Source organism: Pseudoalteromonas sp. R3 (genome assembly GCF_004014715.1).
Classification (GTDB): domain Bacteria; phylum Pseudomonadota; class Gammaproteobacteria; order Enterobacterales; family Alteromonadaceae; genus Pseudoalteromonas.
The window spans coordinates 922,744-980,414 of the sequence record NZ_CP034834.1; the positions used below are offsets into that span (position 1 = coordinate 922,744).

At 48.6% G+C, this 57,671-nt stretch carries 40 protein-coding genes (2 of these 40 only partly in view); 17 read left to right on the plus strand and 23 right to left on the minus strand.

Features of this window, described 5'->3' with window-relative positions; all coding sequences use genetic code 11:
- The 18 genes from ELR70_RS03290 to ELR70_RS03370 form a co-directional block, all read right to left on the minus strand.
- A protein-coding gene (locus ELR70_RS03290; protein ID WP_054013682.1) for a non-ribosomal peptide synthetase crosses the window boundary here: on the minus strand, nt 1–11,901 show its 5' portion. It extends 3,414 nt beyond the left edge of the window; 11,901 of the gene's 15,315 nt are visible here — the first part of the coding sequence; it begins with the start codon at nt 11,899–11,901; the stop codon falls past the left edge of the window.
- A gap of 92 nt (nt 11,902–11,993) precedes the next feature.
- The gene (locus tag ELR70_RS03295; protein WP_054013681.1) at nt 11,994–12,767 is read right to left on the minus strand and encodes an SDR family oxidoreductase; all 774 of its coding nucleotides are present in this window, start codon (nt 12,765–12,767) and stop codon (nt 11,994–11,996) included.
- Nucleotides 12,757–13,524, minus strand: a complete 768-nt coding sequence (locus tag ELR70_RS03300) for an alpha/beta fold hydrolase (protein ID WP_054013680.1) — start codon at nt 13,522–13,524, stop codon at nt 12,757–12,759. The genes ELR70_RS03295 and ELR70_RS03300 overlap by 11 nt, the downstream gene beginning before the upstream one ends.
- On the minus strand, nt 13,521–14,237 hold the full coding sequence (locus tag ELR70_RS03305; protein ID WP_054013679.1) for a hypothetical protein: 717 nt from the start codon (nt 14,235–14,237) through the stop codon (nt 13,521–13,523). Before ELR70_RS03305 ends, ELR70_RS03300 begins: the two co-directional genes overlap by 4 nt.
- Nucleotides 14,234–14,962, minus strand: a complete 729-nt coding sequence (locus ELR70_RS03310; RefSeq protein WP_054013678.1) for an SDR family oxidoreductase — start codon at nt 14,960–14,962, stop codon at nt 14,234–14,236. The genes ELR70_RS03305 and ELR70_RS03310 overlap by 4 nt, the downstream gene beginning before the upstream one ends.
- A gap of 1 nt (nt 14,963) precedes the next feature.
- Nucleotides 14,964–15,413 (minus strand): 3-hydroxyacyl-ACP dehydratase FabZ, encoded by a 450-nt coding sequence (gene fabZ / locus ELR70_RS03315; RefSeq protein WP_054013677.1) that lies wholly within the window; start codon nt 15,411–15,413, stop codon nt 14,964–14,966.
- Nucleotides 15,410–15,979: an ABC transporter permease gene (locus tag ELR70_RS25245; protein ID WP_241566269.1), complete on the minus strand. Its 570-nt coding sequence runs from the start codon at nt 15,977–15,979 to the stop codon at nt 15,410–15,412. Before ELR70_RS25245 ends, fabZ begins: the two co-directional genes overlap by 4 nt.
- 2 nt (nt 15,980–15,981) lie before the next feature.
- Nucleotides 15,982–16,515: a hypothetical protein gene (locus tag ELR70_RS25250; protein WP_241566270.1), complete on the minus strand. Its 534-nt coding sequence runs from the start codon at nt 16,513–16,515 to the stop codon at nt 15,982–15,984.
- Nucleotides 16,512–17,276, minus strand: coding sequence for an ABC transporter ATP-binding protein (locus tag ELR70_RS03325; RefSeq protein ID WP_054013675.1), 765 nt, complete (start codon nt 17,274–17,276; stop codon nt 16,512–16,514). The genes ELR70_RS25250 and ELR70_RS03325 overlap by 4 nt, the downstream gene beginning before the upstream one ends.
- Before the next feature lie 2 nt (nt 17,277–17,278).
- Nucleotides 17,279–19,504: a beta-ketoacyl-[acyl-carrier-protein] synthase family protein gene (locus ELR70_RS03330; protein WP_054013674.1), complete on the minus strand. Its 2,226-nt coding sequence runs from the start codon at nt 19,502–19,504 to the stop codon at nt 17,279–17,281.
- Nucleotides 19,491–21,020 (minus strand): hypothetical protein, encoded by a 1,530-nt coding sequence (locus tag ELR70_RS03335; protein ID WP_054013673.1) that lies wholly within the window; start codon nt 21,018–21,020, stop codon nt 19,491–19,493. The genes ELR70_RS03330 and ELR70_RS03335 overlap by 14 nt, the downstream gene beginning before the upstream one ends.
- 2 nt (nt 21,021–21,022) lie before the next feature.
- Nucleotides 21,023–21,565, minus strand: a complete 543-nt coding sequence (locus ELR70_RS03340) for a MaoC family dehydratase (RefSeq protein ID WP_200908179.1) — start codon at nt 21,563–21,565, stop codon at nt 21,023–21,025.
- Entirely contained in the window at nt 21,525–21,797 is a 273-nt protein-coding gene (locus tag ELR70_RS03345; protein ID WP_054013672.1) for a phosphopantetheine-binding protein, read from the minus strand. The genes ELR70_RS03340 and ELR70_RS03345 overlap by 41 nt, the downstream gene beginning before the upstream one ends.
- 19 nt (nt 21,798–21,816) lie before the next feature.
- Nucleotides 21,817–23,451, minus strand: coding sequence for an aromatic amino acid ammonia-lyase (locus tag ELR70_RS03350; protein ID WP_082353071.1), 1,635 nt, complete (start codon nt 23,449–23,451; stop codon nt 21,817–21,819).
- A 230-nt stretch (nt 23,452–23,681) separates the two neighbouring features.
- Nucleotides 23,682–24,341, minus strand: a complete 660-nt coding sequence (locus tag ELR70_RS03355) for a DUF2807 domain-containing protein (RefSeq protein ID WP_054013671.1) — start codon at nt 24,339–24,341, stop codon at nt 23,682–23,684.
- Between the two features lie 761 nt (nt 24,342–25,102).
- Nucleotides 25,103–25,351 carry a hypothetical protein gene (locus ELR70_RS03360; RefSeq protein ID WP_128064463.1) on the minus strand — a complete coding sequence of 83 codons (249 nt, stop codon included), beginning with the start codon at nt 25,349–25,351 and terminating at the stop codon, nt 25,103–25,105.
- Between the two features lie 338 nt (nt 25,352–25,689).
- A complete protein-coding gene (locus ELR70_RS03365) occupies nt 25,690–26,202 on the minus strand; it encodes a DUF2141 domain-containing protein (RefSeq protein ID WP_054013670.1) in 513 nt (170 codons plus the stop codon).
- 226 nt (nt 26,203–26,428) lie between these two features.
- On the minus strand, nt 26,429–27,892 hold the full coding sequence (locus ELR70_RS03370) for a collagenase (RefSeq protein WP_054013669.1): 1,464 nt from the start codon (nt 27,890–27,892) through the stop codon (nt 26,429–26,431).
- Nucleotides 27,893–28,313: 421 nt separating this feature from the next.
- Between ELR70_RS03370 and ELR70_RS03375 the strand changes: the two genes are divergently transcribed.
- From ELR70_RS03375 to ELR70_RS03385, 3 genes are all read left to right on the plus strand, one after another.
- Nucleotides 28,314–28,730: a VOC family protein gene (locus tag ELR70_RS03375; RefSeq protein ID WP_054013668.1), complete on the plus strand. Its 417-nt coding sequence runs from the start codon at nt 28,314–28,316 to the stop codon at nt 28,728–28,730.
- An 81-nt stretch (nt 28,731–28,811) separates the two neighbouring features.
- Entirely contained in the window at nt 28,812–29,366 is a 555-nt protein-coding gene (locus tag ELR70_RS03380) for a winged helix-turn-helix domain-containing protein (protein WP_054013667.1), read from the plus strand.
- Nucleotides 29,341–30,168 (plus strand): hypothetical protein, encoded by an 828-nt coding sequence (locus ELR70_RS03385; protein ID WP_054013666.1) that lies wholly within the window; start codon nt 29,341–29,343, stop codon nt 30,166–30,168. Before ELR70_RS03380 ends, ELR70_RS03385 begins: the two co-directional genes overlap by 26 nt.
- Before the next feature lie 47 nt (nt 30,169–30,215).
- Here ELR70_RS03385 and ELR70_RS03390 read toward each other — a convergent pair whose 3' ends face one another.
- Entirely contained in the window at nt 30,216–32,744 is a 2,529-nt protein-coding gene (locus tag ELR70_RS03390) for a hypothetical protein (protein ID WP_128064464.1), read from the minus strand.
- A gap of 491 nt (nt 32,745–33,235) precedes the next feature.
- Between ELR70_RS03390 and ELR70_RS03395 the strand changes: the two genes are divergently transcribed.
- The 8 genes from ELR70_RS03395 to ELR70_RS03430 all read left to right on the plus strand — a co-directional run bounded on the left by ELR70_RS03395 (nt 33,236) and on the right by ELR70_RS03430 (nt 45,173).
- The gene (locus ELR70_RS03395) at nt 33,236–34,675 is read left to right on the plus strand and encodes a S41 family peptidase (RefSeq protein WP_054013664.1); all 1,440 of its coding nucleotides are present in this window, start codon (nt 33,236–33,238) and stop codon (nt 34,673–34,675) included.
- A gap of 200 nt (nt 34,676–34,875) precedes the next feature.
- Nucleotides 34,876–36,105, plus strand: coding sequence for an MFS transporter (locus tag ELR70_RS03400; RefSeq protein WP_054013663.1), 1,230 nt, complete (start codon nt 34,876–34,878; stop codon nt 36,103–36,105).
- A gap of 207 nt (nt 36,106–36,312) precedes the next feature.
- Complete coding sequence (locus ELR70_RS03405; RefSeq protein ID WP_054013662.1) at nt 36,313–37,338, plus strand: fibrinogen-like YCDxxxxGGGW domain-containing protein; 1,026 nt, start codon at nt 36,313–36,315, stop codon at nt 37,336–37,338.
- Between the two features lie 249 nt (nt 37,339–37,587).
- On the plus strand, nt 37,588–38,757 hold the full coding sequence (locus ELR70_RS03410) for a PQQ-binding-like beta-propeller repeat protein (RefSeq protein WP_054013661.1): 1,170 nt from the start codon (nt 37,588–37,590) through the stop codon (nt 38,755–38,757).
- A 394-nt stretch (nt 38,758–39,151) separates the two neighbouring features.
- Nucleotides 39,152–41,779: a TonB-dependent receptor gene (locus tag ELR70_RS03415; protein ID WP_054013660.1), complete on the plus strand. Its 2,628-nt coding sequence runs from the start codon at nt 39,152–39,154 to the stop codon at nt 41,777–41,779.
- Nucleotides 41,780–41,933: 154 nt separating this feature from the next.
- The gene (locus tag ELR70_RS03420) at nt 41,934–44,198 is read left to right on the plus strand and encodes a DPP IV N-terminal domain-containing protein (protein WP_054013659.1); all 2,265 of its coding nucleotides are present in this window, start codon (nt 41,934–41,936) and stop codon (nt 44,196–44,198) included.
- Nucleotides 44,199–44,382: 184 nt separating this feature from the next.
- Nucleotides 44,383–44,754: a hypothetical protein gene (locus tag ELR70_RS03425; RefSeq protein WP_054013658.1), complete on the plus strand. Its 372-nt coding sequence runs from the start codon at nt 44,383–44,385 to the stop codon at nt 44,752–44,754.
- A 47-nt stretch (nt 44,755–44,801) separates the two neighbouring features.
- Complete coding sequence (locus ELR70_RS03430; RefSeq protein WP_054013657.1) at nt 44,802–45,173, plus strand: nuclear transport factor 2 family protein; 372 nt, start codon at nt 44,802–44,804, stop codon at nt 45,171–45,173.
- Nucleotides 45,174–45,398: 225 nt separating this feature from the next.
- On the opposite strand, the gene ELR70_RS03435 is transcribed toward ELR70_RS03430, so the two are convergent.
- Together ELR70_RS03435 and ELR70_RS03440 are read right to left on the minus strand one after the other, a co-directional pair.
- The gene (locus ELR70_RS03435) at nt 45,399–47,240 is read right to left on the minus strand and encodes an ATP-binding protein (RefSeq protein WP_054013656.1); all 1,842 of its coding nucleotides are present in this window, start codon (nt 47,238–47,240) and stop codon (nt 45,399–45,401) included.
- Nucleotides 47,241–47,242: 2 nt separating this feature from the next.
- Entirely contained in the window at nt 47,243–48,484 is a 1,242-nt protein-coding gene (locus tag ELR70_RS03440) for an SIR2 family anti-phage-associated protein (RefSeq protein WP_054013655.1), read from the minus strand.
- A gap of 486 nt (nt 48,485–48,970) precedes the next feature.
- On the opposite strand from ELR70_RS03440, the gene ELR70_RS03445 reads away from it, so the two are divergent.
- Together ELR70_RS03445 and ELR70_RS03450 are read left to right on the plus strand one after the other, a co-directional pair.
- The gene (locus ELR70_RS03445; protein WP_054013654.1) at nt 48,971–49,573 is read left to right on the plus strand and encodes a DUF6088 family protein; all 603 of its coding nucleotides are present in this window, start codon (nt 48,971–48,973) and stop codon (nt 49,571–49,573) included.
- Nucleotides 49,574–49,585: 12 nt separating this feature from the next.
- Nucleotides 49,586–50,656: a nucleotidyl transferase AbiEii/AbiGii toxin family protein gene (locus tag ELR70_RS03450; RefSeq protein WP_054013721.1), complete on the plus strand. Its 1,071-nt coding sequence runs from the start codon at nt 49,586–49,588 to the stop codon at nt 50,654–50,656.
- Between the two features lie 311 nt (nt 50,657–50,967).
- On the opposite strand, the gene ELR70_RS03455 is transcribed toward ELR70_RS03450, so the two are convergent.
- Nucleotides 50,968–52,152, minus strand: a complete 1,185-nt coding sequence (locus tag ELR70_RS03455; RefSeq protein ID WP_054013653.1) for a cellulase family glycosylhydrolase — start codon at nt 52,150–52,152, stop codon at nt 50,968–50,970.
- Between the two features lie 334 nt (nt 52,153–52,486).
- Between ELR70_RS03455 and ELR70_RS03460 the strand changes: the two genes are divergently transcribed.
- The 4 genes from ELR70_RS03460 (at nt 52,487) to ELR70_RS03475 (ending at nt 56,004) form a co-directional block, all read left to right on the plus strand.
- The gene (locus ELR70_RS03460; RefSeq protein WP_054013652.1) at nt 52,487–53,128 is read left to right on the plus strand and encodes a glutathione S-transferase family protein; all 642 of its coding nucleotides are present in this window, start codon (nt 52,487–52,489) and stop codon (nt 53,126–53,128) included.
- A gap of 19 nt (nt 53,129–53,147) precedes the next feature.
- On the plus strand, nt 53,148–53,585 hold the full coding sequence (locus ELR70_RS03465) for a DUF2809 domain-containing protein (RefSeq protein WP_082353070.1): 438 nt from the start codon (nt 53,148–53,150) through the stop codon (nt 53,583–53,585).
- 273 nt (nt 53,586–53,858) lie between these two features.
- The gene (glf, locus tag ELR70_RS03470) at nt 53,859–54,977 is read left to right on the plus strand and encodes a UDP-galactopyranose mutase (protein ID WP_054013651.1); all 1,119 of its coding nucleotides are present in this window, start codon (nt 53,859–53,861) and stop codon (nt 54,975–54,977) included.
- 4 nt (nt 54,978–54,981) lie between these two features.
- A complete protein-coding gene (locus ELR70_RS03475; RefSeq protein ID WP_054013650.1) occupies nt 54,982–56,004 on the plus strand; it encodes a hypothetical protein in 1,023 nt (340 codons plus the stop codon).
- A gap of 60 nt (nt 56,005–56,064) precedes the next feature.
- On the opposite strand, the gene ELR70_RS03480 is transcribed toward ELR70_RS03475, so the two are convergent.
- A protein-coding gene (locus tag ELR70_RS03480; RefSeq protein ID WP_054013649.1) for a reprolysin-like metallopeptidase crosses the window boundary here: on the minus strand, nt 56,065–57,671 show its 3' portion. It continues 967 nt past the right edge of the window; only the last 1,607 of its 2,574 coding nucleotides appear in the window; its start codon lies off the right edge, out of view; the stop codon is at nt 56,065–56,067.

Sequence of the window (57,671 nt, forward strand, 5' to 3'; positions counted from 1 at the left end):
GTCGTCTTCGGCGTCAATCTGTGCCCATTTCTTGATCTCCTGAGCAGAGCTGAATTGCCAGGTCATCAGGGCGCTTTGACAGTCGCTGATCTGCTGAACCAGCTCGCTACCCGTTTGTCGAGGCTGACAGTCTACTATCATAGGCAGGGTATTGATAAACAGGCCTGTCATATCCAATATGCCGGTCATGTCGGTGGGACGGCCAGAAACCGTTACGCCAAAGACTACCTGATTACTATGGCATACAGTGCTGAGAGTCAGTGCCCAGGCAGCCTGTACCAGGTTGTTTAATGTGGTGCCTTGTTGTTCTGCATGCTCACGCAGCTTGGCAAACTGCTCATCGCTCAGCGTCTCGCTCAGCATAGCGAAATTCTGCGCTTCATCTGATGTGGATGGCGCCAGCAATAATTTACGCTGCTCAGGCAAGGCCGCTAAATAGGCTTGCCAGAACTGCTGCTGAGCTTGTTTATCTCGCCCGGCAACCAAATCAACATACTCGCGATAAGGCGTCAGAGCGCGCATTTGGGTGCCCGGCTTTAATGCCGCAGATAACTGTTGCAACAGATTAGCCTGAGACCAGCCATCGAGGATGATATGGTGATAGGTCCAGCAAAACAGGGTGCGTTGCTCGCTTAGGCGGATCAGTTGCAGACGAAATTGCCCTGGCTGTGCCAGGTTGAATTCCTGATAGCGGCTGCTCGTGAGTGCCTGATCTATTTGTTCAGCCTGTTGCACTGAGCCGGTGAGATCGAGGTGCTCTAGCGGCGGGGCCATTTGCGTATGGACCACCTGAGCGTGTTCGCCCGAAGATAAGAAGTGGAAACTGGTACGCAAAATCGGGTTGTGGTCTATCAGAGTTTGCCACGCACCTATGAAGGCTTCCTCATCCAGCGTCTCGGTAAAGGTCCAGTAAAGCTGGCAAATGTACACGCCCTTGCCCGGATCAGCCAGAGTATCAAACGCAATACCTTGCTGCACCGGCGTCAGCGGATAAACATCGGCTACGTTATTCAGTGTCAGTTGCTGCTCGGTCAGGGCCTGTGTTAGCTCACCCATGGCTTCCTGGTTGAGCCGGTTGGCAGAGAAGTCGCTCGGCCACAGGTTTACGTCATCGCTGTTTTGCGGTGTTTCTAATGCCTGCCACAGAGTATTTGCCAGTGTATTTAAAGGACCCGCCAGCAAATCCGGGTTAACGATTAAGCGGCTGTGTAGCTGTCCCTGATCGAGCCAGAAAATCACCTCCAGCAAATAAGGACGGTTATTTTCCGGTGCCGCGTTGTCACCCAGTGGCAGGTGATGTAACGGTGCACTCAACAGCGCGTCTAGCGTATCCTCAGCGCTAAAGTCACCGAGGAAATTAAAGCTTAGCCAGGCCTTTGGCAGCGCACTTAATTGCTCGCGCAGGGCTGAATCAAAACTCAAGTAGCGCGCCAGATTGTAGCTTAACCCTTGCTCGGGCACGGCGCGGAGCTGTTCTTTGATACAGCCAACCAGATCCGTTTGCTGTGCTTTGCCCTGAAGCAGAACCGGATAAATGCTGGTAAACCAACCTGCTGTGGCCGAAACATCCAGCTGTTCGTCATAACTGTGGCGGCCATGGCTTTCTAAGTCCAGAACCAGCGCATCTGTTTTCAACAACCCGGTCAGTGACTGATACAGCCGGGCAATCAGGTACTCCTCCAGCGTACACCGCATGCGCTGACATGCTTTATGCAGTGCCTGAGTTGCTGCGCTGCTCAGGGTGTGTTTCACGGTGGTGGCATCACCATACAGGTTCTCTTCATAGTCGCTTTGCAAGGCCTTATCGACCCCGCTGAGTTGCCATTTGGGTGACAACCAGTAGGTGTTGATCTCACTGATGACTTCCGGCTTTTGAGCCTGCTCGACCAGGTGCTCTGCCCACTGCCGGTAACCGGATTGTGGCGCGGTTAGTTTGGCGTCAGGGTTTGCCAGTACATCGGCCAGATCTTTCATCAGCAGACGCCAGGAAACACCGTCAATTAATAAGTGGTGACATGCCACCAACAGGTATTGCTGCGGTTGTTCATTGTGCGTTGCGCAGATGCGGGCAAAGACCAGGTTGCAACCTTGCCAGGGGTCGACCATTTGATGCACCTGATTGGCAAATTCATGCAATACCTGAGTCCGGGTTTCTTCATCCTGCCAGTGTAGTTCAGCGTCAATCACCTGATAGAGCGGCGCGTGGCTTTGCTGCTTGTCATACAGCCACTGCATGTGCTGACCCTGTTGCTCACTAAATCGGGTATGGAACAGGTCGTATACCTCAGCCAGTCTGGCCACCGCGGCATTCAACTCGCTTTGCCCGATACTCAAATCCAGCGCAAAGATGGCACTTTGGTCCCAGCCTGCGGGGGTGGCAAATTGCTGAGCAAAAAACCACTGCTGGATTGGCGTCAGCGGCACCTGTCCGTAATTTTGTACCGCCTGGTTGTGGCGGGTGACCAGTTGATCGCTTAATGGCGCCAGAGCCGCCAGCGTTGGGTTGCTCATAAATTGTTTGGCAGTGAGTTTAATGCCCTGTTTGGCAGCAGCGGCAACCACTTCCAGCGCTGAGATGGAATCACCACCGAGTGTGAAAAAGTTGTCTGTGTCACTAAAATCGTTGCGTTTTAGCACTCTGGCCCAGATAGTTCTCAGCGGACTGAGGGCATCAGGTACTGCTTTGCTATGATGTACGGATATGGCATTTGGTGCCGGACGCGCCAGTTTGTCCTGCAACTGTTGTAGCAGGGCTTTTTTGTCGGCTTTGCCGTTACTGGTGAGCGGAAAGTCATTCACCGCATGCAAATACGCTGGGATCATATAAGCAGGTAAGCGGCCCTGTACCTTAGCCTTGAAAGCCGCTTCGTCTATATTGGCATCGGCGGTAGCTGCCATTTTCAGGCAGGCAACAATGCAGGGGTCGCCTGCATCTCGTTGCCATACCATAGCTTCACAGGCTTCGACCTGTGGCAAAGCGGAAAACGCCGCCTCAATCTCACCCAGCTCGATACGAAAACCGCGGATCTTCACCTGATTGTCTTTGCGTCCGCGATAGACCAGCTCGCCACTGGGGTGCCATTTGGCAACGTCGCCACTACGGTAAAGGCGTTGTTCGCGCCCATCCAGCTGTTTTGTCACAAAGCGCTCCGCGTTAAGTTCTGGCCGGTGTAAATAGCCCAGCGTAACGCCGTCACCACCAACAAACATTTCACCATATACCCCCAGCGGTTGCGGTTCACCTTGTTCGTTCAGTACCCAGATAGACAGGTCATCGAATTGACGACCGATCACATTACCCACGCCTGAGGTTAAGTCTGCGGCTGTGATCTCCCGATAGGTGTTATGAACTGTGGTTTCTGTGATGCCATACATATTGATCAGGCGGTGCTGTCGCTCGGGATAGCGCTCAAACCACGGTTGCAGCTGCATGATATCTAGTTTTTCACCGGCAAAAATCACATAGCGAAGTGCGTCATATCGGAACTGATTATGACTCAGGTGCGCGCGCATCAGCGCCAGGAACGCCGTGGGTGTCTGGCTTAATATAGTGACCTGCTGATCGTGAATAAAGCGGTCAAACTGCTCTGGTGCACGACACACCCATTGTGGCACCAGGGCAATGCGGCCGCCATATAACAGCGCTCCCCACATTTCCCAGACCGATACATCAAATCCGTAGGAGTGGAACAGGCTGAACACATCCTGCTCGCTGAAGTGATAGTTTTGTTCATTGGACTTGAGCAGACGTACCACGTTCCTATGATTGACCATCACGCCTTTGGGGCGTCCGGTTGAGCCAGAAGTAAATATGACATAACAGGGTAGTTCGGGGTCACGCCGCGCCAGTATCTCTGCCCGGTCATAGTCAGTGGCTTCGCCTTTTTGCAGCTCACTCAGTGCCAGCCAGGGCGCACCACTGGCGGCGACTATCTCGCTGGGTGTCTGATCGACAATAAAGGCGGCAACACTGACGTCCTCTAGTATGGTAGCGATCCTGTCTTGCGGTACATGGGTATCGAGCGGGATATAGGCCGCGCCCAGCTTGAGCACCGCGATGATGGAGGCGATTAAATCCAGTGAGCGCTCGACGTTAATGGCAACAAAGTCTCCGGCAGCAATATTCAATGCCAGTAAAGACGCAGACACTTGCTCAGCACGCAGGTTGAGTTCGCGATAGCTCAATGCTTCGCCCTCATAATTGACGGCAATGCGGTCACCAAAACGCGCTGCTGTTTGTTCAAAAGCAGTCGCCAAGTCGGTCACCGGGTATTGGGTTTGCGCCGCACTGAACCGGGCAATCTGCGCCTGCTCCTGGGGCGCCACCACAGATACCTCGGCCAGTGCGCTATGCTCCAGCAGCTGAGTCATGACGCCTTGCAGGTTGGCGCCAAAGCGCGCTATGGTGCCGCGCTCAAAGCGTTGCGTGTTGTATTCAATGGCCAGCCCCAGTCCCTGGTCATCTTCAACCAGGGTAAAGGTGGCGTCAAATTTAGCGCTATGCATGTCCAGCGGTAACGCCCTGAACACGCTGCCATGTTGCTCGGTATTGGCTTCAATACCATGCATCTGGCTGTCGAATACCACTCGTACTAAGGGGGTTTCGCCCTCGACACGTTCGACGCCCAGTGCATCGACAATACGGTCAAAGGGGGCGTGCTGGTATTGTATGGCAGATGTAAAGCGCTGACTGATCTGTGCCAGCAGTTGCGCGGTGTTGTCTGCCTCATCCAGGTCGACTACGAAGGGCAACATGTTGACAAAAAAACCTATCTGCGACTGGCTTTGTGGTACCTGACGGTTTGCGAACGGTGTGCCAATAATGACTTTGTCACTGTTGTTGTAGCGCCCCAGTAACAAGGCCATGGCAGCCAGGCCGAACTGGTAAGGCGTAGTGCTGTATTGCTTACAGCAGGTGTTGATTGCCTCACTGAGCTTGCTATCTAAGCTCAGTCGGAAGATTTCTCCCTGATTGAGATTCTCGCCGCTCTCTTCATAGTCGTAGGGCAATACAGAGTGCTTTGGCTCGCTGCCGATTAAAGTTTGCCAGTATGAAACGGCGTCATTCACCGCGCTTTGGTTGCTGTCATGGCGCTCCCAGTAGGCAAGATCTTTCACCTGCAAAGGTAAAGTGGCTAACGTCGCCTGGGTCGCCCGACAATGGCTTTCATATAGCTCAGCCAGCTCCTGTTGTAGTATCCGTACTGACCAGCCGTCAGCAATAACATGGTGAAAGTTAAATAACAGTATCTGACGTTCTTCGGCGCAATTTAGCAGGGTAACCCGAAACAGCGGAAGCTGGCTCAGATCAAACGGTGTCCGTGCCAGGTGACGCAGTGTCAGAGTGAGCTCATCGTCACTGTGTGTTCGGCAATCCTGCTCTTCAATGGCGACTGTAAAGGGGCTTAACACCTGCTGCACCGGCCGACCTGCCAGGCGTTTAAACACGGTACGCAGGCTACAGTGACGCACGACCAAATCGCTCAATGCGGCGCTGAAGGCGGTTTTATCGAAGCTGCCGTGGATTTCTAAAGCAAAGGGGATGTTATAGCCCGGATCCTGGCTTTGTAGTTGGTTGATAACCCATAATCTTTCCTGCGCATAACTGAGAGGATAGCAGTCTTGCGGATCAAAATGGACTGACAGCGCCTGGCTGCTTTGCTGAGTGGCCTCTGAGGCAATAGCGGTTAAAAAGTCACCCAGTTTAGGGTTGGCAAATAAGGTTGCAACCGGGATCGAAAGTTCGAGTGCCTGATTAATTTGATGCAATAAACGCATAGCCAGGATGGACTGACCGCCGAGTGCAAAGAAGTCGCTATTGCGGTCGGCCTGTGGCACGCCCAGTAGCTGCTGCCAGTGAGAGACCACGATGTTTTCCCAGTCATCAAACGGACGCTCGTCAAGCAGAACAGAATCGTCGCTTGCCTTTATTTGCGGCTCAGTCAGCGCCCGATAGTCGAGCTTACCATTGGCGGTCATCGGCAGCTCTGAAAGGCATTCGTATACCCCGGGCTGCGCATAGGCCGGGAGTTCACCTGCCAGCTCTGCGGTGACCTGTGACAGGTCAATGTCAGTGTTGGGTTCGGCGACCAGATAAGCCGCCAGATACAATTCGCCCTGACGGTCATTAAACGCGCGTACCGCAGCGTTGGCTACGTTCGGGCAATTACGCAAACAGGCCTCAACTTCTGCCGGCTCGACCCGAAACCCTCGGATCTTGAGCTGATTGTCCAGTCTGCCGCCAAATTCCAGATTGCCGTCTGGCAGGTAACGCACCCGGTCGCCACTGGCGTACAAACGTTCAGTGCCGACTTCTGGCAGCGTCAGTTCAGTAAACTTCTCGGCATTGAGTTGTACACTGTCGAGGTACCCTGAGGTTAGTCCCATACCGGCAATATACAGCTGGCCCCAGCTGCCGTCAGCCACGACCTGTAATTGCTCATCCAGTACGTACAAGCGCGTATTATTCAGCGCCTTACCCAGAGGTGCATGTGCGGTGTGATAACGGGTTGCCGTAAAGTCGCCATGATTGGCCGGGCAATAGCTGCTGACATAGAAGGTTGATTCCGTGGGTCCGTAGCCATTCACAATCTGTAGTGGTTGATGACAGGCATCCAGCACTGCGTGCATCAGTTTGAGGTCACCAGCCTGGCCTCCGGTGAGCAGGGTTTGCAGACCGTCAAATACCTCTGGGCATTGACGTGCTAATTCATGGAACAAGGCCGTCGTCAGGAACATATGGCTGATCCCGCGTGCACTGATGTACTGGCGCAGCGTATCCGGCGCCATTGCCGCCTCGCGTGGCACCACGGTCAGTTCACCACCGTGTAGCCAGGCACCCCAGAGTTCAAACAGGGCGGCATCAAAGGAGATATTCGCTATTTGTGAGATCACCGACTGACAGCTCAGGTCGGTATAGTTGTTGTTACAAACCGTACGCAGTATGGCGCCATGAGAGACAGGCACTGCTTTTGGCAAACCGGTTGACCCTGAGGTGAATAATACACACAGCGGATCCGTTAAGGTGCGGTCACACTCTGGCAAAGTAACGTCTTTGGGTGTTGGGGTTTCATTTAAATTCAGGCACGGACAGGGAAGTTCAGCATCCAGTACCTCCTTTACATCACTCAGTAACACTTTTGCGTCACTGGCCTTTAGCAGGTGTTTGATGCGTGACAGAGGATAATCCACAGAAACGGGCACATACACGGCACCCAAGCGTACTGTGGCCAAAATTGCGATAAGCCCCTGGCTGCCTTGCTGATAGCACAGCGCGACTTTATCGCCTGCGATGATGCCCCGCTGGTGCAACTGCTGTGCTATCTGCTCTGTTTGCTGCTGTAGTGAGTCATAATCCAGGCTTTGCTTGTCGCAGCTTAAGGCGGTGCGCTCACCGTGAAGCTGCACCTGCTCACGAAAGTAACTATAAACATTCCTGGTCTTTGGCAGCGCCAATTCAGTGTTATTGCGCTCGCACAGGATCTCGGTGCGCTTTTGCTCAGATACGCAGTTTAGTTTGCCTACGCGCTTGCTGCTGTCCTTCACCAGATCTTCGCACAGAGTGAGCCAGTTATCGATAAAGTCGTCGGCATAGACTGAGTCCATCGCTTTAAGTGCGTACTCAAAGCACAGCTCAACCCGGTCATTGCTGGCCAGTACATTCATAGTCAGCGGGAATTTTGCTTGCTGTGCATCCACGGCAAACGGTGCCATATCGAGTCCGGGCAACTGAATGTCAGGCTGAGCCTGCACCCAGGAAAACAATACCTGCACCAGGTCGCGTTTAGCGCCGGTCGCTGCGCCTTCGCTGCTTTGCAGGATATGATGATAGGGCAGTTCGGCGTGCTCCAGTACACTCAGACAGTGCTCTTTTACCTGCCCGGCCAGCGCTGTGAAGCTTTGCTGCGGGTCAACTTCGGCCAGCAGCGGCAAGGTATTAATGAAAAAACCAAGCGTATATTGTTGTGCTTCTTTGCGCTCCGACGCAGGCAGGCCAATGACAAACCGTGACTGGCGGCTGTAATGCCATAAAAGCACCTGAAAACTGGCCAGATACAGCATGTTTTCAGACACCTGTAAGCGCACAGCCAGTTGTTTCATAGCCGTGCTCAGCGGGGTTGGAATTTCACGGCGCACTGTGCCAGCCTTATCGCCCGCATCTATCACTCCCGCGACGGGAAACGCCAGTGCCTGTGCTTCATTTAAGTAGTCGTGCCAGAAGGTTTGCTGTCTTGCACAGGCCGGACTTTGCAGCCATGCGTGCTGCATTCTGGCATAGTCGCTGTAACGACCTGCCTGCGGCCAGTGGGTTGTTTGCAGATCAGATTGCTGCCACAGCTCGGTGAGTTCGCGTAAAAATAAGGCGCCAGAGCTGGCATCTGCAACAATATGGTGAAACACCAGCGCCAGCACATGATCCTCGTTGCCCAACTCAATGAGCGCACAGCGTAATAGTGGTGGCTGAGACAGATCGAAGCAGGTCGTCAGTAATTGCGACTGATACACATCAGCAGCAGCTTTCAGTCTTTGGGTCTCATCATCGTACTCAGTTACGCACAAATGCTCGACTTGCAGTTTTGGTGGAGTAACCAGATGGGTGGTTAGCTCACCTTCTTCTATGCGAAAAGCGGTATGCAAGATCTCATGACGAGCTGCAACCTGGTTCAGACAGGCGGTGAGTTTCTCGCTGTCCAGTGTGCCCTGAATGCGTAATGCAATGGGAATATTATAGCGGGCGTGTGCGCCCTCGTGTTGCTCGACAAACCATAAGCGCTCGGCACTGAGTGACGGCCGGGCAAAGCGCTGAGCGTCAGTGGTGGGTGCGGACCAGCTGCTGGATTCCGGCTGGCCGGGTTGTGCCAGTAGCAGCGTGGTTTGCTGAGCTATGCTGGTGGCCTGATAAAAGTCTTTAATGCCGGCCACACTATTGAGTGCCTGACAAGCCTGACGATGCGCCTGGCTCAGTTGCAGCGAGTCAACTCCGAGTTCAAACAGATTGGTATCAAGTGCGACGGGGTGACCCAGCAGCGCCTGCCAGATTGCCTGTATGGTGTGCTCTTGCTCGCTTCCTGCTCTGTCGGCAATCTGTGGCTGAGACACCTCAGCCTGTACGGATTCGCTCAGGCGTTGCTTATCAATTTTGCCGCTGACATTGAGTGGTAATACTTCTCGCTCGCTCCAGCGGGTTGGCACCATGTAATAGGGGAGTCGCTTAGCCAGATAAGATTGCAGTGTTTGTGCGCTTATTTCACAATCGGGCTCGGCCACATAACAGGCATGCAGGTAAGTTTTCCCGGACTGTTGCAGCGCCAGAATACACGACTGCCTGACCTGAGGATGGAGCGTGAGATGCTGGGCGATTTCCTCGGGCTCAATGCGAAAACCGCGTACTTTAACCTGCTGATCAATACGACCGGCAATTTCCAGTTCACCGTTGGGCAGCAAGCGAGCTTTGTCACCCGTTCTGTAGTAGCGCAGGGTGGGCTCATCCGGATGTTCAATAAAAGCGTTGGCTGTGGCTTCGGGCTGACCAATATACCCCAGTGCCAGGCCCGCTGCGCTGACACACAGCTCGCCCCAGCACATGTCGGGTACTTGTCTGCCCAAAGGCGTGAGGATCTGCACCTGCATCCCCGCGATGGGCTTACCAATATTATTGCTGTGTAACGCTTCGGGCTTTGCCAGCTGCGCCGAGGTGATGACTTTGGCCGACACGCATACGGTACATTCAGTCGGGCCGTAGGCATTCACAAATCTCAGATGCTGAGGCCACAGTTGGAGCAGTTTTTTCGGACAGGCTTCACCTGCACTGACCAAGGTTTTCAGTTGTGGAACCTGGCAGGGCTGTAACAGCTGGATCAGGCTCGGCGGCAAAGTCACTGAAGTGATAGCCAGATCGTTGAGCAGTCCTAACAGCGTCTGATGAGAGAAGGTGTCGGCTTGTTTAGCCATGACCAGGGTCGCACCGGCGGCCAGCGTTACCACGATTTCCGAAATAGCGGCATCAAAGGACAAAGAAGCAAACTGTAACACCCTGTCGTCAGGGGAGACGTTGAATAACGTTTGCTGGGCGCGGGCCAGCGGCATCAGTCCTGCATGGCTGACCAGTACGCCTTTGGGTTTACCTGAGGTGCCCGAAGTGAAGATCACATAGGCAGCAGCTGTGGCATCGAGTTCCTCTATTGATGTGGTCAGCGCCTGTTGCGGTGCGCTCAGTTGTGCGGGCAGCAAAGTGCGACAAGGTACATCTACACTGGTTTCCTGACTGAGTAGCAACAAGGTCAACCCAGGCTGATCCAGGCATGCCAGCAGTCGTTCTTTCGGCCAGGCGATGTCGCAATGTAAAGACACGGCCTCCAGGCGCCACAGGGCTAAAATCGTGACCAGGCTGTCGAGAGATTTATCGAGACAGACGGCAACCCGCATGCCCTTGCAGACACCTTGTTCGCTGAGCTGGGCGGCGCGCCGTTCCAGTGCCTGCATCAATTCAGTGTAGCTCAGTGCAGTGTGCTCATCTTCAACTGCGCATAACGTCCCTTGCTGCTGTGTCAGCTGGTGGAGGTGTTGCAAAATATGCGTGTGTGGCTGTTCGGGTAAAGAGACAAACCCCCTGTCAGATGTTAAAAGGTTCGCAATGGCTTGCGGCTGGGTTGGAGTCAGTGTTGTCAGGGCGCAGCTAAACAATTTGGCCAGATGGGCCAGCTCCTGCTGATCGAAATAATTCGCCCGGCCAATCAGTTTAGTGTGCAGTGCATCATTCACTTCAAACAAAGTCAGTTCCAAATCAACCTGAGCGATGGCACTGTCTTGCGCGTCACTCAAACACAGCCCGTGACATTGCGCCTGGCCGTTTGCGAGGCTTAACGGGGTGGATTGTACGCCCGATAATAATCCCATCAGACCCGTGCGAAAGCCACGGATCTTGAGCTGTGGCAGGTAGTTACAGATCACATTATGTTTGTGCCCTTGCGGATCGGCCGCCGGTGAGCGCAATGCGGTCATGGTCTGTTGCTCAAGCTTTCCCAGCAACTCCTGAATACTGAGGCTGTCGATGGCGGTGATACTGACAGGTTGCAGGTCGACAAAATGGCCCAGATGATAGCGGTTTTTACGGCTGCGCCTGGCTACCGGAATACTGATAGTCAGATCTGTCTGACCGCTGTGGCGATATAAGGCCAGGAACCAGCATGCCAGTAATACGGAGAAGCGGCTTACCCCATATTCGCCGGCCAACTCAGCCAGTCGTGTGTACTCATCGTTGAGGGTGTCGAACTCACCTAATCCGCTGAACTTATTGTGTGTCTGTTGCAGTCCGGTATCGTTAAAGTCCAGGGCGTGATCAGGCTGGTACAGGGGCTCATCATCGGTGCTTTGTTCACTGACCGAGGTATAATCAAGCGGCTCTGAGGTCGCATCTTTGTGTTCCAACATGGATTCTAAAGACGCGAGGAAGTCATTCACCAATACCTGCAAAGACCATTGATCACAGATCACATGATGAAGCTTAAACAGCACCAGATATCCCGCTTCACAAGCCTTGATCCGACAGTCGTACAGTTTGCCCTCCAGGCTGATGGCGCTAGCTACTTGCGCCCGGCACCAGCCTCGCAGGTCTTCGCTTAACTCGGGATCGTAGGTGAATAGTTCACCAGGCTCATGAGCGTCTGTGCAGGTAACCAGGTTGTCGCTGCCTGCTTGCCAGCGACAATTGAGAATCGGATGGCGCAATAACAGCTGGCGTCCGGCCTCCTGCAATTGTTGACTCGTCAGGCCCTTAACCAAAAAGCCCGTGTATACGTTATACACTGGGCTTAGCGGATGCAGCTGTTGATCTTGGAGTAAATGAACTTGTCTAGGTGAGAGCTCGATAACCAGGTTGGTTTGTTGATTACGCGTATTCACTGGGACTTCCTGTTATTTTATTCGTTATTTTAAACACTGCAAAGGCGCGCCCGGGACAACCCCGGGGCCGGATAAAGCTTGGGTAACACTGCTCAGGCACGACAGCTGAAGCCGCCGTCTACATATAAGGTACTGCCTGTGCTCCAACGGTTTTGCTGTAATAAGTACAGCACAGCATCGCTGATATCCCCGGGTTGGCCAAAGCCGAGCGGGTGTTTGTTCTCGATTGCACTGATGGCCTCTGCGGCGACTTCGGCATAGCCGTTATTGAGCGGGGTTTTGATCATTCCGGCGGCGATACAATTGACCAGCACTTGATCTTTTGCCAGTTCCAGTGCGGCACTACGACATAGCGCAGCCATCGCAGCTTTACTTGCGGCGTAGCCAGACACGGCTGGCTCAGCCTGAGACTGGCTCACAGAAGACAGCAACACCACAGAGGTCGGCGCACCTGCTGCGCGTACTTTTTTACGAGTAAATGCTTTTAGCAACGCCAGGGCACCGCCGGTATTGATACGAAACATGCGCTCAAAGTCGGCGTAGCAGGTGGACCGCAACGGCGTCATCTGATGCACGCCGGCGCATTGCACTGCACCCTGAAAAGGACCATGGGCTATGGCGTTGGCAATGATGTGCTCGGTCAGGCTATCTGGTTCGTTAAGATCGACCTGCGCGACCTGGTGTTCCCCGGGTAAGGTGCCGAGGATCTGTTCCAGTAGTGCCAGATTACGCCCCAATAACAGCAGGCTGTAGCCGTTGTTGCTCAACCGCTGACAAATATCCTGGCCCAGCTCTGAGCTGGCACCACAGACAACAACCCGGGGTGGGGTGACTGCCTGATTGTCGTTACCTTGCTTAAACTCCATGATTAACTCCTTGCAAAGTGTCTTGATTAAGGCGCTGGCCCGTTTGTGCAAAAACCGCGGAAATATCGTGGTTGATTTGCGTACATACCTCGGCGCTGTGTTCTTCAAGGTAAAAGTGCCGCCCCGCATATTGGTGGCTGCACAGGGGAAAGTGAGAAAAGTCCTGCCAGGGATGCAGCTCTGATGTGTTAACAATTTCATCGTCAGTGGCACTGAAGACACTGAGGGCACAAGTGAGCGGTCTGGGCTTGCACAGAGGTGCACATTCGGCGAGATAAAAGTCGTCGCGTACCTGTGCCAGCAGACGTTGCCTGACTTCAGGGTGCGTGAGTCTCTTGGCTGGGAACTGTTGCAAACGCTGCAGCTGCTCGGCCAGTGGTTCATCCGCCAGTGTGTGGACCTGGGTTCTACTGGGCAGTGAGGGTGCCCGGCAAGCGGACACACCCAGCCACAGTGGCAAAGGCTGGCCCGACTTTTGAAGTGCCAGAGCCAGCTCAAAAGCGACTCTGGCTCCCAGACTGTGTCCGAAAAAAGCAAACGGAGTCTGGCATTGGCCTATCTCACTAAGCAACTGCGCTGTAAGTTCTGACCAGTCACGACAGCCTGCCATTGCCAGTTTGTCGCCACGACCGGGCAAGTCAGGACAAATCACCTGCCAGTGCGTGGGCAGTAACTGCGACCAGGCACGAAAATAGCGCCCCGAACCACCGGCATGGTGAAAGCAAAACAAGGTGAACGGTTTCACAACATCGCTCATAGCTTAATATCCATAGCCGGACGCAGCGCCAGAGTCTGGCCATTTTGCCAGCCCGGATCACTGGCCTGACGCCAGATCTCGGCCAGCACTTGCTCGCGCAGCATGACCGCAGGTTTAGCACCGTATACTGAATTGCGCATGGCCCGCTTTAGTGCCTTGCGTTCGGTGTCATCACTGGCGCACAGCGGCAATGCCAGGCTATTTACCCGCACAGGGTAGCCACACCATTCTTTGGCCAGGCTTTTTTGTAATGCATCTATGCCATAGCAGGTGATGCTGTCGTGGCCGTGCAGGCAACCTTGTTCCTGAACATAAGCATAGGCGTCCGACAGTAACGGGTAACACAGACTGCCTTCAAATTCGCGCAATACACCACAACAATATTTGGCGGTGAGAAACGCCGCTTCGATGTGCGCCTGGCTGACCGTTGGATCGGCCGCTGCAGCGCTATCTGCAACGCCGCCGATGGCATGCAGCACAACCAGACCGGTGTCAGTGTCTTTGCTTTGTGCGCTGAGTTGTTGAAACAGCACCGCGTCTGGTTCATCGGCTTGTGCCAGCGCGTCTATTGGCAGGGTTGCTAAAGCCGGAAAGTGCGCGACTATCTCAGCTGTTGGCGCGAGCAATAGTGGTGACTCGCCCTGAGCTTGCAAATAGTCGAGCAGTGCCCGGTCCCAGTCGCTGTGAGCAAACGCGTAGATGACTCTGCTCATAGTAAAAACCCTCCGTCCAGTTTGATCACCTGACCGTTGCAGTATCCTGCTCGTGGGGTGGCAAGAAACAGCACCCAATTTGCCACTTCAGACACTTGCCCGACCCGGCCAAGCGATGTATGTGCAAGCACGGGTCTGGCTTTGTTTTGTGGCATGACATCAGCCATTTCTGTGGCAATCAGTGCAGGCGCCAGTGCATTGCAATAAATGCCTGACTCACCATAACGTCGCGCCAGCATGCGGGTCATGCCAATCACGGCCCCCTTGGAGGCCGCATAGTTGGCCTGGCCTTCTCGTCCTGATACACCGCTGAGCGATACCAGATTGACGATCCGTCCCTGACCTGCGTGCTGCATATGAGGTAGCACGGCCTGGCACAGGGTAAAAGTGCCGATAAAATTCACCCGCATCACGGCGTTAAAGTCGTCCCGGCTCATGGTCTGTAACAGGTTGTCCCGGGTTATCCCGGCATTATTGACCAGCACATCAATACGCTGATGCTGGGCAATAATCCTGGCTACTGTTTCCTCGACGAATTCAGGGTCGTCCACTGAGCCGCTGAACTGAGCGTAGTTTGGCTGCGCTAATTCCTCAGCCACATCTTTACTACGACACAGCCCGAAGACCTTGGCACCCTGTGCCAGAAAAGCCTGCGCCAGTCCCAGCCCTATTCCGCGGGACGTGCCGGTGATAAGGACCACCTTATCTTGTAATTGCAGATCCATATCAGGCCTCCGCTGACGACACAGGCTGACTGAAATGGATAGATACCTTGGCCCGGGCGACTTCCTCCTCGCCGACATAAGCGATGGCCTGAAAGAGCGCCATGTCCTCCAGACGAGTTAATAACTGCGATTTAATCACCAGGATATCGCCAGGCACGACGGGGCGCAGAAACTTGGCTTTGTCGATACTCGACAACACACCTGCGCTGTATTCGCTAAAACACAGGCCACTGATCTGTGCCATTGTCTCGATGATCAGCACCCCGGGAAAGATTGGCTGGTCGGGAAAGTGGCCCTGCAAGCTTGGTTCGTTGTGGCTAATAAACTTGTGCCCTTCGATGTATTCGCCCGCCTCAAGACGCACTATGCGGTCGGCAAATTTAAACGGTGCCCTGTGGGGCAAGCGTTCACTCAAAGTGTTTAGGTTGCCTGTCAGCTCAGTATTGCTCATCCGTTGTCTCCCCAGTCAAAGCTCAGATAAATAGCGATAAACAACACCACTGAGGTGCCTGCCAGTATCGTTAGTTGTGGAGCAACTTGCTGTAATCCGGCGGCTTCGTTGGCTACCAGACGGAAGGCATCCAGAAAAGCGGTGGACGGTAGCCACTGCACAAAGGCTTCAAAAACGTCCGGGAAATAACTGGTTTGGAAATAAATGCCGGACAAGAACATCAGCGGAAAATACAGCATATTGGCGATACCGGTAGAAACTTCGACCCGGGTGCTGCGAGCGCCGATCAAGACGCCTAACAGGCACAGACAGGCAGATCCACAAAACAGCACGACGGCGATATTGGCCCAGTTGCCGGGCGGCTTAAAGTCGAACATAAAGTAGAAAATAGCCAGCAACAATAACAGCTGAAAGCTCAGTAAAAACAGCCGAGCCAGCACCACGCCCATAATGTAATCCGACTTTTTAAAGGGTGATAACTTGAGGCGTTTAAAAAAGCCCTGCTGGCGATCTGAGACCAGGCCATTGGAGATGGAGAACAGCGCCAGACCAAGGATCTGTAGCACGATTATCCGGGGATCAACCAGTCGACATAGCGATAGCCGACGATGCTGAGCTGCTGGCTACTCAGGGGGCTGCCCGATAAGCCGCTTTTCAGCTGCATCAGGTAGTTGATTGCCTTATCGTTAAATTGATCAGAGTCCCCGGTGGTATAGATTTGCCCCTGATTTAAAATTAACAGGGAGTCATACTGGGCCAGTAAATTTTGCAGCGGACCGGAGGGGTGGATCTCTTGTTGCGCATCGGCCAAAGAGGCCAGAAGCTGTTCGGTTTGCTCCTGACTAAGCGTGATCAGGTTGACCTGCAGGTCGTCTCGCATCAACTCACGCCAGCGCTTATCTGGTGCCTCATTGTAGGTCACTGCAACATTGATTTCCTGCAACTGGGCGCTGCCGGAAAAGGCTTTGACCATTAACAGTGCAATCAACACCGGCAATGCAAAGGTCCATAGCATGGCCGCCGGCTCACGAAAAAAGGGTCTGACATTGAGGAGCATTAATTGCCAGAATGGGTAAAGCTTAGGGCTGATTGTGTGGCTCATGCCATGCCTCCCGAAAGGTCAAATCCGGTTAATTTTAAAAACACGTCGTTCAGGGTCGCCTTGCGCGGCTCTTTGATGACCGGCTCGGCAAAAGTGCGATGGATAATGTCCTGGGGTGAACCCGACTCGATAATGGTGCCCTTGTCGATGATCGCCAGGGTATCGCATAAAAACTCCACTTCATCCATATAATGAGAAGTCAGTATCAGGGTGACACCATCGGCTTTAAGCTTGTTGAGGATCTCCCAGAACTCCTGGCGGCTGGTGGGATCCAGTCCGGTGGTGGGCTCATCAAGAAAGATGATCTCGGGTTTGCCAACCACAGCCATGGCCAAAAAGACCCGCTGACGTTGTCCGCCACTGAGCTCGCACAGCCAGTTGTTGCGCTGTGGTGTAAGGTTAAACTGCTCCAGCACCTCGTCGATGGCCTGATAGTCCGGGTAAAAGCTGGCGAACAACCTGACGGCTTCCACTACCTTCAGGCGCGCATACATCTCATTTTCCTGCAGCACACCGGCAATGCGACGGCGGAGTTTTTTCTCGTTGCCCTGCCATGGCATGCCAAACAGCTCTATGCTACCGGCGGAGGGCTTTTTCAGGCCCTGTAACATTTCCAGTGTGGTGGACTTGCCCGCCCCGTTAGGCCCGATAAAGCCAAAACACTGGCCGCGTTCAACCTCAAAGGATACGCCCGCAACAGCCGTTTTTTGTGTTCTGTCATAGACCTTTTTCAGATCTTTGACGGCAATAACCTGTTCCATCCTTAACTCCTTGGTGCCGATGCGACACTATGTAACACACAGCCATGCATTATCTGCTCGGCATTAACAGACACCACCAGCACACGGCACAATGGTGCTTCGCTTTTCTGACTGGACATTTCATCAAGCCCCTGAATAAGCGCTTTTAAACCTTGACTTGCAATGCACAAATGATTGTCGACCAACGGGGTGATACTTTGTGCTTGCGGGCATAATTCACTGAGCAGTTGCCGGACATGCTGTAACTCATGTTGGCGAGTTGCTGCAACGACCACATGGTCTACTTCTTCTAAGCTGACCATTTCGGGCAATCGCTTCCCTTGTGCTGCGCAAAGGGTAAAACACGCCACCACTTCGGCCAGTGGATGGGTATTTGCCGCGAGCCCGGATTCATTGACCATGACCAGTGCCGCGGCATTCGCTTGTTGGGTATTCGCTGCATCCACCGCCTGGGCTTGCCAGATCTGTTTACTGCTGTTGCTGCTGTCTTCGCCGGCCACCACCAGTGCCCGTTCAACTCTGTCGGCACGCAGGTCGTAAAAGGCCTGCCATAAGGCTTGCAAACCCTCGTTACCACAGTCGCTGAAGTTTGCTGCTGTACCACGGATCGTGTGGGCAATTGCCAGACTCCCCAAAGAGGCATTCAGTACGGTATCGGTAAACAGAGTGCTCTTGATATTGTTAGCCCCCAGCTTTGCCAGATCATCGTAGTTGCGCTCTTGTACTTCACTGCAACCCAATGCCGTGGCGAAATAGCCACCACAGCGAGTCGGGTCGTTTGTGTCACGCTCTAACCCACTGGCCGCCAGCGCAAACTCGGTAGCGCCAATGGCATATTGGGACAAGCAGCTCATTCGGCGTCGGTACAGGGCAGGGAAATGCGCCTTGAGACTAAAGCCGGCCTCGTCAAGCTCGGTACTCGTGGCTGTTTTGTCAGCCGTTGTGCGGATCTGGCTATCGATTCGGGTATGTGCCGCAATAAAAACGCGCTGGTGGGGTGCTGGTTTCTTTGGCGCGAGTGCAACCTCTCCACTGGCCAGCACTAAGCTGGTGTTATGACCTCCAAACGCCGAGTTGGTACTGGCAAACCAGTCAACTTGTTGTTCTGCCAGGCGCTCTCGGATCAGAGCATATCCCTGACAATCTTCACGCACGTCGTTGACACCCAGAGTCGCTGGCAGACAACCATGACGTTGTGCAGCCAGTACAGAGATTAGCTCCAGTGCACCAGCAGCGCCCAGAGCGTGGCCGAAATAGGATTTGGAACTCGACACCTGCGCTGTCATTGGCTGCTCACCATTGAGGGCTCTGCGGATCCCCTGTAACTCGGCGCCGTCATTGGCCGGTGTCCCGGTACCGTGGCTATTCACATAGTCTATCTGCGTGCCTGATATGCCCGCATCTGTCAGCGCCATACTGAGTGACCGCGATACGCCCCGGCCTTCTGGTTCTGGTGCTGTGGCATGATAGGCATCCAGACTGGAGCCGCTGCCGCGTAGCTGCGCAAGTATGTTTGCTGCGCGCTGCTGTGCAGCTTCTGCCGTTTCCATCACCACAAAACCTGCGCCTTCTCCCAGGCTCAATCCGGTATCTACACCATAGGGCGAACAGACGCCAGCAGAGACTGAGCGCAGCGAATGAAAACCGGCATACACCAGTCTGGCCAGCGAGTCGCTGCCTCCGGCGAGCACTATGTCGGCCTTGTTATCGCGTAATAATTCGCGGCCAAAGCTGATAGCGCTGCTACTGGCGGTACACGCCGAGGTAAAACAAAACAGTGGACCGTTAAGGTTGAAATGACTGTGTACATTGGCGGCCTGACGATAAGCCGGGTATTGTTTGATTTTTTCGTTGTCTTGCTGCGCCATCCCTTCAAGCAAAATGTCGGTACCGGAATTGGCATTCCCAAAACACAGCGCAACACGTTTATCGGCCAGCTTTTCAAGGCTTAACCCAGCATCTGCCAACGCTTGTTCCACTGCCGAAATGGCAAACAGCGTAGCAAAGTCGAACTGGTCAGCGAGTGCTTTACGGTTGCTTCTAAACTCGTTGAGTAAGGCGGCATGATGGCTTTCTAGTTGCATCTGAGCAAAATCTGCTTGCGCTTTGACGCCTGAATGTCCAGCAGCCATGCTGGCAAACAAGGTTTGGTTGTTGCCAATGGCAGATTCCAGGCCGTAGCCGGTGATCACCGCCATGACGTTGTCATTATGGTTATTGCTTTGCATGAGTTACTTCCAATAGTGAGCTAAGGGTCGTTTTTCCCATTTGATTGAGCGGAAAAGACGGTAGCAGGGCGATATTGGGTACAGGGTAGTCGCGAAAGGCGTCCCTGAGTGCCTGCTCGCACGGGGGCTGCTGGCTTTGGGTTTCGACAAAAGCCAGTAACTGTCCACCGCGTTTGTCATTGTCGTCTTCGACAAAAAACAGTTTTAATGGCGCCGTGCCAAAAAACACCTGCAAACGTTGTTTTGCCTCTTCCAGTGACAAACGTTTTCCTTTGTATTTAAAGACTTTGTCTTTGCGTCCCAAGTGACGTATGCGACCATCGCCGAGCAAGGCTATCCTATCCATCATGACGAACTCTGAGTGGTCGCTCAGCAGATAGGGTGAGCGCAATATGGCCGTTCCCTCGTCATCCAGTCGCAGTTGGACTTCGGAAAATAAAGTGAAGGTAGCGATACTATCCTGGGCGATTGCCCGAAACCCGATCCCACCCGTTTCGGTACTACCAAGGACTTCAATACCACTCAATTGAGGGATTGTTTTCTGTAGCGTGGCAAATTCAGCTTCGCGCCTTGCACCGAAAGGTGCGCCAGAGCTGACCACCGCACTGCCCGAAGTGAGGTCTTCATGGGCCAGTAAATCCCAGACACTGGGGACCAGGACATTCAACATGCTGAGCTCGCCACAGGGCGAGGCATCGATATATTGGGCGTCCTGATAGAAAACCGGCTTGTTTAATCGTATCGGTATCAACCAGGTCCAGATAAACCCATACATGTGCTGGGGACTGATCAGGGCATTGATGAGCGCATAGCCAGAAAGATCCAGGCTCTGACAAATCCCTTCAGCTTCGGACCACATGCTGTGCAGTGATTTGAAAAACAAACTCGGCTTCCCGGTACTGCCTGAGGTGAGAAAACCCACTCTGGCGTTACCTAGCCGGTGCATCAGACTGGCATCTAATCCTGTGCAGTGTGGGGTGGCCGGTTCATCGCTATCGGTCCCGGCACACAATTGCTGCCAGCTCAGTCCGTCGTTACCACCAAGCACCGGTGTGCGGCCACTTAGTAGCAAACTGAAGACCGTTAGCATCTGCGCAATGGCATTTTGCTGTGCTACCTGCACTTCCTCTGTTTTACTCTGACGAGCTAACTCTGGGCTGAAACTGAGCACCCGATTGAGCAGGTCAACCAGCCCGGCTTCGTCATAATGGCAGCCATCGCTTGCCATAAAACGGTGTAAGTGCCGCTGCGTCGTCTGTGTTTGTCCCAGTTGTGAGATGATCAGAGTAGCCAGATCGGCAACGCAATTACGTAACGTATGGCGCTGCGGATAAAGCTTGATGCAGTAGTGGCGCTCGCAATCCGCGATAAGCTGCAACATATCAATAGAGTCTAGAAACAAAGGTGCACCAAGCAGATCGGCCTGATTATCCAGCTCTGCCAGCTCGCTTACTTCTATTTCCAATGAGTGCTGCATCAGCACGCGGATCTGCGCGACAACTTGCTGATGTCTCATACCTAGGGCTCCTGTGCAGTTTCTGTGTTATCTAAGCTGCGTAAACGCTCGGCAAGCCGTTTTTTGCTTGCCGCTTTGGGCGGTAAAACCATGGCCTTACCATCACTGACCAATTCACCTCGCTGATTGTGCCAGCTGAGTGCTAATTCAACCTGGCGGGTGTCTGCGAATTTGGCACTGACTTCGGCTTTGGCAAAAATGGTGTCGCCGATATAAATAGGCGCGTGAAATCCTATCTCCATCGACAGCACCATAGAGCCAACCCCGGGCAGCTTCATGCCAATAACCGGTGCTATCATGGCGGGCGCCAATCCGGCATGTGCTATGCGTCCTTGCAAGCCGAAGGAGTGTGCAAACACCTCATCAACATGCACCGGATTGAAATCTCCCGTGATGCCCGCGAAGCTATACACATCCGTTTCGGCAATGGTCTTGCTGTGCCCGGCCTGCTCACCTATGGTCAGCTCTCTGAAGGTTTTACCTAGCGTGTACACAATGACGACCTCAGGCTCTGGCTTCTTCGCTGACAAATTGTGCCAGGGCATTGATTGATGCCATTTTTTCCTTGATCACTTCATTGCCGTAGTTACTAAACTTCATGCCATACTTTTTCTCGATTGAGACCACAAGCTCAAGCACTTCAATACTGTCCAGTTCCAGGCCGTCGCTTACCAGTCCCTGTTCGTCGTCCAGTTCGTCGATGGAATCCACCACCTCCAGGTTATCTACGATGATGTCCTGTTTGATAAAAGTTCTGATCTGGTCGAAATCAGCCATGTGAAAACTCCTTATTTTATTAGTTATGTAATTGATATTCCGGGAACAGCTTCTTAACCATATTGTCGATGTCACGGTCCATCGGGCGGTCCTGGATCACTGGGGTGAAGTAGTCGCGTAGTTGCTCAAAGAAACGCATGGATTCAGTATTGAGCTTGTCAGCACTACCGTCTTTATCGAGTACGTAAAAGGCCTGGCGGATTGCCATGGCGTGAATGGCTATCACAGGTTTCACCAAAGAGAGAATGTGTTTTAAGTCGCGGGCCGCAATAGTACCCATGCTGACGATATCCTGGTTAAGTGCTTCGGTGGTGCGTGAGAATACGCTCATCGGTGACGCATTCTTCAGCGCTTCAGCGGTCAGTGCCGAGGCGGTGATTTGTACAGCCTTAAAGCCATGGTTGATCCAGGATTCATCCCCTAAGTCGTCAATGGCGACCAGGTTGTTTGGGATCCCGCCGTTTAGTCTGTCATCAACTAAAATGCCCAACTCGCGCTCCAAAAGGGCGGCGAGGTTAGCCAGCTGTGGTTTTAGAGCGTCGCAGACAGCAGCAACATGCCCACCATAAAAGTGTCCGGCGTTGAGGATCAGATCTTTTTGGTTGTCGAACAACGGGTTGTCATTTACAGAGTTAATCTCAGTGGTGATCACCCGTTTGGCCCAGTCAAGCGTATCCAGCAGTGGCCCTATGACCTGAGGAGAGCAACGAATGGAGTAGCTGTCCTGTAATCTGAATTGCTCTTTTTTTCCTGCCCCAAATTCATCGTCACTGCGCAGGCGGCGCCCCAGACGTTGCTCCGGGTTTGATAAGCGTTCGTAGATCATCGCAGCGCATTTGATCTGGCCCGGATGTGGCTTGAGGTTATGGACCTGAGGGTGAAAAGGCGAAGCACGACCGTCAATCAGCTCAACAAACAGCGCAACTTGTTTACAGCTTAGTTCGATAGCGCGTTCTATTTCCAAAAATGACATGACGGCAATACCACACATCACCGATGTACCATTCATGATGGCTAACCCTTCTTTGGGCTTAAGGCGATATGGGGTGATATCTAACTCAGCAAATACCTCACTGGTAGGGCGGATCTCTCCACGATAATAGACGTGACGCTTACCGGCCAGTGCAGCACCTATGTATGACAATGGCGTTAAATCGCCACTTGCACCAACCGACCCCATAGCCGGGATTGCTGGGAAAATTCGGTGATTTAACAAACATTCCATTTGTTTCAGCAGCTCCCAACTTACGCCAGAAAAGCCTTTGGCATTACAGTTGAGGCGGATCAGTAAGGTCGCTGCACAGATTTGTTCAGGCAGGTAATCCCCGACACCACATCCATGGTAGGCGATTAAGTTTTCTTGTAGACTGGCGGCAAGTTCGGGCGATATACGGTTGCTGGCAGAGTTGCCAAATCCAGTAGTAACACCATATATATCTTCACGATTTTCTATTTTATCATCAAGATATTCGCGATTTTCTCTAATGATCTTTTCTAATGCGGTATTCAAAGATATATCCACATTAGGATTAGTTACAAAAGAACCTACGTCATCGATAAGTAATTCATAATCCCCTCCAATTTCAAGAGTTAGATGGTCTGAATTTCTGCTCGTTGATTTTGATACCAAGTCTTTGTCAAATATGTTTTCCATAGTTTATACGCCAATATAATTATTAAGATTACCCATGATGCCTGCTTTATCTGATAAATCCGTTTTCAGGTTTTATGCACGCCGAAATAAACTCTCCTTATTAAAAAGAGAGGTTGTTTAACTAAAGGGGTGTTTTAAGACGCTTCCTTTTCTTTTACCAATTACTCAAAATACGATAATTCAAAGTTTTATTTAAAAGCGCCCACTCATGTGGACGCTAAAAAAGCGACTTATTGACAAAGGTCAGTGCGGATTGAGCTTGCAAAGCTCTGACTGACATTGTATTGAGTCGTTGCGCCAAGGTGCAGGCTAGTGCCGAAAGACATGTAACCAGATACCTGATTGGCGTGACATAGTTCGGCGTGGCTGCCGAATTCCAGGCTGAGATCGACACTGTCAACGACAAAGTTGCCGTCTCTGGCTGTGAAGTTACCACCCTGAAGCAAAGCCAGGTTCAAACGCTCAGTTTGACCTGCGAGGCTAATGTCGGTGCCAACCGTACCTGTAACTGAAACTTGAGACGAATTCACTGCGCAGGATGCAACATCCAGCTTTACGCCAACATAGTTTTCAAAGTTTGAGATAGGTTGATTGGTGTAGATGGCAAGTGATAAGCGGTTGTCTTTGTTCCACCATTCACGCTCGCTATAAGCTTCGTTGCTGACTCTGAGTTCACCGTTTTGAGATGTCAGTTCAAGCACATCAAGTACATGACTTTGTGCTGTCGCTACTACCTTTGGCTCGTTACCACAGTAAACGGTTGCTTCGATGCCTTTTTTCAGGTTGAGTTGATCGAACGCCGCTACATTGAATGATTCTTCAGCAGAATGTGCTAAAGAAGCACCCAGTACGCCTGTCGCTAATATCAGGCCATTTATTGCCGTTTTCATTTAAAACTCCGTCTATGAGTAATAAAAAATTAAATCCGTTTATTTGACTTAAACAATAAATTATTACTATCTGAACAACAGATACAGCGTAATATACAACATACAGCAAAACCAAATAAATATATAAATATCCAATTTATTGCATGCAAAAAACAACACAACATTCCAAGGAATTAAATAACGCGTTGTGTCGGCGAACATATTACCCATAAAAAATACAGGGTCAAGCCATTGCTTAACAAAGCTTTAACTGGTTTGAAGCAAGGAATTAGCGAATGATAACGATAAAAAATTAAAAAACAATTACAAAAACGGTATTTTGATTAGCCCGCAACACTGGATTAAAATCCAATATTGGTTAAACGGCAATAATACCATTTCCAGTAGAGTAAAAGCTTTATTTTTAGTTGGGAGGTTATACTGAGTTGAACTTGTGTGCTATTTAGCGACAAATGTCGGGTAGTTGTGTAAAAAACGTCCCTAAAATGAATTGTTCCAAATGACACTGTTCAGTAGCGCACAAGTGCTGAAATTTCCTTGCGGTTGCCAGACCCATTTCTATCGCTGCACTATGCACAATAAAAAAACGAAGCAAAAAAAGAGAAAAAAATTTCGCAGGCGTGTGAATTAAGTTACTCAGCCAGCATAAAAAGGTCGTGATAAAGAACGCTCCCCCCGGTTGGGGGGGAGCGTCATTGGTATGGCCAGGAACAGATTGGTGACTTAGATTCAAAATACCTCAAACTGTAATTTATTGTTTACTAAAAATGGCAATGTATCGATACTGAAATTGTCGAGAAACCCCGAAAAAACGCAAACATGGCGGGTAACACAGCAGTTTCCTCGTAGGGAACATATACAGTGAAGTGGTTAGAAAATGGGTAAATAACTGATTTTGGTAAATCCAATTGGTAACGTTGACTTTCATGTTCATCAGCCTCGCTCTTTTTTGGCCAGCAGGCATTGACGTAAACCACATTATGCGCCAGCAGTGTTCGTTTAAATTGCATTAGTTTTCACTGATCGCTTGCTGAAACATCCAATAGCTCTGGAATCATTCGGGGAAAGTTGAGCATCTAAACAACAGCTTTGAGGGGGTTTAGGTTGTCAGCCAGAGGCAAATCTCGATAGCGGTGTACTGTGGTCTGCATTAGGCTGGAAGCATGACGGGTACAGTCTATTCTCCAACACCCTGATTGAGGTATGTCGATATCGGGTTTACCTAATTCTTTTTACCAAGCTTGGGGGCAGCCAAGAGGGATTGAAGTTTGCCGGGCGAGTGCGGTTGGTAACGGCTTAGTGCTAATAAAACCAACCGACTGCACCAGAGCAAGCTATAGAAATAGTATTACAGGCCGCTTATTTTATTAAGATGAGTTGCCAGTGTAAGATGCACCTCACTGCCTGGTGTCTGAACTTTGATCAGGGCGTCTTCAAAATCGCCTTTACTAAAGGTGTCATAAATATTATTCGACAGAGCGTAGGGCTCACTGGGCATACCTAAAAAAGGAAATACCATTCGATCCAGTCCACCGTCTTTATCTTCGTCATGCACGACATTGATTGCGTAACGGCCCGAGGGGATCCCCTCAAAGGTGACGGTTGTTCTCGGCATATTGGGTGTAACCACCTGGCTGCGGAAGTATCTGCTGTCTTTGTCGTTGATGTTATCGTCGGAATGAAAGCTCTCGCTGTTATCGTGTAAGGTCACGATCAGCTGCCCTTGTTCGCTGGTGACATTGTCTATTACAACGGTCAAGCTGGCGGGCGTGGCATCGGCTGAATTAATACTCTGCGGGCTGGTCGACTGGCATCCGGACAACACCAAAGTGAATGCGGCGGCTAAATAAAGTGGTTTCATAGCAAATCCTGGCTGTAATTTTTCACGAATAGTACCTAAATATGTTTTCAAAAATATTAACACTGGTTAACACTAATTGCAGTTGTTATTTTTCTAGGAACGGCGACTCTTTTGCTGAGGTCCATGTTTGTACTCGTTGCCCGGACCTGGTGGAGTTTCTTTTATATGTCGTAAGGTTGGTTTGATACAACAGCAGGCGCAAACCCTGCTGTTGTATGTTGCAGCGTTATCTGAGGTCTATCTGAACTTCTATCCAGGCATCCGGCGTACCGGGTGTACCGCCTTTTTGGGTGGGTGTAATGGTAAATCCGCCCCAATGATCGGTATAGCTTTTGCCAATGACCAGCTCTGAGTCAGTCTGGTCATCACCCCACCAGCCAGGTGTTTTCGAACCCGGGGTCATATCCAGCAAATAGGAGGTGGTTTTCCAAAAACGTTCATCGCTTTCATTTTCAAAATAGCCTTGCAGGTTAATAAGTACACCGTTTTGCGTATTCGTGTAGCGATCGTGAGAGGTACGATATTCCAGCCAGTATGTATATTTACCGTCACCAGACTTTAATCTAAGGCCAATGTAGCCGCGGTTATTCGCACCTTGGTCAAAGGCGTAAATTCGATAGGTACCTGAGGCGTTGATGACGGGTACTTCACTGTCGTTTAGCCAGCCAAAATAATGTTTATACAAGAGGTTATAGGCCTGTAAAGAGTGTGCGCCCATGCCCATCATGCTGTACACATTGCCATAATTCAGGCTTTCTGTGTCGTAATCACCGACACCAATCACTTTGCCCGGACCTGCTTCAACGGCTTTTGCGTGACGTAGCCCCAGTGCATGCCCCAGCTCATGAGCCACTACCCCAGTTGTGTGGTGGTATAGAGAAATGCTTGGTGGCGCGGCGCTGGAGTTAAAGTTTCCGACCTGAGGGGCAACCATCATTACAACTTGCGCATTGCCTGGTGCGTCCGGATCAATTCCCAGGGCCCGGATCTTACTTTTCCACATGGCAGTCCAGCCATGAAAGTCGTTATCGTACGTGCTTTTTGGTTGGTTAATATTTATGACAGGAGTGCTGGTGTCATAGGTGACATTGAAACGTCCATAGGACTGCTGATCGTAGTAAGTAGTCACCCCCTGCATATCGCTTTCCATGGTAGGCCACTCCAATGGAGTGTCGCTAAACTGAAAGCGATACACCTGAATATTGACATGATCATACGGATATCCGTCGTTACCGCCTGGTGGCTCCGTTGGAGGCTCAGTGGTATCAGCAGTGCGACAGGATGTGGCACCTAAGTCGACCACAATAGAGCTGCCGCTGTGGTTGCCATCCAGTGTAATGTAGCCCCAATAAGATGCAGGGCGACTTAATACGATACACTGAGCATTACCGGGTTCTGTGGAGCTGGGATCGCTACCGTCCAGTCTTGGCCAGCCGCCGCTTCTGGCGTACAAGTTCAAATCACCTGTGCCATAACCTGTGCTGATTGCCACGCTATCATAACGATTGATATTTGCCACGCTCAGGTAACTGCGTGAGCCTGCTGGCACACAGACCGTCTCTCCATCTTGCAAGGTTCTGCCTGTAAAAGGGGCCGATGAGGCGCATTTGTCTTCAAGCTGAGCCGCGAGGACCGGACCATTAAGTAAGGCAAGCAGTGGTATGCACCAACTGTGCTTAATCAGATTCATAGTTGTTTCCTTTACATATGTTGTATTAACGCTCGTGCGAGCTAGGGTGTCTTTGCTCGTCTACGGTGGGATGCAATTCATACTTATCTTATATAAAACAGATGGATAAATGCTTTGAATGCAACATCCTGTGGTATTCGAGTCGAGTGCGTCTGTATTAAAAATAACCAGAAGAAACTTTAATTTAATATATTTTATACAATATTCAAGTGTCATTGGTGATTTATTGACCCAGGTAGATTCTGTGAGAAATAAATTTAAAAAAGTGCTTTACCATAACCTAACTTGAGGTTTTATCTTGGCTGCACATCATTAGAAGGAGCCAGGTTATGCCAATGTCCACATATACCACCACGTCGTTTACGGCGAAGCTATTACGTATTTTCAATGCCACCATGAGTCAGAAATAAGGAGACGTTTTATGTATCTTGAACATGTAAATTTAGTTGTCGATGACATCGAACAGGCTCTGCACTTTTATCAGGCTGCATTCCCCCATTGGCGTGTGCGCAGTGAGGGGCAAGGAAGCTGGCATGGTAAGCCCAGAAACTGGCTGCACTTTGGCGACGATTACCATTACATTGCTTTTAGTGACCACGGTGAGGGCGTCAATCGAGAATTATCGGGTCATTCAGTGGGGCTGGCGCATTTTGCTTATGTGGTGCAATCAATTGACACGGTTATTACTCGACTGAACCAGGCTGGGTACCCCGTTGATAAAGACGGTGCTCAGCATCCCCATCGAAAGAATGTTTATTTTATCGACCCTGCCGGGTTTGAGGTGGAGTTTGTTGAATATCTGAGTGATTTGCCCGCTGAACGAAATAGCGATGCATAGAAGGGGAAATCGGTACGAGACTTCACAAAAAGTTTACTTTATTATTTGTTCCCAGAGAGGGCTTTTTCAGAGGCTGCCGGGATGGCGACAGTCAACATTATTGCTAAACCAGATTGGGTTATAAATCATCAGCATCAGCAGTTGTACAGCGGTCAGCGGGTCGTCTCACTGGACGATAAACAGTATGCACTGCTGATGTTACTGATGAACAATGCCAATATGGATGTGACTAAAGAACAGATCTTTACCACTTTATGGCCGGGCAGAGTGGTCAGTGAAGATGCTATCTATGTCACCGTCACTGGCCTGCGCAAACTATTGGGCGATAACGTTAAACAGCCCAGCTATATTAAAACCATTACGGGTGTTGGTTATCGCTGGGTCGGCCCACAAATAGGCGCAGATAAGCCCATTTTTTCAGGTTCTCTGTTGCTGTGTAGCGCAATCTTATTGCTGGGGACCGCTTTGCTTGGCAGTCAGTTTAGCGTGCTCTCTGATCCCGTTCCTATGTCACCTGAGCAATCTGAAAACTTTCAAAAGGCCCGCTACTTATTGAATCATCAGCCAGATGCGATTGGGCAGAGTATTGCTTTATTGCAGCAATTAACGCTTGTCCGCTCAGATTTGGCTGGCTGATGCGTATTTACGTCAGCTGCAGGAAGACCCGAGCAGCAGTGCACATCATCGCAACCGAGCCCACACACTGCTAAAGTCCGTTTTGGCCAAAGCACCGGAGCACCTAAACGCCAATCTGTTGATGGCGCAACTAACCCTGTTGATTGACTTTGAGCCGCAGGCTGCTCGGCGCTATTTTAAGGCAGCCTTGGGGCATGCTGAGGGACATCACTGGTACGGTCAGTTTTTACTGGCGACGGGGGATTTTCAGGGCGCACTTGACCATATTGAACAATACAGATTATTGGATCCGAATGGTTACTCCAGCGAGAGTGTCGCCTGGGTATATACTATGAGTCAGCGCCATGAAGCAGCGCTTGATGCTTTGCTTAAGTTACAGCCGTACAGCGACACCAGCCGTTTTTATCATACCTGTTTGCGCACGGTTTATGAGCAGCTGGGCGAAGTCAATAAAGCATTTACCCAGATGCTGTGGGTGATGCAGGATGCGGGTTACAGCCCATCACTGATGGCGCAGGTTGAGTCTGCATTTGCCCGCGATGGCTTATCCGGTGTTTATCGTTGGCTGTTACATGAAGATCCATTACGCGCAGATATTGGCCATTATACACCCCCTATGTCGCTGGCGCGTTATGCGGTTATGGCGGGTGAACATGACTTGGCCGTTGCGTATCTTGAGCAGGCGTTAGACCGGCGTCAGCAGGCTGTGTTGTGGTCGGCGGTGGACCCGGTTTTTACCCCTTTGTACCAGTATCCGTCTTATCAACATTTTGTTCGAAGGTTGGATATTATTACCCGGTAAAACTAAAAAGGCGCCTTTTTGCGCCTTTTTACATAGTCTGAACCGAGTTAACGCACCCGTCTGAAACGATTGCGCTTTGGCAACAGCAGCGTCATTGCCATCAGTAGCCAGGCCATGCTACCGCCTGACCCACCATCGTTTTTGGCGGTGTTACTGGTGTTGGTTGTGCTCTTTGTGTTGCCCGTGTTTGAACTTGTATTACCATTGGTTGTCGTCTCTGTATCTCCACCGTTACTACTATCCTGTGCGCCAAGGTCAGGTTCTTTTTCAGAGTCAGAATTAGAGTTGCCTGTTTGTTTTGAAACGTCAAATTTCAGCACATGGGTGGCTACGGCGCCATGCACATTGACTGCACTGAAAGGAAGTTGATATAAGCCGGGTTCATAGAAAGTTATTGTGATTGTTGAGCCTGACAAGGTCATGTCTCCTTCAGCGTGATTGACCGTCACAGCCAATGCATCTTCAACCAGTGTTTTCAGGTCTACCGTGTAAGATTCATTCTGAGTCATCTCAATAAGCAGGCTGTCTTTGGGTTCGGGACCTGGCATAAAGGTATTATGCACTGAAAAGGTTGCAGTTCGCTGATGACCATCGAGCACATTAACCGTGATATTGGTGTCATACGTTACTGTGCCGTCAAAGCGCATCAGGCCTTGTGCCGACAGGGTGAGACCGGCTGGTAAATTTTCTGCTGAAAATGTTAGCTTGCCATGTAAAGAGGCGTTAAACAGCTCGTTGAGGTCAAACTCCGCTTTAACCCCTTGCAAGGTGGTGATGTCCAGTGTGTCGGCAATGGGTTGCAGGATTTTACTGACAAAGACACTGCCCTGGCCATAAAAATGCAGTAGTTGACCCTTTGGTGTATAACTGCCCTTGTAACCGTTGTAGTCACCCAATTCAATCAGGGAGTCATCAACTGATGAGTCAAACACAAAGATCTTGTCGTCACCCTGGTCAGTTAAAAGCACCATCTGTGTTCCACTGAGCGCGTGCGGCGGCGCAAGCAATGTGCCCGGCAAACTGGCTTCTTCAATGAGGGTGTTGTTTTCGATTCTGAATATTTTGGTCGCCCGGATGTACTGGTAACCGCGCTGAGTTTCAACAATCAGGCGATCATTGAGCATATAAGTCGACAAGTTTCTGTCGAAGATATCTCCGGAGTCGAGTGGACCAAAAGGAATGGCCGTGTCGTATGTGAGCTCATCGCCTGTGTAGTTATAGCGCACCAGTTGCTTGTTGTCTCTGTCGAACAAATTCAACTGGTTATTTTGGTATAAAAAGTCGACGTCGGTATAGCCGTAATAATCAAACTCAATATCAATGTTTTGAGTGAATTTATGGGCAAACCCTGTCTGGGTTTTAGTAAAGACAGACAGGGAATTGCCGTCAGTCAGCATGAATTCTGTCTCGTTCAATGCAATGGCTTTGTACCAATTACCAAGAGGGGTGCTGTCAGTTAAAGTGAGTATGCCACTGAGTGTGGCTAGGGTGTCTTCTTCACCGCTCACACTGTAGCGAGTAAACTGGTCGCCATGTAATGCCACCACTTCTTTCCCCACGGCTAGCCATGCCTTGCACCTGTATCCGCATTCGGGGATGCTTGCTTGTTCGAGCGCTCTGTCAGATACAAAGGTTTGGCCTTGCTCAGGCGTTAAATGGCTGTGGGTGAGTAAGGTGCCATTGTAACTTAGGCTGCTGTGTTCCCCCAAAGGAAGATTCATTTGGCTGTTACCCGGTGATTTGATGCGCCCCTGCTCTAGCGGCCGGGTTATCCTTTTAATATCATTAATATTTGTAATATCAACGACATTAAGACCCCTGTTAGGCATAAGTAACTTGCTACCGTCCGCGCTGATATCACTGATATTGTAGACCGATGGATTACATTCCAATTCTGTAGCGGTATAGGTATTGGTGTCGTTTAAGCTTAGTGTATGTAAGCAGCCCAGAGTCTGAGCGATTAAACGATCCGCTGTCTGGTGTAAATTATGCACAGTGATGTCAAGCCCAAACAAAGACTCATGGGGCAGTGTAGTGACTGCTGTGACGCTGTTGTTTGTGTCCAGCTCTAACGTGATGGTTTCTTTCCAGTAATGTACCAATAAACGGTGATTGATGGTGTCCAATTTGGTTACAATACGGTTATGGCTGAAAAACTCAAAACCCTGTTCCAGCTTAAGTTCAAACCCCTGGCCACTTTCCTGATACAGGTAGAGTGTTTCTGGAGAGACTGCGACCATCAGCCCCTGTTCTGGGTAGCTGTGAAATTCAAGCTCATGAGACGGGGTTGTGTTATTGAACGTTAAACGGCTGTGCTGTGAAAAGCGATTGTTAGCTTGATCCCAGGCAAATACTTTGCGGACAAAGGTGCCATCTTCTCTCTGGCCGTACAAAATATAATGACCATCCTGAAAGGCTTCGTCGACAAATCTCATTTCCTCAGGCGGCTTGTTAAAGCCAATCTCAGATAATAACTCTAACGAAAAGTCGGCATTGATCTGCCAGATTTTTGCAATTTCATTGGCTTTGTCAATCGAGAGCAGCTTTTTACCATCGTCAGATAGCTCGTACTCCACAATAATGTTTGTCGGTTCAACAAAATGCGACTTAGGATACTGGCGTTTAAAAGTGATGCCCTGGCTATCAACATGATAGAGGGTGTTGCCTTCTCTGCCTTCCCTAAATAGGGTGTTCCCTGCAATTTTAGATACCCGCCCGAGGCCTCATAATTTATATATTCATGCTCAGCAACTTTGTAGACGCTGAGCTGGCTGACATCTACTTGTGCTTGGGCCTGCTTCATTACACCCATTATAAAAAGCATGCCAATAATCAGATACTGCATTCAAATTCTCCATGAAAAATCCGGCGACATTCTACAGGATGACGAAAAAGCACTCAACAAAATAGGTACAGGGTGTACTGTCCGCGGACTGTCCGGTGTCCGTCCGGTTGGATTAGGTTTGTTTTTATCTTATTGATTGTTATCGGTTTATTTTTGGCATGCAAACTGCTCTGTATATGAGAGTGACCGCAAAACAATAATCATAGCGCAAAGGATACAGATATGAACTTCAATACTTCTTACTTCTCGAGTCAGGCATTTAAACCCAACAGCAAAACATCAACCGGCTGGCTTAAGCGCTTGCTTGGAACATCACTGGCAGGTGCCCTAATGGTGCTTTGTGGAACACAAGCTGCAAAGGCTGATGAAACACTCGGGCATTTCTCTGCAGTGCACAGTGCAGAAGCAATTCAGGCCGACATCAATCAGTGGGTTCACTGGGTTCATACCACGCACCCGGATCTGACACACAGTATCAAGGATATTGACGGATTCTATGGACGAATTGATACATTGCGTGACAGGCTGAATAAACCGATGACTAGTGAGCAGGTATGGCGTGAGTTTGCCATCCTCAACAGCATTATGGCGGACGGGCACCTGAGTATTGATGATGGTTCTAATGCTCAGTGGCGAAAGTGGGTAGAGCAGGGCGCTAAATTATTTCCTTTTGAGGTTGCCTTGAGCGATCAGGGACTCAAAGTGGTGAGTGAGTTGGGTGGCGCACCGTCTGTACATGACGGTAAATATATTACTGAGATCAATAGCGTACCTGTAACTGAGGTGGTTGCGACTTTGCTGCAGCGCACAGAGGGCGACAATGTTGCTTTTCGAAGCGCATTACTGACTCGCCGCTTTGCCATGACTTATCGTTTGATGTACGGCGCAACAAATGCTTTTACGCTAAAGTTCCATACTGATGAAGTCGGTGAATCTGTGCGTGTTTCAGCGCTTAACAAGGCACCAGTCAGCATTAAACAACGCACCTTCGACGATAATTTTAATCTTAAGTTGCTCGACAATCAGCAGGCTCTGCTGACCATCAAGCAGTTTGGCTGGAATGAACCAGATGCATATTTTCAGTTTATGGCTGAAACATTCGAACGACTGAATAAAGCACAGATCAAACATCTGATGATTGATATCTCTGACAATACCGGCGGAGATGATGTTTACTGGAAGCAGGGCATTTTAAAGTATATTGCTACTGCGCCTTATCGTCATGGCTCGACTTACCAGGTTCGGATATTGGAAAAATACCGCGATCCGGGTGAGGTAGTCGGCTCAGTATTATCAGGAGAGCTGACTAAAATGACTGAGCCTGAAACGGATCTCAGCTTGCTGTTTAAAGGTAAGGTCAGTGTATTGACCGGCCCCCTGACTTATTCATCTTCAGTGTTGTTTGCCAATACCATTCAGGATTATGGTTTTGCGACACTAGTGGGCACACCAACAGGTGGCCGTAGCTCGCAAAGTGGGGGGATCCAGTTTCTGACGCTCAAACACACAGGGATCCGTGCCGTTACACCTCGTTTTATTCTTGACCGCCCATCTGGTAAGCGGCAAATGACACCGGTACAGCCAGACATTGCAGTCAGTCAGCAAGGCGTGAACAAAGCAGAATTTATTGCCAAAGCACTGAGTGCAACTTACTCACTGTAAAGCGGTTGATTATACTGAGATACTCCCAACCAGTGCGGCTTTGATAGCCGCATTTTTGTACCTGAAAGTATTATTGTTTGAACAACCTTGCGCGATGATATGATGAAGTCAGGTGTAAAAAAGACAAGGTTAAGCTTGACCTGAACTTAACTTGAGGAATTAGTCTGGTCACCACAAAAAGAACGATAATAGGGAAAAGTATGGATATAAGTAGTTTACCAACTCAGCTATCGCGATTCACGCCACTGGTCTGGGTAATGCTGTTCGGCAATTTCTTTGTACGGGCCAGTTATTATATGGTGTGGCCGTTTCTGGCAGTGATGTTGTACGAAAGCTATGGATTGAGTGCCACTGAAGTTGGGTTGTTGCTGACTGGTTCAGCGACTTTGGCGGTTTTTTTAGGGTTTTACACGGGCAATCTGGCCGATCGCTTTGGCCGTACCAAGATGCTTTATATTGCTGTGGTTGTTGGGGTGATTTCCTTTGCGATGCTGGCGTTGGCCAATTCATTGTGGTTATTCTCTGTGGCGGTGTTTCTGGCTTGTCTGCCTCGCACCTTGTGGGAAGCACCCAGCAAAGCCTTGTTAACCGAAGAGCTGGCGAACCCTAAAGATCGGGAGCTGGCGCTACATTTACTTTATTTTCTGGTCAATGTAGGCGCAGCACTGGGGCCGCTTTATGGTCTATGGGCCGGACTCAATGGAGAGCAGTTTAGCTTTATTTATACCGCGATATCATATCTGGGCTTGTTGGTGGCACTGCTGTATTTCAGGCCCTCAAAGCAAGTATCCGCGACGACACCACAATCAGTTCCTAACTTTTCAAACTGGCTGAAAATACTCAATAAAGATCGGGCTTTTCTGGTAGTGCTGGTGGCAACAACCTTAGTGTACTTTGTGTACGCGCAATGTGATACCAGCCTGGTGCAGTATCTTACCCGAGCAGCAGTCCCGGAACTTGCCTGGTTGATCTCTGCCGTGATCATTACCAATTCCACTGTGATTATTGTCTGTCAGTTTCCGCTGCTGCACATCATGAGAAACTGGTGCCTGGAGCATCGCCTATATCTGGGGGGCGCCATCTTGGTGGTATCACAAATTATGATGGCCTTTAATGATGTCCACAATACCTGGGGATGGATAACGGCAATGATAGTGCTAAGCCTGAGCGAGGCGATTATGTTCAGCAATATCAATGTGTATATAGACAGATTGGCACCCGATAATCTTAAAGCCAGTTATTTCGGAGCAGCAGGTCTGTGCTCACTAGGCTACGCATTTGCGCCCATTTTAGGCGGCCTGGTACTGGATTTGTCGAGCGGTATGATGCTGTTTTTGCTGACCACACTGACATCGTTCGCGGCCCTGGCCTTTTATAAGATTGCCGAGGTTCAGCTGAAAGGCTCCCCTCGCACAATATCTGAAGTATGAGGGGCTGAGCGGTTTACAGGTGTGGCCGCTTTTTTACAAGCATGTATAGCAATAACTTCATATTACTTTTTAAAACCACAATAGCAGATTTGAATAGCAACGCTGATTAAACACGCTAGCGCAAGTTGATTGTTTAAACTGAGTAAGCTGCGTATGATTTATATAAGCGTAATGCTATGTAATATAAAATAAAAAAAGGAATGAAATATGAAAGTACCAGGTAATAAGCTACTTGTCTCGGCGGCACTTGCATCTGTGTTCACAGCCCAAGCGGGCATCGCAATTGGTGATAATGCGATACTCGAATTTGACCGAGTTTTAGATGGCCAGCTCATTGAGCTTGAAACAGACGACTATGTTTTTTCGGGAAAGCCGAGCCATTTTATAGCTGAAAAATCATCGCATGTTGTGTCCGGCAACGTTTCGACTCAGGAAAAGCTGATTCACTGGACAGCGACAGACAAGGTTACGAGTGAGATTCGCTATTTTACCGGGGCGTTAGTCAGTGACAGGCAATATGCCGGAGTGTGGTTTTCGAACACAGGAGAAAAAGGGGACTGGCAGCTTAAGTCGAGTACGCCGGGATTATATGCGTCCTGCAATGAAATCCTTAAAGCCGGAGTCAGTAATGGCGATGGTGTTTATGACATACTTAGCAGTGGCGAAACGATTTCTGTTTATTGTGATATGACGACCGATGGGGGTGGCTGGACCTTACTTGGTGCCTATGCCAAAAACTCTCCGGGGGGCAAAGCGCATATTTCTGAATATTCTCCCGGACCGGACACAGAAGCGGTTGACCCACAGTCTACCTGGCTGTTTCAGGGGGATTTAAGCCCATTTTCTGATGTTAGAGAACAAGTTGCCTGTAACACTGTCGGGTGTGCTGAAGGTAAAAGTGCTTATGGCAGCAGTATGACAGCTTTGGAACTTGAAAATATTCGTTATTCATGGGGTTACGAAGATCGAGGAAGCTATATGCCTACCTATAATGACGTGCCGGATTGCAGGCGCAGCTATGCCTCTGATGAGATAGTCGAAGGATGCATGGGGCTCGACAAACTCACCAGTGCAACCACGAAAACGGTTGTAGGCTGGCAAACTGATATTCATGGCACCATAGATTGTTGGGTGGCCCGTGGTAACTACGCTTCGAGCGCGCTCGGTTCGGCACGTTGTTTCCACCGTGGTGGACCTGATGGCAGCCGCTGGGCGTTGCTCTGGATGAGATAAACAGGCTAAACAGCACAAATCACCTCAGCAGGCATCAATCCGGCAGGCTTGCTGAGGATTCAAAGTTACATATTACTCCAGTTGCTGGCGCTCATTGCTACTGCCAATCCATAAGCAAGTCGTCAATTTATAAAAATAAAAGTAATTTAATGAGTACTTTAAGGATCTTTAAGAAGGTTTCAGAGTGCTTTCAGGACTTTCGTACGTGTTGTGTTCCAGTGTGACTGCAAACCACATAAGGAGAACACCATGAACTCAGTAAAAACACTTCAACAATTTGGACTGGCCAGTTTACTACTTGCCGGGCTCAGCCATGATGTCGCTCAGACTGCACTTGCTGTCAGTGGCGATTATCTGTTTAGTTATCAGGTGCAAGGAGAAAACTGGGGAGGTATTACGTTGCGCGACCATACCGCATATTTTGGCAGTGATGATGGCAACCTTTATGCGCTGAATATTGACCGACCCAAACTCGCCTGGTCGTTCAAAACAGGTGGCCTGGTGCGTTCCAAGCCAACCATAAAAAATCATCAGATCTTTGTAAGCAGCGACGATGGTTATCTTTATGCCCTCAATCGCTGGCAGGGGAAGCTATTATGGCGCACCAGCTTGAATGATGCTGATGTACAACGTATTTTACCAGCCAATCATGCTCCGTGGGAGTTTGACTATACCAAATCCAGCGCGCTGGTCCACGGCGACAAAGTCTTTATCGGTAGTGGTGACGGTAAGCTTTATGCACTCTCTCGTTTTTCCGGCGAGGTACTTTGGCACTTTAAAACCCAGGGGAAAATTCGCACTACGCCTGCACACTACAATGGCTTAGTGTTTGTCAGCAGCTGGGATGGCTCGGTGTATGCCCTGAACGTACAAAGTGGTGAACTGGTTTGGCAGTATGAAACCAAAGGAGCACTGACTTCCAGCCCACTGGTGGTGGACGATGTGCTGGTGATTGGCTCCCGGGACACTCATCTGTATGGACTGGAGCCAAACAGTGGTGCATTGCTATGGCAGCAAGCGTACCCGGGTGGCTCATGGGTTGAGTCTTCAGCAACAGCCGCCGCAGACGGTGAGCACTTTTATATCGGCAGCTCGGATTCTAATTTACTCAATAAATTCCATGCCCGAAGTGGCAATCTGGTCTGGCAATTAGAAACAGGTGGTTGGAGCTGGGGGCAGCCGGTTGTGAGCAATGGCACTGTGTATATTGGAGCAACGGGCCATGATGAACCTGGTTGGTATGAGACCAAGCGCGGCTTCTTTGCTGTAGATGGTCAGACCGGTCAACAGCAATGGCAATATCAACCTAAAGCCATTGACGGGTTTGTACACGGTGGCGTATATGGTGCACCGGCTGTCGGGTATGGCAAAGTGATTGTGCCGGACCTGGATGGTTATGTGCATGTTTTTGAAGAGTAACGGCGTCACTCTTCATTGTTGATAAAAACCGGATTGTTTTTGGATTAGGTAAATCTAAAAATAGCTGAACATTTCTCTGTCAGACAGCACTTATCTTGTGCTGTCATATTTATTTACTACTAAAGTCTATTTTACTGGTTCTCTAAGTGCGTGGAATGGTGGATAAATCTTTCCTTTAATTTCAGCTTGATAACTGTATTCTCAAGTCTTGTACCTACTTTATTTAATTGTGCTTAGAACCATACTTTTGTCATATTTTTGCCGATTTGTCATTTAATATATTGCATGCAATATACATTGAGGGTAGCGTAAGTATGGTACTGGGGACAAATTATTGAACTAGATAGTTGCTTCACCGGGAAAAATAATAATTGATACACGTAGGAGTACAGTGATGCGTCACAATGGGAATGCAAGTCGGGCTTTTGTCATGAATATGGTTGCTTTGGCAGTCGCGTCTGCCAGTGGGCATGCGTTTGCTGCAGCAAATGATGAAAGTGGGGCGAATGAGCCTGAGCGGATAGAGGTTACGGGTTCGCGGATCCAAAGAACAGATATGGAAACAGCGAGACCCGTCTCGGTTATTACCAAAGCAGATATAACGGCAACTGGACTGAACGACATAGCCAGTGTGTTAGCTGAAAGTATTTTTAATTCAGCCGGTACTTCGATTGCTCATTCAAACAACTCGGCGGGCAACTTTGCTTCGTCTAACCTGAGAGGACTGGGCTCCAACCGGACTCTGACGCTGGTAAATGGCCGTCGTGTTGCGACGTCTGCTTCAAACTATGGCTCAAGCACAAACGTTAATCTGATACCCATTGAAGTAGTAGAAAGAATAGAGATCTTGCGGGATGGCGCGTCATCAATATATGGCTCTGATGCAATGGGTGGGGTTATCAACATTATTACCAAGAAAGACTATGAAGGTATGCAGCTTTCCGTGAATGCGTCACATGCAACTCGTGGTGGAGCAGGGCAGCAAGGTGGTGCACTGACCTATGGCACCAGCAATGATAAAAGCTCGATACTCGTTGTGCTGGAGCACCAGACAAATGATAGCCTGCGCGGCGGCGACCGCCCTCATTTAGATGCAGAGCATAATGAAAAACGCTGGAGTTCTCGCTATTCTCCGTGGGGGTCATACAGCTATGAAAATGAAGATGGGGAGCGGATTTATAGCCCGGGCCCGGACTGCCCGGCAGAAAATATTCGAGACCGCGAAGAGAATATGGGCAAGCAATGTGGGTACGATGTCTTCGATGGAAAGTACTACTTGCCAAAGGTTGAAAAAACATCAATCTTCACCAATTTTACCTATGAAATTAATGATGATGTTGAGTTTTATAACTCCATTTTGCACACACGCGATAAGAACTTCACATCGGCTACTCCTATGTGGGCCAGTGGTACGCTTGCAGCAGATCACGTAAATAACCCGACAGCCGGCACTGCCGACGCACGTGATATTACTTATTATCACTACATGGAAGGCGCATTACCCAGGGAGTTTACATTTAGAACAGAGTTACTGGATATCAACACCGGTATTAACTGGGACACTGATGAAGGTCGTTTGTCAGTTAACCTGGCACATAGTAAAGATAGCTTTGTGCAGGAGTCAAACTACTACTATTTCGTAGATAAGTTTGATGAAGCGGTTGAAGAGGGCCTCTATAACCCCCTTGCGTATGGTGGTGGTGATAAAGCGACAGAAGAGGTGCTGGATAGTTTCCGTCATAGCCAACACAGACTGGGTAAAAGTACGACCAAGGCCGTAACGATTGACTGGTCAAGTACGCTCCCATTTGAGCTCGATGGTGGGGCAATTGGCTATGCTATCGGGGCCGAATACCGTTCACTCGAATTGTTTGATGAGCAAGATGCACAGTCAAACTCAGGAAACGTCAAAGGCGCCTATGGTGGCGATGTTGTGGGTAGCCGCAATTATCGGGCGGCTTATTTAGAGGTTGAAGCGCCGATACTTGATACATTGACCGTCTCTGCTGCAACTCGCTATGACTCATATAGCTTGCCTGATCAGGGGCAGTTATCGAGTAGCCTGTCTGTCAGATATGAAGTGACAGAAGATTTGGTTGTTCGAGGCTCTTTCAGTCAGGGTTTTCGTGTGGCAGATCTGAATGAAGCCATTGGGGAGGAAAGTATTGGCTACTATGGGTTATGGGATCCTAAGTATTGCAACCCAGTTCCAAAAGCGCAACGCGCTACATCAGACTTATGTGACAATCAAAGCGTGCCAGTCCGCTCGTTTTCAAACCCTGATCTGGAGCCAGAAGAATCAGAGCAGGTGTCTTTTGGTTTTGCCTATAATCTAACAGAAGATTTTGATATGACGTTAGATTATTGGAATATTGAGATCACCAATGAGATCAAAGACATTAGCGGGCGCACGGTACTTGATGAAGAATACTTAGGTAACTTGGGCAATTACAGTGGCCTGTATGTAAAGCGTGACACATCATTGCCTCGTGAAGATGAAGTGGTTGAGATTGGCTCTACCGTGACCAACTATCTTGGTCTGGATACATCGGGTATAGATGCCTCATTTGCTGCCAGAGTTGATCTTGAAGACATGGGGGATTTGAAATTCAACTTAGAACTGAGCAAAGTACTTAAGTATGAATTCCAGAAGACCAATTCGGATCCTGTTTATGAGCATGTTGGTTTTATTAACAGGCCTGAGTATCGGGCTAGTTTCAAAACCAATTATCGCTATGGTGATTTCGAAGGTTTCGCAACCGTTCGATACATAGGTTCGTTCGATGGTGAATCACCAGAAGATATTGAAATTGGCAAAGAATGGCAGGACTTCCCCTCTATGACCACCGTCAATCTGGGCGCAGGGTATAACTTTGATGAGTATGGCCTAGTGAAGCTGATTGTAACCAATGCATTTGATAAATTGCCGCCGGTCAATGATGAATACACTCGAGGGTACACTACGCGTGTTCATAACATCATAGGTCGTACCATTCAGCTCAAGTATACCTATTCATTTTAAATGAAACCGTGACGGGCATGTGCATCCGTATATGCCCGTGTATGGCAATTGATAATTTCACTTGAACAGCCCCGCTGGGCTGAAACCCAGTATTTCTCCCGCCTACCCGAATCACTTTAGTACGGTGGGCTTTTTTGGTTTAGGAGACCGTCTTATGTTACAGCGCACACTGGCACTATTAGTCAGCTTAAGCCTGATACTGACAGCCTGTCAGAGCCTTCCCGTCGGGAAATCAAAGGCAGAGCAACAAAGAGATAGTCAGAAGCTCTATTTACGGGCTGAACAATTTTTGCCGCAAAATCTCACCCCTTTAGTCAAAAACGATAAATTGACCGCAAACTGGCTGGATGAGGGGAATCGTTTTTGGTTTGTTCAGCAGCACGGCCATGATCACCGCTTTGTGCTGGTTGACCCGAGTAAGAACACACAGTTTGCGGCGTTTGACCATCAGAAAATTGCAGATGTGTTGCGCACAGAGGGGCTGACAGAGGTGTCAGCAGCGCGATTACCGTTCAAGCAAATTACGCTCAGCGGGTCTCAGTTGGCGTTTAATATTGAACAGACGCAATGGTCCTGCACTCTGCCTGCTTATACCTGTGATCATCAGGTACTTGCACAGGCCGAAGAACCAGAACAAGGTGTCTCTGCGAATGGACTTTGGCAGGTGATCGTTGAAAACCACAATCTGATATTAGTCAATCGGCAGTCAAAAGAGCGGACTGTACTTACCCGGGATGGCACTGAGGAGAACCCCTATGCTGCGACTCATCCGAATCCGGCTCGTAGCTTTAAGGCGGGCACAGACTATCAGCGTGAAGGTGTTTCACTGGCGTGGTCCAAAGACAGTCGCTATCTAATCACCTATCAGCTGGATCGTAGTGGCACAGACTTATATACCCTGGTTCAGTCTGATCATGAGGCGAGCCTGAGGCCGAAAGCGGTGCATTATTATTACCCATCGGCAGGGCAGGAGACATTGCCACAAGCCAGCCTGGTGCTGGTGGATATTGCGAAAAAGCGAGCGACAAAGCTGGATACGCCGCCGGTGATGCAGACCTATTATGGTAGTGCGCTGTGGGGCTGGTGGCAGGAAAACGGTCGCTATGTTTACCATGATCGTCGACGAGGGAATCGTCAGTATTTTATGCGGGAAATTGACCCACAAACAGCTCAGGTGCGCACTTTGGTTGAGGAGCGTGATGATAAATATGTCGATCCCTGGGTACAGACTTATCGGGCGCTGCCTGAGCTGGACGCTTTTATCTGGAGCTCTCAGCGTAACGGCTTTCAGCATTTGTATTTATATCAGGCCAGTAGTGGTAAATTGCTCAACCCCATTACACAGGGAAAGATGACGGTTCGGGTGATCCGTGGGGTGGACATCAAACGCAGGCAGATCTATTTTGAAGCGTCAGGGCGAGAACCAAACAGAGACCCTTATTTTCGGCATTTATACCGAGTTAATCTCGACGGCAGTGGACTGACTTTGCTCACTCCTGAAGCAGCAGAGCATGATACGCGCTTATCTCCTGACTTTAATTTTGTCATTGATACCTATTCAACTGCGACCCAGGCACCAGTCACTGTGTTACGCGATAGTCACACGGGCGACATTTTGCAAGAGATTCAGCGTGCTGATATCAGTGCGCTGATGGCAACTGGCTGGCGTCCACCAAAACCTTTCGAAGCACTTGCAGCAGATGGTAAGACGACTGTTTATGGTTTGATGTATTTACCTTCAGACTTCGATCCCGGCAAACGCTATCCCGTAATTGACGACATATATACCGGACCACATAACTTTTTTACACCTAAATCTTTTAACACTTACTCGCGTCAGGCGAATGCACTGGCTGAACTGGGTTTTGTGGTGATAAAAATGGATGGACGAGGCACCAACAAGCGGGGCCGGACATTCCATGAATATTCATTTAAAAACCTCGGCGGTGGTGCTGATGATCATGTTGCTGCTATCCGTCAGCTTGCAAAGCGATATACCTTCATAGATATAGATCGGGTTGGGATCTTTGGCTTTAGCGCTGGTGGCTATGATACAGCTCATGCTTTGTTTAAATATCCAGACTTCTTCAAGGTTGGAGTCGCGGCTTCGGGCAACCATGATTTTCGAGTTGACAAGGCGGGCTGGAACGAAATCTGGATGGGGTACCCGGTAACACCTGAGTGGGACAAACAGTCTAATCTGCATTGGGCTAAACACCTCAAAGGCAAATTATTGCTGGCACACGGCGAGCTGGATACCAATGTTCATCCTGCCGCAACCATGCAACTGGTGTCTGCATTGATCAAGGCAGACAAGCACTTTGACTTGATGATCTATCCCAATATGGGCCATGTGCTCGACGAACATCCTCATTTCGTGCGGCTCAGGTGGGATTATTTTCTGCGTCATCTGAAGTAACTGAGATCAGGTTGCAGCCGGGTCGCGCTCAATACTTGTTTCTCTGCGTGCCCGGTGAATCAAATTGTTGATTAAATCAACGCTGGACCTATTTGGGGTTTTCTTTATAATCGATTTAATTGTAGAAAATAGAATTCGCAGAGGATGCAATATGAGTGTGAGTGTTTTCAGGACAATAGTACTAATGAGTTGGTTGACCTTGGTTATTACCCTCCTTCATGCAGTTTTTAGTCCACCAGATTTACCTCCATTGCTAGCCGAATATGAGGCGCATACTCAGCAAACAGCATTGACGGCACTGGACTGGGTTATCGGTATTCTATCCATTGCGGGATTAGCTGCTAGTGTGTCTTTACTTACCTTTTCTAACATTGGACGTTGGGTTTACGCTGTGAGTATGCCCGCAGTCTACTTACTCGGGTTCTTTGGTTCAGACTTTTTTGTGTCCTCCAGTGCTCAGGATGCACTATTTGCGGTTGAAGGCATGCTGACAGGCATTATCCTGAGTCTATGTTTTTTCTCTGATGTAAGCCAAAATTTTACCCGCAGTGCTTAAATTATGTTAATAAGTAAACAGGTGAGGTGAGTACACAAGGCAGTAATATGGATATTTTAATTGCACATGAAATAGCGTTACACCAGTATGAAACAAGGCAAAACCGCACCGCCATAGAGCGCTTGCTACATGTCGATTTTTCTGAGGTGGGTATGTCGGGCACCTGCTACAACTTTGATTCTATTGTTGCCATGATGGGCAACGAAACGCCGTCAAAATTGAGCGTACATTCGCAAAATTATCACTGCAATGAATTGGCTCCGGGCGTCCATTTATTACGTTACCAATCTGCGCTGGTCGATAAAGAGGGTAAGGCGTCTGATTTTGCGCAGCGTTGTTCGGTCTGGGTGTTAGAGGGTGATAAATGGCAGCTGAAATACCATCAGGGCACAGCCTGTGCGCCCTTTGAGTTGGTTTAGCTGAATACATGTAGCTAAATAAGTCTTAACTTGAACTGTCAGGTTTGACTAATAAAGCTTAATCAAATGTGACAGTCTTGTAAGTGCTAAACGCGGACATTCAGTTATCACTCGTTTATGCCCCAAAGTGGTTAGTACAGATGAAAGACCGAGTGGCGGAGAGATGTATTTGCGATACATGAACTAATAAAGGGGACAAAACGCAAGATCAGGCTCCATTAATTGCTAGTTTACTTTGGGCCGTACTTGAGGAAGAGCAGGAACACTCCATGCTTCAGCAAAGTTAGCATCGGTTGAAGCTGGCCCTGGTACGGCTTCATCAATCGTCAGTCGAACTGGGATGTTAAATGCTGAACCAAAGCCAACAGCATCGCCTCTAGGTAAACCTGAAATTTCACTCAATACATTTTCGTTTCCATTCTCCATAGCATGCCTTAATGCATTGAGATCTCGCTCGTTGGTTAACCTCAATGAAACCCTGTTAGAGCACATGGCTAAAACGGTTGAGGACAATTCTGATGGTCTCTGTGTGCTAACAAGTAAGGAACAACCGAATTTACGACCTTCTTTGGCTAGCCTTTCATAGGCTTTTAGTTGGTTTGCATCCTCAGCATAAGGGTCTCTTAAGTATTGATGAGCCTCTTCCAACAACAACAGGGTTGGATAACTATTGTTTTGTCCTCGTTTGAAAAGCACTTCAGCGTACATTTCTAACAATGCACCTAAAACCAGTGGAGATAGGTCATCAGCTAGGCTCTTCAAGTTGATTATGTGTACGTTCCAGTCTTGTGGGCTTCCCTTAGGTTTACCAAATATATAGTCAACTTCCTCTTCAAGCGGCTTTTGCCAAGGTTCTGCCCAGTTAATTAATTGACCGCCTGAAGTATCTAATACCTCTATAAAGCGGGAGTCTTCTGACAACTGTTGAATAATTTTGATGAGCGGCAGAACATTTCCATAATTAAAAGCATTTCTCTCCGTCTTTCCCGCATTTCGGCTAGCGGCAACGCAGCCAAACTCTGCGACTAAGTTAGCTAATCCTCGGAAAGGTGGCCAATGTAGTTGCTGTCGCACATTCAGCTTTTGTAGGACACTAAGCCAAGAACCTAAAAAATCTTGGTTCAGGGGGTTACAGTCATCTACAAGGGAGAAGCTGTTTGTCATACCTGTAGCTGAATCATGCTGTTCTACAAGCATTTCAAATTGATTCAACGGGTTTGTTTTTATATAAGGCAACGAGCGTAGTGCATTTCTTAATGCTGGCAGCTGTGTTTTATCACTAGGTCGAAGCAGTTTGATTAAGCCAGCCCAACCTAGAGCTTGATAAGGTATACGATGATAGTTAACGTGCTCCTTGGAAAACAATCCATCAGACTCGACATTTTTGCCTATTCCTAAGACAGTTTGTTTCACATTTATTAAACCTTCAAACGCTTGAGCATACTCTCCGTTGACATCGAAGATTACTATTCTCGCACTAGGGAAGTTTTCTGCAATTTGTCTCGTTAGCAGCGCGTTAAAATTTGACTTGCCATAACCAGTACCTCCTAACACAGCTAAGTGCCTACTTAAAAGCCTGTTAATACCTGCTCTAATTTCTACGGTATGAGTTCTTGAGTCACTACCAAGCCTTAATGAGAATTTTTGTTCTTCTTCTGGTATTCCAAAAACGATTTTCAATAGTTCTTTGTCTAATGGAACCGCTTTAGCCCCTAATGGAGGGAGCATCCAATTCTCTGAAATAAAATGTAACTTATCTTTGGTCGATTTAATGTGGCCAATAGCATGACAAACTAATTGTCTTAGTGGTATATCTGATACATTCATCGTACCAAACTTTGTAGCGTGAGCTTTTTCAGGCTCAACAAAAGACATATCTGTAACACGTGCTATAACTAGATGCCTGCCAGCCTCAAACCCTATGAGATCTCCTGGTTGAGAAACTGAGTTTACACCTCCCCTATGTGAGGCAAGCTGTCCTTTGTGGCTATCCAAAAGGTTTACGCGAACTCTAGTTCCTTCAAGAGATACTACGTAGCCAATTTGGGATATATCACTATAAATCATAACTAATTCCCCGCATTGCCTGAGCTGATATCTCTAAGGGCTTCTGCAATTACAGTCGCGGCATCGTTTTTTGGAAATAAAACAGGTTTTGGAACTAGATCAACAAAATTGTCAAAGTATGCATCAACGCCGCCAATGATAGTGACTTGGTTCAACTGCATTTTCCTGATTTTATCAACACATTGCTGAGCTTGGCTTAAACCGTTTTCAAGCTGACAGTCAGCGCAAAGTTCGGCCAACTCTGGATAACAAATGACTATATGGAGAGAGGGGTTAAGTAGCGCACCAAGTATAATTCTATTAATGTGATAGTCCCCAAAACCATAGCCATTCACGAATAAGACAGTTTGAGGTTTAGTTAAAAACTCACTAAATCGACGAAACATTTCACCATACACAAAACCGATCGTATGATGGTATTTGTTGGCTCCTGGGTAAATCAGACGCTGGCTATTACTGAAACTACTAGTTTCTGTTAGCGGACGAATAAAATTTTGGTAAGCCTTCGATGAAGTGCACTCTATTACTTCGCCAGCTTCATCTTGATACCAAGTTAACGAACCATGCAGCTTGTATAAGTACATGTTGTAATGCCCAAAACGAGCTTCACCTACAGCATTTATATTACGGAAACCCAAATCGAAGGATTGGGGTTGGAAAGTTCTAGAATGTATACCTGAAAACCCATTTACTAAGTTAATCCCCGATTCTTCTGCTGACCACTCAATGGCTAAGTCGTAATTGGTTGTAAAGACAGATGGGGCTGATTGACCTGGCTGCCTGTTCGAAAGAAGTTTTTCTAACAAGTTTCTGTGCTTTTCGAATTTTTCACGTTTTCCAATATGAAGATTCTGAAAATCAGCGCCAACTAACAGAGCTGCTTTCGTTACTGAGCTATACAAACCAACCAAAATACTTTGGAGCGATGAAGAATCGCTTTGCCAGGTATCAAGTACATTTTTGTTTTTTAGTACTTCATCGATCAGAAGCTCAACATTGACTGAATCATTATCAATGTCTTCTTGGCTAATTAGTTTGTAAGTATCTCGCAGCAACGGTATCGCTTCTTCATTGGTTGCCTTAAAGTCCAACCAGATTTCTTTCATAACCATGCCGCCAGCGCTTTTGGATGACCCAGCTCCAAGTAATACACCTACATTTTCAAGTTGGCATAACGAGGACAAGTGGCTTTCTAAATCTCTACGATCTATTTCACTGCCACCCTGAAAAAACAATTCAGTCATATACTAGCATCCAAAAATCAAATTTGATGTGAATTGTAGCATATTTGGTCAGTAAGCTAATTTGAAGTCATATTCAGATTAACACTCACCTGAATAAAGTTCTGGACTAGCGGTACTGAGCATAGCATTGAGTTCATTTACTTTTGCCATACCCGTAGTAATTCATAAGTTACTAAATTAGAAAAATAACTAAACTCAGGTTTGTCCATAGGCTTGCTGATGGGGCATGAAACATCAAAATGCCCCTTTTCTACATAGCGCCTCTACATACTCACACCCGTTATATGGATTTCCCTAATAAATTTTTTATATTTTCTATTTGTGATAGCCACTCTCCCAAGAGAGTGACATGGACTTGTCGCGTACAGTGCGACAAATTCCCTGGATAGGTGCGCTGAGAATTGCTGACATTAGTGATGTGTAACTACCAGTTATATAAGGAATATGTTAAAATGACCTTATGTTAATCTGTCAGTAGAGTTTCCTATGTCTACTCAAGCTAAAATTGAAAACCGAATCAAGCACATACAAAAAGGGCTCCCTTTTTCAATAGACAGCTTTTATGAAGTAGGGAGTAAGGCTTCAGTGCAACAGTCATTTAGCCGCTTAGCAAAGAAAGGTGCTATAGCTCGCGTTGGAAGAGGAATCTATTGCAGACCAAAGCCATTAAAAAGCATCCCTTCCATCAAGACAGTGGCGAGTGCTGAAGATGTTGCGCACCTTTGGGCCCGTCAGAATCGCTACAAACTCCTAGCTCAAGGGCAAGAAGAAGCATATAAGCTCGGGCTTCAGACACAAGCTCCGATTATTAAGTTATTCTGGACTAATGGTCCAAGCCGAGAGTTTATAGTAGGTAAACAACGAGTAAAGGTGGTACACGTCAATAGCGAATTACTATCATGGGGAAACGCACCCGAAGGAAGGTTACTTCGTGCTTTGTCAGTGTTCAAAAATTATGAGCTACCAGCTGAAAAGTTAAGAATTGCTTTCTCAAGATTAAAAATTAGTAACTTAGAAGGTAAGCAACTACTTTGCAAACTAACTAATCGCTTTCACAACAATAACGTGTTGCCAAGTTTGAATTTATAGGAATGAATGGATATGGATATATTTGATTTCTATCGTGACAAGACAAAACGAAGCGATTTAAAGGATATTTTCAAAGATGCATCGCAAAAGCATCCTGATGGTCTTGGTGAAGTATTCATCGAGAAAGATATTTGGGTCACTGAGTTACTTAGGTTACTGTTCGATGAAGGGTTGTTGGAAGGGAAAGCTGTTGCGTTTAAAGGAGGCACAGCTTTATCCAAACGCTGGAAAGCTATCGAACGTTTCTCTGAAGACATCGACCTTTCTATTCATTGGCATGACATGCTAAATGGTGATAAGCCTGAAGCGGAAGCTTGGGCTGAAACAACGATGTCTAATAGTCAGAACAAAAAGTTTCGCGAAGCTCAAACTAAACGGCTAGAAGAGTGGACACTTGGTTTTTTTGAAAGATTAAAAGCTAGACTTGATGCGTATGGCATTGAAGGGTTACAGGCAAATTATCTTAACAGTGAGAAAGTAGAAGTTTATTATCCAATTGTTGCTGAACAAACAGGTAGTCACTATCACTTGGGGCCTGTTTTGCTGGAGTTTGGCGCTCGTAATCGAGGTAAGCCGACAGAACCAAGCCAGCTAACGACATACCTATCTGAAATCGAAGAATACGAAGAAGCTTTATCCTTGCCTGTTGCGGAGGATGTTTTGGTGTTTGACCCGAGTTACATAATTTGGGAGAAACTGACAGCATTACACCAATTTTGTACATCAGAGAAATCTCCAAAAGCAGCTCGCTTAGCAAGACATTGGTATGATGTCGATTGTATGATGTGCAAAGAGATTGTTGATCCGCTAGGTAACCATCAGGCTATAAATGATGTGGTGGAGATGAAATCCGCAAGATGGAGTGTAAAAGGAGTTGATTTTAGTCTCGCTTCAACAGGGAAACTATGCTTAATACCAGATGAACCTTTAAGAACAGAAATTGCTCAAGACTTTGTTGAAATGGTAGAAGGTGGTATGTATTTTGGCAAGCCAGATGATTTTTCTACCATACTAGATCGCCTAAGTAGTACTGAGAAAATGATAAACGAGTCGCTATTCCTTCTAAGTAATACCAAAACTTAAATAAATTTGTGGCACTTTCTTTAGCAAATGAGCTACTAAATTGATTTAGTGCAATGGATGGGTGAGTTTGGACACTAAATTAAAGGTTTTCCTATACTAAAAGTAATCCGTTAAATGCTAATTTAGCAAAATCTATAACTCATTTCTGTCCAAAAAAAGTCAGAGCGGTCGTCCGTTGTTCGCCCATTACTGCCTGTAAGGTGAAGTCTAAACTCCCTTATCTAGGCTGTAAGATCAGGTATGGGCTATTGCAGTTTAGCTGAACCCTCCAAAAGAGCGCTGTCTGCTAAATCACAGACAGCGTCATATTGCTATCTTCCTTCTTCTATCCAGCCCTTGACCCAGGTGCCTGCCTCTTTAAGCTGGCTGTCGACAAAATTCTGAGTGTTACATGTTCCCTTTTTCCATACTGCGCCACTGCGAAAATCATCGGAATAGTTCCAGTTGGTCCAGCTGATCTTTTTGCGCTTCATCAGGTCTATGTACTTTTGTGAGCTGACGGGGTCGTTCGGGCCGTCACCATCGTAGTTTTGAGTGCCCCATTCACTGACAAAAACCGGCAACACATCGGATGCCTGATCTAACACGGAGCGGTGATAGTCTTTATGTGATGCCGCGTAAAAGTGGAAAGTGTACATGATGTTGTCGAATGGCACTGGATCATTAATTACATCCTGTACGCTCCCTCCAGTTGAAGCGCCAAAGGTTGACCAACCATGCGTCCCTATCAGGATCAGTGCATCGGGCTGAATGGCGCGGATCACCGGGATTATTTGCTCACTGTAATGGCGAACCTCAGGCCAGCTGACGTCATTGGGCTCATTGGCGATATCGTAAATCACATTATTCCGGTTTTTGTTGGCACTGACGATGTCGGTGAAGAACTGCTTGGCCAGCGCCAGGTTATAGTTAGGGTCGCCCGGGTTGAGTTGATGCCAGTCAACCAGTACATATAAGCCGCGCTGGCTGGCCATATCAATCAGGGTATTCATTTGCTGAGTGAATCCAACCGGGTCAGTTTCATAGCCGCCTTCTTGTACGTACAAGCTGAGGCGCACGATATCTGCCTGCCAGTCTTGTGCCAGTACATCCAGTGAGGCATCGGTCAGGCACTTATTAAGCCCATACCATTGCAGACCATGACTGCTCATGCCACGCAGCTGGATCTTTTCTTGCTGTTCACTACACAGTCCGGTCCCACAGACGCTCAGCTTGCCATATCGTTCAACGGGCGTAACGCGATTACCCGTATCACAGCGGCCGAGATATTGCCAGGCAGAGCTGGTGCCCGGCTCTGAGCGGGTCCACCAGTTTGCACGATAGAGCTTGTTCTGATGCTGCATTTTGTCGTTGGTATTGGCATGGCTGGGGTTGCCTTGCCAGTCTGTTTGCGTCCAGTCTGGGTAGGTGTTAACGCCCTGACAGCTTGCTGCATGTGCCTGGCTGAATGCCAAGCCCGCTGTGAGTGAAACTGCGATCAAATGTCGATAATTCATAATAGTGCTCCTTTACATGTTGTGGGCCTGTTGGGATTTTCCATGCAGTCTAAAATTGCTGCAGGTATTAAATCGTCAACGGACCTTATCCAACATAACCGAGATTGACAGCACTGAGATTAGACTTTGGTCTAGGTTTGATCGTTAAGTATTGCAATTAGATAGATGTGTGTTAATTGGCCACCCTATACTCAGCGCTATCGGCAATCTGAGCATTGGTCCCGTGGCAGAATCAGCAAGGCGATGTTTTGACATTAATTGATGGACCTCTATAGGGTATGGCTATAATCTTATATCCTCCTCGCTGAAAAAATTAAATCAAAAAGGGAATGTCGTGAAGTTATATGGTCGTACTACCTCATTTAATGTTCAAAAAGTGCTCTGGCTTCTTGATGAGTTAGAGTTGGAATATACACATTTTGAGCTTGGCGGTCGCTTCGGCGGCTTGGATGAACCTGCTTTTACTCAGCACAATCCGATGAAAAAAGTGCCGGTACTCATTGATAAAGACAAGGTTGTCTGGGAGTCGCATACCATATTGCGCTATCTGGCAGCCAGTTATGGAGCAGAGACCTGGTATCCAGCGTGTCCGTATCAACGCTCCCTGTACGAGCGCTGGATGGACTGGTCGCAATGTGTATTGCAACCCGCTTTTATGGCGACCTTCTGGGGGTACTACAGAAAGCCTCCAGAAAGGCGCGATATGATTGCCGTGGAGCAGGCACTGAATACTTGTCGCGAATGTTTGAATATTCTTGAATCGCAGCTGACAGACAGCAACTATTTGACAGGTGACACGCTGAACCTGGCTGATGTCACCGCAGGCGCTGTGCTTTACAGACTGACGTCACAAGGGCTCCACATTGAGCTGCCTCAGCGAGTGAGTAGGTGGTATAAAGTCCTTCAACAGCGCGCCGGTTATCAGAAGTGGGTCATGAGTGATTTTACTGAGTTAAAGGCCCGAGAAGACTATTAAAGACAATGGGGTGGTGCGGATGTACAGATATCGAGTGGAGCAGGCAGTGAACCGGGTCATTATTAAGCGCAATATTGCGCTATATATCAGCCTTTTCTTGATGACGATTCTTCTGGGGCTTCTTTCTCGTGCTTCATTTGTTGAGTTGCCCAGCCTGCTTGCACTTTATGCAGGAGATGTATTGTGGGCCATGATGGTGTTCTGGTTATTCTGCTGTGTTCAGCCCGCGGCGCGCACCCGAGTCATTGTCTGCCTGGCTTTAGCATTTTCTTTTTCCATTGAATTCTCGCAGCTATATCAGGCGCAATGGCTCAATGATATCCGCCATACCCGATTTGGTGCTCTGGTGCTGGGTTTCGGCTTTAAACTCAGTGATCTGGTGTGTTACTCGGTGGGCATTTTTAGTGCTGCGGGCTTGGATTGGTGGTGCTTTCGCAGGCAAGTACCAGCGACCTGAAACTAAGCCGCTTTTCCTGCTTAAGGTTTGCTAATTAACGGACTGATACTGCCCGAGCGCTCGGGTTTTCTGTACCGTTACGGTGACTGATAGTCACAAATGGTAATCTGCTTATGCTGATGAAAGTAAAGGCAGATTAAAAGTTGCCACATTGTGCTTATATCGGCATGAATTTTGGATTTTCCTCTTTCTCATTTAATCATTTCTTCACTTTTTCTGATATAGTTTTGCGCTTACGATAGAGCCAAGACCGATTCAAAAAGGCAAATTTAAATGAATGAAGCTCAATATGACTACCTGATTGTTGGTGCAGGCCTGTTTGGTGCTGTATTTGCAAGAGAAGCAACTGATCAGGGTAAGAAAGTTCTGGTGATTGATAAGCGTGATCACACTGGCGGAAACATCTACTGCGAACAGGTAGAAGGGATCAATGTACATAAGTATGGTGCGCATATCTTTCATACCAGTAACCAGCAGGTATGGGATTATGTTAATCGTTTTGTGTCGTTTAATCATTACGTCAACTCGCCTGTCGCAAGACACGAAGATAAGCTCTATAACCTGCCTTTTAATATGAACACGTTTTACCAGTTGTGGGGTGTAACCACGCCACAGCAGGCAAAAGAAAAAATTGCTCAGGAGCGTGCGCCTTATGCCGGTTTGTCGCCTAAAAACCTGGAAGAGCAGGCGTTGTTTTTAGGCGGTCGTGACCTCTATGAAAAACTGATCAAAGGCTATACAGAAAAGCAATGGGGCCGCCCGGCAACGGAGATACCTGCTTTTATTATTAAGCGACTTCCTTTTAGGTTCACATTCGACAACAACTATTTCAACGACCGCTATCAGGGGATCCCGATTGGGGGCTACAATGCTCTGACTGATGCGCTGCTAGATGGGGTCGAAGTTAAAACGGGTGTTAATTACTTTGAAGATGCCGAGAAATATAACCAAATGGCAGATAAAGTGCTGTACACAGGTAAAATTGATGAGTTCTTTGCGTGTCAGTTTGGCAAACTAGAATATCGTAGTTTGCATTTCGAAACAGAAGTACTGGACGAAGAAAACTACCAGGGCAATGCAGTAGTCAACTACACTGAGCGCGACGTGCCTTACACGCGTATTCTGGAGCACAAGCACTTTGAATTTGGTGCTCAGGAAAAAACCGTTGTTACCAAAGAATATCCGCATGAGTTCAGCAAAGACAATGAACCTTACTACCCAATCAACGACGAAACCAATAATGCCCTGTTAGCTCGTTATCAGGAACTGGCAAAGACTGCGCCTTATGCAGACAAGTTTATTTTCGGTGGTCGTCTTGCTGATTACAAATATTATGATATGGATGACACCATTGAGGCGGCATTAGCCTTAACCAGTAAGGAATTGGCATAACATCATGAGTCGCAAAGTTTATATCGCAAGAAACTATCGTTCTAAGTTTGATGCCGCAGGTAAAGCCAAGATGGATTGCGAAACCATCCTGGAGAACAATGGTTGGCAAAACATTGGTTTCAAACAAACCTGGATTGCAAATTCGGTGCTGGGTACCTTGATCAGTGCGCTGGGTGTCAGCTGGGCCTTGTTAAGGCTGAAATCGGGTAGTACCGTGTGCCTTCAGTATCCGTTTAACAAGTTCTATGGCTATTGTTTGTGGGGCGCTAAGCTTAAAAACAGCAAAGTGCTAACGCTGGTACACGATGTGCGCAGCCTCAAAGGTAAGTATGGTCACTCTGAAAAAGAGATCAATATGCTCAATAAATCGGATCAGCTGATTGTGCATAACGACAAGATGCGTGCCTGGTTTGAAGAGCAGAATATTCAGGGCGAGATCACCAATATCGAAGCATTTGATTATCTGCATACGGATAATCCGAATGCTCAGCGCACACCTACTGACTATGACAAAATCCGCGTAGTTTTTGCCGGTAATATGGGGCCGTTTGTCTATGAACTGGATGCCCTGGAGCGTGGTAACTTTAAGTTCGATCTGTACGGTGTTGGTTATGATGAGAAGAAAGTTAAAAACATCAACAATACCATGCTGGACTACAAGGGATGTTTCCCATCAGATAAAGTGATCGATCATATTGATGGAGACTTTGGTCTGGTTTGGTATGGCAACACACTGGATACCTGTGACGGTGTGACGGGTCAGTACCTTAAGTACAATAACCCGCATAAACTGTCGCTGTATTTGCTGTGTGAAATGCCGATCATCATCTGGGATAAAGCGGCTATGGCCGATTTTGTGGAAGAGCAAGGGATAGGCTTCAAAGTGAGTTCACTGCGTGACATTAAAACCCGTCTTGCAGAGCTGACGCCGGAGCAAATTGACCAGATGAAGCAAAATGTGCAGAGAGTTAAAGCGGATGTACAGTCCGGGCAATATCTAACGCGTGCCCTGGAAAGGCTGTCCTAAGCAGGGCTTGCTCATATGAATAATGGCCAGAGCATTTTATGCTGCTGGCCATTTCTTTGATTAACGGCGGCGCCTTCTGCCGAATAATAACAGGGCACTTAGTATCGCCCAGGGGCCGAATGAGCCTGAATCGTCATCGTCTTTGTCACCCCCGCCGTTGTCCGGATTGGGGTTGTCTTTTACTGTCACCGTAACGGTCGCAAAATCGCTGCCACCTTGTCCATCCTCAATATCGTATCGGAAGGTCTCGGCGCCTGAAAAACCGACAGCCGGGGTATATACCAAGGCATTGCCACTGATAGTCACCTGACCTTTACCCCGATAGTCGACTTTGCTGATCTTCAGCGCATCGCCATCCACATCCTGGTCGTTGTCCAGTACTGCCAGCGAATTATTCTTAGAATCAAAGTCAAGGGTATAGGTATCGTTTTGCGCTTCAGGTGCATCGTTGACAGGTGTTACCGTGACCTTGAGTGCAAATGACGCGCTGACTAACGAACCACTGGAGACTGTTACTGGCACATTCAGTTCGCCATGAAAATTGCTCGCTGGCGTAATGGTTGTACCCGTTACCAGATAGTTTTGCCCGCCGGATAAAGTGAGGGTATCTAATGTCATAGCCCGGGCTAATATCAGGTCGTCGGGTTTTATTTGTATGCTGCTGTCTTCTGTGAGGCTCAGGGGCTTCTGTCCTGTGATCACAGGTGCAACATCGCCAGATGAGTCGGCATTGACGCTAAAGTTGCCCGTATTGACCGCAAAAAAGATATTGTCGTGGCATTTTACCTGAATTCGCGCCTGCTCAGTGCTGATGTTGCTAAGCTTTACCTCAGACTGGCCAGAGTTGGGAATACGTGTGGCCAGTTCAATGTCAAATGTCTTACCGCCGTCTTTGGAAAGCAATATATCGACATTTTCACAGGAAACGGGCACACGCTCAGTACCTGCTGTGTGCCACTTTACCAGTTGCGTATTACCGCGCCACTGACTTGAGCTGTCAGGTAAGGTGACGGCAAAGCCTTGTTCATTGCCAACTACAGAAACTTGCATTGCGTCATCACCGACACCTCCCTGACCATCTCTGACAACCAGGCGAAAGTCGAGTTTGCGGGTTGTGGTTGCATAGGCTTCGCCAAAGCTCGGCTGGCCAGACAGTATGTCTGCCATTTTTGGCAATGTGCGTTGTGGTGCGCTGTGCGGATTAAAGGCTCTGAACAGAGGACGTTTACCATCATCAACACTGTCGTCTGCTTTACTGGCTGACGCTCCGCCCAGGTTAAACTGTTGCCAGCTGTAGCTGAGTGTGTCCTGTGTGTTGCTTGTTGCGCTGCCGGTGAGGGTAAAGGATGTGCGGGCCGGAATGGTGTAGTCGGCACCCGCGTTCACTTCGGGGCGTGAATTGCCGCGCTCCGTATGCACACCACAGCTTTTACCTGATGAGATCCTGGCGTAACGATTCATCTGATCCAGAGAGTGAATATGGAAATAGGGGTCTGAATTGGGCTGGAGATCTTGTTCGTCGCAAATGCCGGTATAGCCCATAATGGTAGAGCCACTACCAGGTTCATAGGCACTGTTTTCAGCCCGATTACCACCGCATGCACCGGCTTCGCCATTGAAGGTATGATCTGCGCCCAACTGGTGACCTATCTCATGGGCAACATAAT

Bases quoted from the DNA above. Each gene is read 5' to 3' on its own strand.
- ELR70_RS03295 (WP_054013681.1), bottom strand. From the start codon at position 12,767: ATGGAGTTTAAGCAAGGTAACGACAATCAGGCAGTCACCCCACCCCGG.
- ELR70_RS03300 (WP_054013680.1), bottom strand. From the start codon at position 13,524: ATGAGCGATGTTGTGAAACCGTTCACCTTGTTTTGCTTTCACCATGCC.
- ELR70_RS03305 (WP_054013679.1), bottom strand. From the start codon at position 14,237: ATGAGCAGAGTCATCTACGCGTTTGCTCACAGCGACTGGGACCGGGCA.
- ELR70_RS03310 (WP_054013678.1), bottom strand. From the start codon at position 14,962: ATGGATCTGCAATTACAAGATAAGGTGGTCCTTATCACCGGCACGTCC.
- fabZ (WP_054013677.1), bottom strand. From the start codon at position 15,413: ATGAGCAATACTGAGCTGACAGGCAACCTAAACACTTTGAGTGAACGC.
- ELR70_RS25250 (WP_241566270.1), bottom strand. From the start codon at position 16,515: ATGAGCCACACAATCAGCCCTAAGCTTTACCCATTCTGGCAATTAATG.
- ELR70_RS03325 (WP_054013675.1), bottom strand. From the start codon at position 17,276: ATGGAACAGGTTATTGCCGTCAAAGATCTGAAAAAGGTCTATGACAGA.
- ELR70_RS03330 (WP_054013674.1), bottom strand. From the start codon at position 19,504: ATGCAAAGCAATAACCATAATGACAACGTCATGGCGGTGATCACCGGC.
- ELR70_RS03335 (WP_054013673.1), bottom strand. From the start codon at position 21,020: ATGAGACATCAGCAAGTTGTCGCGCAGATCCGCGTGCTGATGCAGCAC.
- ELR70_RS03340 (WP_200908179.1), bottom strand. From the start codon at position 21,565: ATGCCCTGGCACAATTTGTCAGCGAAGAAGCCAGAGCCTGAGGTCGTC.
- ELR70_RS03345 (WP_054013672.1), bottom strand. From the start codon at position 21,797: ATGGCTGATTTCGACCAGATCAGAACTTTTATCAAACAGGACATCATC.
- ELR70_RS03350 (WP_082353071.1), bottom strand. From the start codon at position 23,451: ATGGAAAACATATTTGACAAAGACTTGGTATCAAAATCAACGAGCAGA.
- ELR70_RS03355 (WP_054013671.1), bottom strand. From the start codon at position 24,341: ATGAAAACGGCAATAAATGGCCTGATATTAGCGACAGGCGTACTGGGT.
- ELR70_RS03360 (WP_128064463.1), bottom strand. From the start codon at position 25,351: ATGCAATTTAAACGAACACTGCTGGCGCATAATGTGGTTTACGTCAAT.
- ELR70_RS03365 (WP_054013670.1), bottom strand. From the start codon at position 26,202: ATGAAACCACTTTATTTAGCCGCCGCATTCACTTTGGTGTTGTCCGGA.
- ELR70_RS03370 (WP_054013669.1), bottom strand. From the start codon at position 27,892: ATGAATCTGATTAAGCACAGTTGGTGCATACCACTGCTTGCCTTACTT.
- ELR70_RS03375 (WP_054013668.1), top strand. From the start codon at position 28,314: ATGTATCTTGAACATGTAAATTTAGTTGTCGATGACATCGAACAGGCT.
- ELR70_RS03380 (WP_054013667.1), top strand. From the start codon at position 28,812: ATGGCGACAGTCAACATTATTGCTAAACCAGATTGGGTTATAAATCAT.
- ELR70_RS03395 (WP_054013664.1), top strand. From the start codon at position 33,236: ATGAACTTCAATACTTCTTACTTCTCGAGTCAGGCATTTAAACCCAAC.
- ELR70_RS03400 (WP_054013663.1), top strand. From the start codon at position 34,876: ATGGATATAAGTAGTTTACCAACTCAGCTATCGCGATTCACGCCACTG.
- ELR70_RS03405 (WP_054013662.1), top strand. From the start codon at position 36,313: ATGAAAGTACCAGGTAATAAGCTACTTGTCTCGGCGGCACTTGCATCT.
- ELR70_RS03410 (WP_054013661.1), top strand. From the start codon at position 37,588: ATGAACTCAGTAAAAACACTTCAACAATTTGGACTGGCCAGTTTACTA.
- ELR70_RS03415 (WP_054013660.1), top strand. From the start codon at position 39,152: ATGCGTCACAATGGGAATGCAAGTCGGGCTTTTGTCATGAATATGGTT.
- ELR70_RS03420 (WP_054013659.1), top strand. From the start codon at position 41,934: ATGTTACAGCGCACACTGGCACTATTAGTCAGCTTAAGCCTGATACTG.
- ELR70_RS03425 (WP_054013658.1), top strand. From the start codon at position 44,383: ATGAGTTGGTTGACCTTGGTTATTACCCTCCTTCATGCAGTTTTTAGT.
- ELR70_RS03430 (WP_054013657.1), top strand. From the start codon at position 44,802: ATGGATATTTTAATTGCACATGAAATAGCGTTACACCAGTATGAAACA.
- ELR70_RS03435 (WP_054013656.1), bottom strand. From the start codon at position 47,240: ATGATTTATAGTGATATATCCCAAATTGGCTACGTAGTATCTCTTGAA.
- ELR70_RS03440 (WP_054013655.1), bottom strand. From the start codon at position 48,484: ATGACTGAATTGTTTTTTCAGGGTGGCAGTGAAATAGATCGTAGAGAT.
- ELR70_RS03445 (WP_054013654.1), top strand. From the start codon at position 48,971: ATGTCTACTCAAGCTAAAATTGAAAACCGAATCAAGCACATACAAAAA.
- ELR70_RS03450 (WP_054013721.1), top strand. From the start codon at position 49,586: ATGGATATATTTGATTTCTATCGTGACAAGACAAAACGAAGCGATTTA.
- ELR70_RS03455 (WP_054013653.1), bottom strand. From the start codon at position 52,152: ATGAATTATCGACATTTGATCGCAGTTTCACTCACAGCGGGCTTGGCA.
- ELR70_RS03465 (WP_082353070.1), top strand. From the start codon at position 53,148: ATGTACAGATATCGAGTGGAGCAGGCAGTGAACCGGGTCATTATTAAG.
- glf (WP_054013651.1), top strand. From the start codon at position 53,859: ATGAATGAAGCTCAATATGACTACCTGATTGTTGGTGCAGGCCTGTTT.
- ELR70_RS03475 (WP_054013650.1), top strand. From the start codon at position 54,982: ATGAGTCGCAAAGTTTATATCGCAAGAAACTATCGTTCTAAGTTTGAT.